Below are 56,216 nucleotides of genomic sequence, written 5' to 3'. Positions count from 1 at the left end.
CCGGAACCGGCGCCCACCCGAGGCGAGACCCGGGCCACTGTCACACCCAACTGACAGAATCGACCTCAGGCCGGCGCTTCACGCAGCTCCCACCGACCACGGCCGCCTCATGAAAGATCCGGGCTAGTGGCCGCCTTGATAATCGGCGTGGCTGGGGTTCTCACCAACGCGGACAGTGCCCACACGTTGACGGACAGCTTCTCGGTCTTCGGATTTGAGGTGGCCGGTACCACCGGAACCCTCTTCCTCTACGGCATCGTGGTGGGTGCGGTTGCAATGCTCGGGATCTGTCCCCTGTGGTCTGGCGCGCGACGCTCCTCACGTAGGGGGCACGCCGCGCGCCGTGGACTCAAAGAGTCACGACGAGAGACCGCTTCAGCCCTTCACGAACGCGACGACATGGTCGATCAGCGAGACGCCGCCCGCGGTGAGAGGTCGACCCGCGCAGACGGGTCCCAGTAGGGGGGCCGAATAACTCCGCTCGCGGCCGATCCGACCGACGTCCCGTGGACCGATCCCGTTGCGAGATGTCACTGCACCGCTGAGTAGGAATGAGCCATCATCCCCCGAGCGGGGTTGTTCCAGGTCTGTTACGGTCGGCCGGTGGTCGTTCCGTCAGAGCGGCGAGCCGCAGCGCCGTGGCTGCGAGACGCTTCGCGTGCGGCCTTCTACCCGGCGGGTCCGATCGGCGATGGCACCGTAGGAGTGACTGAAGTGTAAGAGACTAAACAAAAGAAGAACGCCTGGCTTGTATTGCTAGTCGCCGGATTCCTCTTCATCGGCAGTGGTATCTGGGCGTTCATGAACCCCGACGCGGGGAGGGGCATGGTCCTGCCCCTCGGCCCCACCGCGTTCGGTTTCATTGGCGTCGGTTCGGGCATAGCGATGCTGGTCCAGGCGTTCCGGGCACGGCCGAAACGCTAGGCAGGTGCTGGCTGGAGAGGAGTTCCGCTCCATCCGTGCCGTTCCAGGATCGGTTACCGGGGAACGCAATGTGAGCATCAGGTCGGATCGTGAGACCGGAGCTGGCTGCGTCGGGTAACTTCGTAGCCACTAGGCCGGACACTTTAGGGGCGGCGGCCTGAAGCCGGGGGGGGGGAACGATTGAGCCAGATATCGGAGCGAGGAGGCGACGTGGATCGAGAACCAGAGCGAACGAAACCTCCGACCGTAGTCCTCGTGATATTCATAGGAATGTGGGCCCTGATGGCTGTCATGGGCGCACTATGGTCAGCCTTCGGATCGAATACCGACGGTGGCGTGGTCTATACGGCGGGAGGTTTGGCTTGGGTAATGGCTGGCCTGGCGTATTTGGCCCTCAGAAGGTCTTCGATAACCGCGGCCGTCAGGTGGCCGCTCACTGTCTTGGCATTCGGCGTCGGCGCCGGGCTCGGTTACCTGATCGCTCATGCCTTGATTGGCTAACTGACGTGACAGGTAGCGAGGAGGCACTCGACGTCTAAACGCCTGGACGCCCGGGATGCCTAAGATGACAGTCGAGACTAACGAACAGTGACGTTCGGGATTGGCGTACCCTGAGCCGGTCGAGGATGGGTCAGCGGAACTCCAACACATGGACGCGAGCGGCATGATGGGTAAATGGTCCACGTGACTCGCTTGGTGACGTACGTCGAGGTCGATGACCCTGTCGCTGACCCTCGGCAGCTGTCGGTATCGGCGCACCACGAGGCCGTCCTCATGGAAGGCAGCCGGGTCCTGCTCCTGGCTGACAGAGGCTGGAGCGCCTCGGGCCCGCCCAACATCTGAGCGGCCACTTCGGTCGAGGAGATCGCGGACACGACACGCATGATTGTCGGCCCGGACGAGCCATACGATGGGCACTCGCAGGAGGACATGGAGACAGGCCACTGGGCCTCGCTTGCTGCCGTCCTCCGGCGCCATGGCATTGAGGCGGACGCCCTGGAGTTGAAATGGCTGCCGCACGATGTCGTGCTCGGCGAGCAGTTGCTCGCGCGCATCGGTCATCAGCCGCACGACGGCGTTCAGTTCTGACGCTGCTCCGGGGGTGTGCGTGGCGTCGTCGCACGCGGACCCCGTACTCGTCACGCTCCCCGTGCCGATCCCGTAGCGGGACCCCCTGCGGAACATAGCCGGCCTCCGCTTCGAGGAGGGATTACGACCCGTACGGAGGGACCTGCGGCTGGTTGGTCATGCGGCACGTGCCCGGAGGGATGCTCACGAGCTCACGTGTCAAGGAATCTCCGCAGTCGATCATGGAGTGCTCCGCGGGCGCGTTTGTACGCTTGCTCCTGCACTCTGTGCTGGTCGCCGGGCAGCAGCGTGCCGAGCGCCAAGGTCTCGCGCAGCTCTTCTGCCGCTGGGTCGATGCCCGGCACGAGCAGGGTCAACTCGTCGAGTGCCAGGGTCAGACGATCGTGCGCCTCGGTGTACCGGATCAAGTAGTCCGCCGCCGACATTCCAGCAGCGCTCTCGCCTCCGCGGTGAGTCCAAATGGCATTTCCCCGCATCATTTCCCACGAATCCTGGGCGGCCTTGAGTGCCCTTGCAGCGATGGGCAGCAGTTCCGCACGGCGCCGCGACTCCCTCTGTGTCACGTTGGCCAGGAGTTGTGCGCCGAGCGTCCCCCCGACGCCAAGCACGCCTCCGACGATTACGCCGACTATTGCCGCGTCCACCTGTCCCTCCTCCTCACCGTCTTCATCTGGCCGCAGCCTCGCATGCTGTGCCCCGTCTCGGCGCAGCATGCCAACCGAGAGCGCAACCGCTGTGCTGATAGACGATCGTCCAGCGGGGCGGCCGGCAGCGCTGGCAGTTACACCGGACGCCCCTCGACGCACGCTTTGCGCGCGACGCCCGCGCGTCCATCGCGAGTACGAGAACTGCTCTGTCGACTCGTGGTAGTACTGCGGTAGCATTGCGGTATGAAACTCAGTGTCAGTCTGCCCGAGGAGGATGTGGCAATCCTCGACGAGTACGCCCGCACCGCTGGCCTGCCCTCGAGGTCGGCTGCGTTGCAACACGCTGTGCGGATGCTGCGCTTGCCCGACTTGGAACAGGACTACGAAGCCGCGTGGCAGGAGTGGGAAGCCTCGGGCGATCAATCGGCGTGGGACACGACCGCGGCCGACGGGATCGATCGCTGATGTTGCGCGGTGAGATCCGGCTCGTCGATCTGGAGCCCGTTCGTGGGAGCGAGGCCAACAGTCGTCGTCCTGCGGTGATCGTCAGCAATGACCGGGCGAACGCGACCGCGGCTCGTCTCCGCCGCGGAGTTGTCACCGTGGTGCCGGTCACCAGCAACACCGACCGGATCTTCCCCTTCCAAACCCTCCTGCCCGCAGCCGCGACCGGCCTCCGGCAGGACTCCAAGGCCCAGGCCGAGCAAGTCCGCTCCATCGCAGTCGAGCGCCTCGGCGCCGTCATCGGACGAGCCCCCGCCGACGTCATGGCCCACCTCGACGACGCACTTCGCCTCCACCTGCAGCTGTAAGCCCCGCACGGCAAAAGTGGCGCTGGCCTGGATCCTGGGGACGCTGGCAGTCGGCAAGATCGCTGAAGCGCCAGCAGTCGAGCCGCCCTCCACTTACCCTCCAGATTGAGCCGTCACAGACCGTCACAGACCGGGTAGAGTCGGAGGTGCCAGCGAGGAGACTTCCTCGACAACACAAGCGAATCCGCTGTTTCCCGCGCCGATCGGCGATAGCCGGAAGGCCCTTGATTCGTTCCGGAGGTCGCAGGTTCAAATCCTGCCCCCGCTACCAGGAGAAGGCCCGGACCATCAGGTCCGGGCCTTCTGCGTTCCCCAGGCGCTGGGCACCGGCGGGTCAGGCGGTACCGCGCCAGGTGAGCAGGAGCAGGCAGACGTCGTCGTGGCCCTCCCCGGGCGGGAGCATCCGCTCGGTCACCGTGCGCACCGCCGCGCCCGGCTCGAGCGTCCGGCTCTGCGCGCCCACGGCGACGAGCTCGTCGAGCCGGGTGGGCAGCGGGCGATCGCGCCGCTCCACGAGCCCGTCGGTGTACAGGAGGAGCCGGTCACCCGGGGCGAGGTCCACGGACGCCTCCGGGCGCTCGCTGCCGGGCACGTTGAGCCCGAGGGGCGTGGAGCGCCCGTCCCACACGAGCCGGGGCGTGCCGTCGCGCTCGAGGAGCAGCGGCGGCAGGTGGCCGGCGCAGGCGAAGCGGAAGCGCCCCGTGAGGAGGTCGAGCTCGCCGTAGAGGACGGTGGCGGACGTGGAGTCCGGGACGCGCTGGACGAAGGTGTCCAGAGCGCCGAGCACCCGGGCGGGGCCGACGTCGGGACCGGCGAGCGCGCGGACGGCGCTGCGCAGCTGTCCCATGGCGATGGCGGCGTCCAGCCCGCGGCCCACGACGTCGCCGATGGCGACCCCGAGGACGTCGTCGTCGAGGTGGAAGGCGTCGTGCCAGTCCCCGCCCACCTCGAGGGACTCCACGCCCGGGCGGTACGCCGTCGTCACGTCCACGCGCTCGTCCTGCGGCAGGGGAGCGGTGAGGAGCGCCTGTTGGAGTTGGTGGGAGATCGCGGCGCTGCGGTCGAAGAGACCGGCGCGGTCCAGGGCGGCGCCCGCCTGCTGCCCGACGGCGGTGAGCATGGCGAGGTCCGGTGGCTCGGCGCCGGCGCCGTCGTCGGGCTCGAGAGACAGCACCCCGTGCAGGCCCGACTGCCCGTGGAGCGGGACGAGGACACGGCCGTCGGCGACGACCGCGGCGCGCGGCCACGAGCGCACGGGCAGCGGGCCGGTGCTGCCGGCCTCCTCGCCCGTGCCCGAGTGGGCGATCAGTCGGCCCGCGGGGTCGGTGAGCCAGCACGTCGCCGCGCGTGCGGCGAGGGAGGGGGTGGTGCGCAACAGGGCAGCGGCCACCCCCTCCCGGCCGACCGCGGCCGACAGGGCGGCGGTGACGTCCTGGAGCAGCCGCGTACGTTCGGCGGCGGACTCGGCCTCCTTGCGCGCGGCCAGCAGCTCGCGCTCGTAGCGGGAGCGGTCGCGCGCGCTGGAGACGGAGACCCGCACGCGGCCGTCGGGGGCCGCGACGGCGGTCACGAGCACGGGGACGCGGCCGCCCGGGCCACGCAGCTCGAGCGCCACCTCCTCGGCCCGGCCCTCGACGTGCAGCAGCGGGGACAGGTGGGTCTCCCAGTAGATCCGGCCGCCCACCGAGAGGAGCTGGCTCAGGCGCACCCGCCCGAGCACCTCGCCTGCGGGCCGCCCGGCCCACTGGAGGAAGGTCGCGTTGGCGTCGAGGACCGTGCCGTCGTCAGCCAGGAGGAGCAGGCCGCACGGCGCCTCGTCCCAGGCGGCGGCACGGTCGTTCACGCCGGCAGGTACGCCTTCATCGCCGCGACGAGCTGGTCCGGGGCGCTGAGGTTGGGGCAGTGCCCCACGGCGTCGAGGACGGCGAAGTCGCTGTTGGGAAGGTGGTCGCGGACGTACTCGCCCACCTCCATGGGTGCGATGACGTCCTCGCGGCACTGGACGACGAGCGCGGGCGTGGCGACCTCCGGCAGGTCCGCCCGGTTGTCGGAGAGGAAGGTGGTGCGGGCGAAGCGGCGCGCGAGGACGGGGTCGGTGCGGCAGAAGCTCGCCGTGAGCTCCTCACCGAGCTCGGGGCGGTCGGGCACGCCCATGATGACCGGGGCGATGTGGGCCGACCAGCCGAGGTAGTTGTCGTCCATCGTCTCGAGAAGCTCGTCGATCTCCTCCTGGCTGAAGCCGCCGCGGTAGTCGCCGTCGTCGATGTACCGGGGGCTGGGGCCTACGAGAACGAGCCGGTCGACGAGCTCGGGCCGCGCGCGGGCGGCGAGGAGGCCGATCATCGCGCTCACGGAGTGGCCGACGAGGACGACCGGCCCCGCGTCGAGTGCCTCGATGATCTCGACGACGTCCTGCGCGTAACCCTCGAGGTGGGCGTGGCGGGCGGCGTCGTAGGCGGCCGTGTCGGAGCCACCGGCGCCGACGTGGTCGAAGAGCACCACCCGGTGCGTCGCCTCGAAGTGAGGGACGACGAGGTGCCACATCTGCTGGTCGCAGCCGAAGCCGTGCGCCAGCACCATGGTGGGGCCGTCTGCAGTGCCGCTCACCCGGACGTTGTTGCGCTCGAGGACATCCACGAGGGCGACATTACGGCACGGTGGCCCGCCCCGGACCAGACCGGGGCGGGCAGCGGGAAGAACCGGTCGGCGAGGAAGACGCTCCGCGCCGCGCGCAGCGCGGCCCCCGCGTCGGCTACCTTCTCCCCCGCGCCCCGGAAGGGGGGGGCGCAACCGGCTCGCGTGGCTCCACGCGCGCCCGCGTCCTGCTCACCGACCCGCCGCCGGAGCCGCTCGTCCTCGACGGACGAACGACCTTGACATCCCCACCGTCGACCAGCTCGTCGCCGCCCTGGGCGCCTACCGGGGCGCGCTGCTCGTCGTCAGCCACGACGGCGCCTTCCTCGAGCGGCTGGGCCTGGACGCCGTCGTCCGGCTCACGGTCGGCGGCCGCCTCGCGCGGGCGACCTGACCGGCCCCGCCCCGCCTACGGGCGGGCGCGGAGGTCGCAGACGAGGACCCAGCCAAGGACGGCCAGGCCCGCGACGGCGAGGACGACGAGCCACGGGACGGGGGCGGCGCCGTCGAGCACGAGGGCAAGGACGACGGCCACCTGCGCGAGCGCCTGGACGGCGAGGAACCCGGGCAGCGCGTCGCGCAGGACGGCCACCTCCACCCGCCCGCGCCAGGACACCGCGTCGGCGAGGGCACCGACGCGCAGGGCGGCGTGGCTGAGCGCGGCGAGCAGCACGAGGGCCCACCACGGGCCGGGGGTGAGCGCGCGCATGGCCACGAGGACGGCGACCGTGATCGCGAGCAGCGCGGCGTGCGGGCGCACCGCCACAGCCACGCCGAGCGCCGCCGCCACGGCCAGCTCCGTCGGGCTGCCGGCCACGACCGCGCCGGCGCCGGTGACGAGCGCGAGGAGCGCCGCGCGCAGCACGAGGGCGGGCACGGCTGGGCCGGTGCGCAGCGCCGTCCGTGGCCGCCGGGGCGCCCGCGGGCGCCCGACGGTGAGAGAGCCGTCGGGCCGGGGGAGGGCGGCGCGCACGCGCTCGAGCAGCCGCTGCAGCGGGCTCATCGCGGCGCCCCGTGGCGACGGCGGGCGAGGGTGGCGAGCTGGGCCCGCCCACCGCTGGGCGGTGGACCGTCCGCCGCCCAGCGCACGACCTCCACGCCACCGCGGCGCAGGGTGGTGAGCCGGTCCTCGCGCTGCAGCGAGACCATCCGGTAGGCCATGAGGAGCCGCACCGACATCTGCGCCCCGCGCACCGGCGGCAGCACGTCGACCGCGACCACCCGGTGGCCGGCGTGCCGCCACGTCAGCGCCATCGTCGCCGCCTCGTCGTCGAGGAAGGTCGACAGCACGACGACGAGCGCGCCGGATGGCACCTGCGGCGCGCGTACGCGGGGGCGGGGCGTGCCCTCGGGCGCCGACAGCGCCAGGCGCCGCACGACCCGCTCGAGGTGCCGGCGCCCGCCGCCGGGGCGCACGGGCCGCCGTCGCAGTCCGAGGTCCTCCAGGCCCACGCGGTCGCCCTGCCCGAGGTAGGCCCGCGCGAGGGACGCCGCGGCCTCACGGGCGATGTCGAGGGAGGTGACGTCGCTCGTGAGCACCGCGCGACCGCCGGCCCAGGTCGCGACGTCCGGTCCGACGTCGTCGCGGGAGTCGATGACGAGGACGACGGTCGCCTCCGCGGTCGACTGGGTGCGGCGCACGTACAGGTCCTGCAGGCGCCCGTCCTGGACGCCGCGGCGGGCGCTGGTGCGCCAGTCGATGCGGCGCAGCCGGTCCCCGGCGGTGAAGAGGTTGACGTCGTGGAGCTCCTCGCCGTCCCCGATCCGCCGCGCGGCGTGCGGGCCGACGAGGCCCTGCAGCCGCGGGGGCAGCGGCAGCCGGTCCAGCGGAGGCTGTCCCGGCAGCACGAGGACGGAGGACGGTCCTACCGTGAGGACCTCTCCCGCGGTCACGTGCCCGCTGCCGAGCCCGACGGCGTCGAGGCGGAAGAGCTGGTTCTCCCCGGTGCGCACGCTCGTCGTCGCGAGCGCCACCTCACGGACCTCGCCCGGGAGGAGACGGACGAGACACTCGTCGGGCTCGGTGCCCGGGCTGGAGGAGCGCAGCCGGGCTGCGACGGCACCCTCCGGGGCGCGCAGCAGCGCCGGCGCGCGCAGCTCTGCGCTCGCGGTGAGCTGCCGCGGGGCGCGCACCTGCACCTCCAGCGGGTCCCGCGGACGGCGGGTCCAGCCCCACACCGCGGTGAGGAGCGGCGCGACACCCAGCGCCGCGACGTCGGGGCGCCCGCCGAGCGCGCCCGTGACGAGCACCCCCGCCCCCAGGAGGAGCCCGGCGGTGAGGTGGGTGAGCGGGGTCCAGCGGGTCACCGGGTGCTGGCGGGGCCGGGGACGGAGGACAGCAGGGCGGTGACGACGCTGCTCGGCTGCGTGCCGCCCGCCCACGCCGCCGCGGTGAGGGTGAGGCGGTGCGCGAGGGCGGGCACGGCCACCGCCTTGACGTCCTCGGGGGTGACGAAGTCGCGGCCGTCGAGCACGGCCAGCGCCCGTCCCACGAGGAGCAGCGCCTGGGAGCCGCGCGGGGAGGCCCCGACCTCGACGGCGCTGTGCGTGCGGGTGGCCGCGGCCAGGGCCACGCAGTAGGCGACGACGTCGGGGTCGACGGCGACGGCCTCGACACCCGCCTGCATGGCGAGCAGCTGGTCGGGCGTGACGACCTGGCGGACGTCCGCGCGCTCGCGGCGCCGGTCCAGCCGCCGGTGGAGGACGTCCGCCTCGGCCTCCGCGCTGGGGTAGCCGACGGCCAGGCGCACCATGAAGCGGTCGAGCTGGGCCTCGGGCAGCGGGTAGGTCCCCTCGTACTCGACGGGGTTGGACGTGGCCATGACGTGGAAGGGCTCGGGCAGCGGGAAGCTCGTCCCCTCGACCGACACCTGGCGCTCGGCCATGGCCTCGAGCAGCGCGGACTGCGTCTTGGGCGCGGTCCGGTTGATCTCGTCGGCGAGGAAGATCCCGGTGAAGACCGGGCCGGGGCGGAAGGTGAAGCCCGCCGTCGCCGGGTCGTAGACGTAGGAGCCGGTGATGTCCGCGGGCAGGAGGTCCGGCGTGCACTGCAGCCGCCGGAAGTCCAGGCCCAGCGCGGTCGCCAGGGATCTTGCCGCCAGCGTCTTGCCCAGCCCCGGGACGTCCTCGAAGAGCACGTGCCCGCCCGCGAGCACCGCCGCCAGCGCCAGCCGCAGCGGCTGCGCCATCCCGACGACGGCGGTGCCCACCTCGCGCAGCACGTCACCACCGAGCGTGGCGACCTCGGCGACGGGCAGCGGGGCGGGGATCGGGGTGGGCTGGTCAGTCACGGGGGCTCCGGTTCTCGAGGGCGGTCAGGCAGGCGTCCAGCGCCCTCACGGGCTGGGGCGTCGTGGCGCGCAGGGTGCGCCAGGCACGCTCGCCGAGGTGGGCGCGCACGGCGTCGTCGTCGGCGGGGTCGATGCCGGCGAGGGCGAGGCGGCCGGCGGCGACCTCCCGGAGCTGGCGCAGGCCGCGCTCGCCGACGCGCCCGTCACGGTCGGTGAGCGACCAGGACAGCTGGGAGACCTCGTGGCGGTGGCCGCCGCGCTGCTCAGCGGGCAGCTGGGGCAGGACGTGGTCGCGGCCCAGGTCCCGGTGGCCGACGACGGTCGCGACGACGGCGGTGGCCGCGGCGGCGAGGGCGATGTTGACGCCGTCGAAGCCGATGCCCCACATGGCGACGGCGACGGCGACGACCGCGAGGACGGCGGCCGCGGCCCGGCCACGGCTCACCGCGGCTCCCACGAGGCGGCGAGGCGCTCGAGGCAGCGGCCGGCCTCGGCGACGTCCTCGGCGGTGAGGACGGCATGCGGGGCGAAGCGGGCGCGGTGGTAGAGGCGCAGGAGGCGGCGGGTGGCGTCCGGGTCGGCGCTCGTGGCGTCCAGGACGGCGGTGGTGAGCTCGGTGGGGGTGTCCGAGGGGGCGCGTGCCACGCCCGAGCTTGCCGCGGCGGCCTCGAGCTCGAGCCAGGCGGCGATGACGGCGTCGTCGGGCTCCCCGCGGGAGGCGAGCACCGCGCGGGCGGCGGCCACGCCGCGGCGCAGGGCCGGCAGGTCCGGCTCGGCCTCGACGGCGGTGGGCGCGACGGCGGTGCCGGGGGCCGCTTCGTGGGGCGTGCCGGTGGTGCCCCGGGCGAGTGTCGCCCGGCGCAGCAGCGCCCTGAGCAGGAGGGCGAGGAGGAGGAGGCCGACGGCCGCGAGGATGAGCGTGACGGGGATGCCTCGCTCGGTCGGCTCCGGCGGTGGCTCCTCCTGGGCCTCCTCCGCCGTCGGGGGCGTCGTCTGCTCGACGGGGACGGGGCGCAGCTGCACCTCGCGCGGCGCGACGTGCCACGGCCCGGCGAGGGCGGCCCCGGCGACGACGGCGAGCGCGACGAGCGCCGCGAGGAGCGGCAGGAGCAGCGGGCGATCCGTCCCGGGGGCACGGCGCCGCGCCGTCGCCTGCCGCCCGTTCATGACCTCACCGTATCGGCCGAGGTCCCCTACCGTGGGGACATGGAGCGACGCGTGCGCAGGGGCCGCCTCACCTTCGACGTCCGTGACGAGGGCAGCGGCCCGCCGGTGCTGCTCCTCCACGGCTTCCCGCAGGACTCGACGAGCTGGCGGCACGTCGTGCCACGGCTCCACGCGGCCGGGCTGCGGACGATCACGATGGACCAGCGCGGCTACTCGCCGGGCGCCCGCCCGGCGGCGCGGGCGGCGTACCGGCTGGAGCTCCTCGTCGCGGACGTCGTCGCGGTGCTCGACGACGCGGGCGTGGACCGCGCGCACGTCGTCGGCCACGACTGGGGCGGTGGGGCCGCGTGGATGGCCGGGTCGCGGCACCCGGACCGGGTCGCGTCATTGACAGTCGTCTCGACCCCGCACCCGGCGGCGCTCACGGCGTCGCTCCTGCGCTCGGACCAGGCGCTGCGTTCCTCCTACATGGCCTTCTTCCAGCTGCCGGGACTGCCCGAGCGCGTCCTGCGCACCCGCCTGGAGCGGATGCTCGTCTCGGCCGGGCTGCCGGCGGAGCAGGCCAGGCACTACCAGGAGCGGATGCGTGAGCCGGGGGCGGCGCGCGGTGCGCTCAACTGGTACCGCGGCGTGCCGCTGAGCCGGGAGGGGGCCGGACGCGTCGGGGTGCCGACGACGTACGTGTGGGGCGAGGCGGACCCCTACCTCGGCCGCCGGGCCGCCGAGCTCACCAGCGACTACGTGTACGGCGACTACGAGTTCCTCCCGCTGCCCGGTGGGCACTGGCTGCCCGAGCTGAGCCCCGACGCGGTCGCCGACGCCGTCGTCCGGCGGGTCGCCTCCGCGTCCTGACCTGGCACGGCGTCCTCGTGCGGTGGCCGGGCCCGCCGGGACAGGGCCGCCTCCTGGTCGAGCGCACGCGAGAGTGACGACCGCGGGTGAAACGACGCCCGCGGTCGTCAGTTTCACCTGCGGTCGCCGGCTGGGGGGTCTGCGGTCGCGGACCGGGCTGCGGCGGCCGCAAGGAGGGGCGCGCTCGCGCTCAGACGACGGACATGGACAGCAACGGCTCCGCCGTCATCGAGGGAACGGGTTCACGTGCTCGGCCAGGATCCCGCCCGCGGTGACGAGGCCTGGCGCGCCGACATAGGCGTCGTGCTCCAGTCCTGGCGTGACCACGGCCGGGGAGTACGCCCCGAGCCGGCACCTCGCCCCGCGGATCGTCGCGCTCGAGTTCGTCTTCTCCCTCGAGCCCTTCCCGCGGATCGGGCCGGGCTGAGGTCAGGGCCGGCGGTAGGTGAGGATGCGGAAGCGCATGCCGTTCTCGGCGACGTGCCAGCCGCCGTCGTCGGGGTCCTGCTCGCGGACCTGCCACTCCGGGCCGATCGGGGGCGCGTACGTGTCGCCCTCGACCGCGTGGTCGATCTCGGTGACGACGAGGAGGTCGGCGTGGGCGATGGCCGCCTCGTAGACCTGGGCGCCGCCGCAGATCCACGCGTTCTCACCGGCGACGAGCTCGAGCGCGGCGGTGAGGTTGTCGACCACCTCGGCGCCCGGCGCCTCGAAGTCGGGGTTGCGGGTGAGGACGACGTTGCGTCGCCCGGGCAGCGGGCGGATCTTCTCCGGCAGCGACTCCCACTGCCGACGGCCCATGACGACGGCGTCACCCGCGGTCGTGTTGCGGAAGTGGCGCAGGTCCTCGGGCAGGTGCCAGGGGAGGTCGTTGTCGCGGCCGATGACGCGCTCGTGGGCCTGGGCCCAGATCATCCCGAGGGTCATACCGCCACCGGCGCCTTGATCGCGGGGTGGTGCTCGTAGCCGTGGACCGCGACGTCCTCGTAGGTGTACTCGAAGAGTGAGGGCGCCTTCCGCAGCTCGAGGCGGGGCAGCGGGTAGGGCTCGCGGGAGAGCTGCTCGCGGACCTGCTCGACGTGGTTGTCGTAGACGTGGCAGTCCCCGCCCGTCCACACGAAGTCCCCGACCTCGAGGCCCACCTGCTGGGCCACCATGTGGGTGAGCAGGGCGTAGGAGGCGATGTTGAACGGCACGCCGAGGAACAGGTCCGCCGAGCGCTGGTAGAGCTGGAGGGAGAGGCGCCCGTCGGCGACGTAGAACTGGAAGAAGGCGTGGCAGGGGGCCAGCGCCATCGCGTCGAGGTCCGCGACGTTCCACGCGGAGACGATCATCCGGCGCGAGTCGGGGTTGCTGCGCAGGGTCTCGAGCACCTGGGAGAGCTGGTCGACGTGCCCGCCGTCCGGCGTGGGCCACGAGCGCCACTGGTAGCCGTAGATCGGGCCGAGCTCGCCGTCGTCGGCGGCCCACTCGTCCCAGATGTGCACACCCCTCTCCTGGAGGGGGCGGGCGTTGTGCTCACCGCGCAGGAACCACAGCAGCTCCTCGACCACGCCGCGGAGGAAGACCCGCTTGGTCGTGACGAGGGGGAAACCGGCCCGCAGGTCGAAACGCATCTGGTGGCCGAAGACGCTGCGCGTGCCGGTCCCGGTGCGGTCGGACTTCGGCGTGCCGTGCTCGAGCACGTGCCGCAGGAGGTCCTCGTAGGGGGTCGGGATGAGCGGTGTGGTCACCGCGCCATGGTAAGCCGAAGGGCCGCCGTCCGGTCCGGACGGCGGCCCTGTGCGCCACGTCAGACGGTGGCGGGCTCCTGCTCGCTCTGCTCGCTCTGCTCGATGGTGCGCGGGGTGTGCGCGACCTGGATCTTGCGCGGCTTGGCCTCCTCGGCCACCGGGATCGTCAGGGTGAGCACGCCATCGGCGTAGTCGGCGTCGATGCGGTCGACCGCGAGCCCGGTGCCCAGCGCCAGCTGGCGGGCGAAGGTACCGGTGGGCCGCTCGTGGGAGAGCCACTGGACGTCCTCGCCGTCCATGCTCGTGCGCTCGGCGCGGACGGTGAGCGTGCGGTCCTCGACGTCGATGTCGATCGTCTGCGGGTCCACGCCCGGCAGGTCGATCTGCGCGACGAAGGTCTCGCCGCGGCGGTAGAGGTCCAGCGGCATCGCCGTGGCGGCGGGGGCCTGCCGGAGCACCGTGTTGAACATGCGGTCCATCTCGCGGAACGGGTCGGTGAAGTGAGCCATCTCAGTCCCTCCTTCTCGGTCAGGCACCCGATCCGACCGGGCGCCGTTGACTCGATTCTGGCACTCGACGAGGGAGAGTGCCAGAATCGTTCACCAAGGGCGAAAGAGTTGAGTGTGCCTGACTCAACTCAGGCGTTGACCTGCGGCAATGTCGCGTCCGCGGGCACCGGCCCGAAGGCGTCCCGCGACCCGGTGACGACCTGCCCGGCCAGCCGGCGGCCGACGAACCAACCCACGACGGCGCCGATGCCGAAGGGGGCGAGCCGTCCGAGCATCATGGCGCCGCCCTTCGCCGCCGCCGCGCGCACGAGGCGACGGGAGAGGCCCTTGTTGGCGGCGCGGACCGTACCGAGCGGCAGGCGGGTGAGCAGGCCGCGCCCCCAGTAGAGGGTGCTCACGCCGAGCTCGCCGTGGAGTGCGTGGGCACCGTCCTGTCCGAGGAGCGCGGCGAGCAGCATGGTGCGCCGGCGGGCGACGTCCTCGACGTCCACCCCGTGCACGTGCGCGACCGCCCCGACGAAGGTCGTGCTCGCGCGCAGATAACTGCCGAGGTTGGCGGCGGTGAGCAGTGCGGCGACGCCCGTGCCGACGCCCGGCACGGCCGCGGTGAGTCCGACGGCGGCGCTCAGCAGGCTCACGCGGCGCCGGTAGCGCCGCTCGAGGAGGGCGACGACGTCGGCCGGCGAGGCTCCGGGGTTGGCGGCGGCGACCTTCTCGGCGAGCGCCCGGGACCGGCCGGCCCCGCTGGCGAGAGCCTTCTCCACGCGTCGCTCGAGAGCGTTGGCGGCGGGCTCGGCCCCGCCGACGCCCTCCGAGGAGGGGCGGCGGCGGCTCACGCCTGGCCCCGCAGCGGCTCGTGGGCGATGGCGACGTCGTAGGCGGCGCCGGCCTTGAGGGTGCGCCCCACGGTGCACTGGCGCCCGGAGGTGCGCTCGACCCGCTCGGTGAGCGTTGAGCGCTTCTCCTCGTCGAGCTCGGCGAGGTCGAGGAGGAGCTCCACGTCGAGGTGCCCGTAGCGGTTCTCGTCCTCCACGCCGGTGGACGAGACGCCGACGACGGCGGGGAAGTCGTCGCCGAGCCGGCTGCGCAGGACGTGGTCGGTGGACAGCGCGGTGCACGCCGCGAGGGCGATCTTGAGCAGCTCGCCGGGGGAGAAGACCCCCTCGGCGTCGCCGCGGCCGATCCGCACCTGCGCGCCACGGCCGTTGTAGGCGATGTACTCAGGGCCGCCCTGGCGCTCGGCCCAGAGGGCGCGCGCAGGCGAGATGTTCTCCTCGGGGGTGCGGGTCGGCTCGTCCGGCGTCGTCGTGTCCGTCATGTCCCGATCGTGGCACGGCCCGCCGACAGCGGCGACGGGGCGGTCGGTCGGCCGTGGGCGCTATCCGGCTCTCCGGGAGCCCCGTGTGCTGAGAGCCGGATTCTCCGGGAGCCCCCGTGTGCTGAGAGCCGGATTCTCCGGGAGCCCCCGTGTGCTGAGAGCCGGATTCTCCGGGAGCCCCCGTGTGCTGAGAGCCGGATTCTCCGGGAGCCCCCGTGTGCTGAGAGCCGGATTCCTCCGGGAGCCCGCGTGTGCCGAGAGCCGGATTCCTCCGGGGGTGGAGCGCGCTGCGCGGCCGAGAAATCCGGCTGTCGGCGGTGGGGCTCGCGGGGGAGGGACGCCGGTCAGCGGACGGCGGGGCGGGGGCGGCGGCCGGGGAGCAGGGTGCCGAGCTGGGCGCGTCCGCCCGCGGGCAGCAGGGTCGCGAGGAGACGGCGACGGCGGGTCACCCGCGCGCGCTGCCACGCCACCACCTGTCGCACGTCCTCACGCATCGAGCCGAGCTCGGGGGGCTGCCCGGCGTACCGGGCCGACTCGAGCCGGTCGGTCGCCCGCTCCAGCGCCTCTCTCGTCGGGATGTCCGGCGCGATCTCGCGCGCGTAGTGGTCGCGCAGGGCCCGAGGCGTCGCAGCGGCCGGCGGGGACACGCCGAGGTCGGCGAGGCCGTCGACGAGCACGGCCCACTCGCCCTCGACCTGCGCGGCGGGGCTCCGCCCGCGGCGGGACCGCCAGCGCTGCCAGCGGCCGGCGAGGGGCACGACCGACGCGAGGGCGAGGACGGCGGCGAGTCCCAGCACCGTCCACCCGATCACCTCGGCGTGCCGCTCGAACCAGCCCTCCTCGCCGCTGCCGCCCGCCCCGCCGGCGCTGTCAGGCAGTGCTGGGGAGACGGTCGGCTCCTCGGTCGTGGGCACCTCCTGCGGGGTGGGGACGGCCTGCTGCTGGCCCTCGGTGGCGAAGGTGGGTGCGGTGCCGCTGCGCTGGCCCGGCGTGGGCTCGAAGCGCGTCCACCCGAGACCGGTGATGAAGAGCTCGGGCCACGCGTGCGCGTCGCTCGCCACGACGGTGCGGGTGCCGTCCAGGCCGCGCGAGCCGGGGAGGAACCCGACGGCGAGCCTGGCGGGGATGTCCTGGGCCCGCGCGAGCATGACCATCGCGGTGGCGAACTGCGTGCAGTAGCCCTGCTTGGTCGCCAGGAAGTGGGAGATCGGGTCGAGCGGCCGCCCGTCCGGGCTCGCGACGGGGTCGGCGAGGGTGAGGGAGTAGGTGAACTCCGGGCTGCGCAGGTAGCGCTGGATCTCCAGCGCGATGTCGATCTGGTTCGTCCGGTCACCGGCGAGCTCGGCGGCAAGCTCTCGCACCACGCCCCCGGAGGTCGGGTCGACGGCGAGCGTGCTCGGTCCGCCGTACCAGAACGTCCGTTCCACGCTCCCGTCCGCGTGCTCGACCATCGTCGTGCCGTCGCTGAGGTAGCTCTCGTACCGGCCGTCCGGGTACATCGTCGCGACGGTCATCCCGTCGGGGGCCGTGATGAAGACAGCGCCGTCCTCGGTGGTCTCCTCGACAAGGGCGTCCGGGGGGTACCGGTCGGCCAGCGGCTCGGGTGGTGCGCCGACCTCCGCCGGCAGGGTCTCGAGCGCCGCCATCTCCTTGTACTGGACCTCGTAGGTCCCGGGGGCGGAGTCGACGTGCATGGCCTCGGTGAGCAGGTCCCAAGTCCACCCGACCTCACCGAGGTCGACCTCGGACGGCGGGTAGGGCATGGCCAGCTGCGGGGCGCGCATGCCGTTCTGGACGACGGTCATCGTCCGCGGCGTCGACTCGATCCCTGCCCCCGAGAAGATCAGCGCGCTCATCGGGTTGACGGAGGGCTGCAGGAACGGCCCGGAGGTCGCGTCCCCCACCGGCAGCCACTGACCGTCGGCGTAGGTCAGGCTGGCCGTCACCCGCAGCGGCGGCGGCGAGCTGTCCTCGGTCCGGAAGCGGATGACCGGCGCGTTGGAACGGTCGGCGAGGTCCTGGCTGAGGTCGAGGGTGTCGGTAAAGCTCACCGTGCCGGGCGCGCCCTCGCCCGAGCGGCCGTCGACGAGGACGGTTGGCGGCAGGTGCGGCAGCATGCCGGGGAGCACGACGGCGAGGACGAGGGCCGACAGACCCATGACCCGCGCCGTCACGCCCAGCCGGTGATGGGTGCCGCGGGCGGCAACGACGCGGTCGACGCTCACTGCGGCGCCGGGCCGGTCCTCCCACTCCTCGAGCCGCGCGCGGCCCTGCTGGGAGAGGAGCACGAGCCAGGCGGCCGCCCCGATGAGGAAGTAGCGCGGGTCAAGCGCCTGGCCCGAGCCGGAGGCCGCGCCCGCGGAGACGAGGAGGAGCGGGACACCGGCGAGCGCGCCCGCCCGGAACGTCACCCCGAGCGCCTCCACCACGAGCGCGAGCGCGGCGATCGAGCCGAGGACGACGAAGGTGAGCCCGGGCGTCGCGGGCGCAGGGACGGAGTAGGTCTGGATCGTGAGGACGCCCTCGCGCACGAGAGCGCTCATCGCGACGAGCGTGGACTCGTCGGGCGGCCGGTGCTGGTGCGCCCAGCCCGCCAGCCCGCCGAGGAGCGCCAGCACCTGGGCGAGGAGGACGAGCCAGGCCGGCACCCGCGCCATGCGCACGAGGGAGCCGGCGGCGACGACGAGCAGCAGCACCCCGAACAGCGGCCCGATCCACGGCCGGGTCGAGACGAGCTCGCCCAGCGGCCAGGACACGGCGACCAGCGCCGTCACGGCGAGGGCGGACTCCACCCACCGGCCGCGGAGCAGGGCGGTCACCCAGGGGTCGTTCACCGCAGGCCTGCCAGGTCGGCGCGCCGTCCGCGCGCGGGCGGGACAGCGGCGGCCCACACGTCCGCGACGGCGTCGCCGTCCCGGACGGTCCGCGTGCGCCAGCCGGCCGCGGTGAAGATCGGCACGAGCTCGCCGTCGCCGCGGGCGGACCAGCCGCGCACCTCGGGGTCGTCGGCGAAGGAGGTGGTGTCGAGGACGAGCGCGACCCCGAGGCTGCCGGGGGAGCGGACGCCCGGGACGGCGAGGACGGCCTCGGGGTCGTGGTCGGCGACGACCGCGACGACGACGGCGCCGTCCGCCGTCAGCGCGTGCGCGTCACGGACGTAGGGGGTGAGGGCGTCCGCGGTCGGCTCGACGAGCGCGAGGGCCCGCAGGACGGTGAGGAGGTCGGTGCGGCCCGGCTCCCCGGCCCCCACGACGTGCACCGCGTAGCCGTCCTCGCCGAGGTGGACGGCCAGGGAGGCGACGGCGCGCACCGCCCACTCGAAGGCCTCGTGGGCGTCCCCGTAGGCACCGGCCCGGGCGTCGAGGAGCAGGACGGCGCGGCGGCGGGCGGGACGGTCCTCCTGGCGGACCATGAGCTCACCGCGGTGGGCGGTCGTGGGCCAGTGGACGCGCCGCAGGTCGTCACCGTCGCGGTAGGCGCGGATGCTCACGTCGTCCTCGCCGTGGAGCGCGACCATGTGGGGGACCTGGCCCTCGCGGCCCAGGCCGCCGCCGTGGACCCGATTCGGTCCCAGCGGCTCGATGCGGGGCAGCACGAGGAGCTGGCCCTCGCCGGGCAGCTGGACGCTCGCCGTCGTCATCCCGAAGGGGTCGCGTCGCTCGAGGTGCAGCGGCCCGAGCCGGTGGGCGCCGCGGGAGGGGGAGGCGACGCGGTAGCGCACGGTGTGGCGCTCGCCGGGGTCCATGCGCGGCAGCAGGAAGTGCGGGCCGGTGCCGAGCAGCGCGTCCAGCTCCTCCTCGGCCACCTGGACCGGGGTGAGGCGGGTACCGCGCCCACGCAGGACGAGCTCGACCTGCGCCGGCTGCTCGGGGGCCACGAGCGCCGGTGAGACGAGCCGCTGGAGGGCCACGGGCGGCGCCGGCCGCCACCCGGCGACGACGGCGAGCACCGGCAGCCCGGTGACGAGGACACCGGCCCGGGTGATGTCCGGGTACCCGAGCAGCGTCCCGAGCGCGACGACGACGACCCCCAGCGCGAGGAAGACCTGCCCCCGGCCGGTGAGACGCGGGCGTCGGCTCATCGCGCCCCCACGGGGACGGGCACCTCGCCGAGGAGGCCGGCGACGACCTGCTCGGGCGTCTCGCGGGCGAGCTGGGCGTCGTTGCTGAGGATGACGCGGTGGGCGAGGACGGGGACGGCGAGCACCTGGACGTCGTCGGGCAGGACGAAGGTGCGCCCGTCGAGGGCCGCATGGGCGCGGGCGGCGCGCACGAGGTGGAGGGCCGCGCGCGGGGAGATCCCCAGGCGTAGGCGCGCGTGGCGCCGGGACGCGGTGGCGAGGTCGACGACGTACTGGAGGACGGCGGGGCTCGCGTAGATCGTGCGGACCGCGCCCACCAGCCGCGCGACGGTGAGCGCGTCGGTGACCGGCCGCAGCGCGGAGAGGGGATCGGTGCGTGAGTGCGCGCCGATCATGTCGAGCTCGGCGGCGGGGTCGGGGTAGCCCATCTCGATGCGCGCCATGAAGCGGTCGCGCTGCGCCTCGGGCAGCGGGTAGGTGCCCTCCATCTCGATGGGGTTCTGCGTCGCCATCACCATGAACGGCTCCTCGAGCCGGTAGGTCGTGGCGTCGACCGTCACCTGGCCCTCGGCCATCGCCTCGAGCAGCGCCGACTGCGTCTTGGGCGAAGCGCGGTTGATCTCGTCCCCGACGACGACGTTGGCGAACACCGCGCCGGGCCGGAACTCGAAGGTGCGGGCGTCCTGGTTGAAGACGCTGACGCCGGTGACGTCGCTGGGCAGCAGGTCCGGGGTGAACTGGATGCGCTGGACGCTGCAGTCGATGCTCCGTCCCAGCGCCTTGGCGAGCATGGTCTTGCCGACGCCGGGCACGTCCTCCACGAGGAGGTGGCCCTGGGCGAGCAGGACGGTGACCACCGTCCGGACGACGTCGTCCTTGCCGGCGATGACGCTCGACATGGCGGCCTCCACCCGGTGGGCGACCTCCTGGAGCTCCTCGAGTTCGTTCACCACTTGATCCTCCCCCATGGTCCGCGGGCCGGGGGATGGATCGGGTGGCTCACCTGCCGGCGAGAAAGTCCAGCCCGATGGAGCGCTCGACGGCGAGGACCTGGTCCACGGCACCGGCGGCGGCTTTCTCGATGGGCTTGCCGAAGAACGGGACGGAGGCGGTGATGTCCCCCGAGAACGACTGCACCGTCCCGCCGTCCGGGCCGGGCTGCAGGGACATGCGTCCGATGACGCGGACGGGGGCGCCGGCGATGTCGAGGGACAGGGTGCCGGTGCGGGTGCGGTCCGGGTGCGGGGCCTGCCAGGCCTCCACGAGCCGCACGTCCAGGCTCTGGCCCACGAGCGAGCGGAAGGAGGAGGGAACCTGGTCGGTGGGCATCTGCCGGCGGGTGGTGACGGTGAAGGCCTCACCCTCCCAGATGACCTCCTGGGTGGAGTCGAGCGCACCGGAGGCGGCGATCTTGCGTCGGACGAACTCCTCATCGGCGAGCATCGCGGCCACCGTGTCCATGTCGGCGGGGTAGTCGATCGTCGCGTCGAACCGCACGTTGCTCCTTCAGTCGCCAGGGGTCCCAGCGTAACCGGGACCGGCGACGGCGCACGGGCGGGCTATACGCTGACCGGGTGTCGACGCTCAGCGAACTCATCCAGGACCGCTCACGGCTCGACCCGCACAGCATCGAGCGGCTGCACCAGCTCGTCGGTGACTGGCAGGTCGTCTCCGACCTCTCCTTCGCGGACCTCCTCCTGTGCATCCCGCTGGGCGAGGAGGACTTCCTCATCGTCGCCCACTGCCGCCCCTCGACCGGTGCGACCGTCTACTACGAGGACGTCGTGGGCCGGCTCATCCCCGCCGGTCGCCGCCGCCTGCTGCGCCAGGCCATGGAGCGCCAGGTGCCGGTGCGCGCCACCGAGCCGCGCTGGATCGGCTCCCACGCGGTCCGCGAGGACGCCGTGCCCGTCGTCCACGAGGGACGCACCATCGCCGTCATCTCCCGGCAGGCCAACCTCGGCATCACCCGCACCTCCAGCCGCCTGGAGCTCAACTACGTCGAGGCGGCAGACGCGATCTGCGCGATGATCGCGCGCGGGGAGTTCCCCCAGCCCGGCTCGCCCACCGGCTCCCGGCGCGGGGCGCCGCGCGTGGGCGACGGGCTGTTCCGGCTCGGCCTGGACGGCGAGGTCCTCTACGCCAGCCCCAACGCCCTCTCGTGCTTCCACCGTCTCGGGGTCATCGGCGACCTCACCGGCAAGCTCCTCGTCGAGGCCGTCACCGACGTCATGGACGGCGCGAGCCCGGTGGACGAGTCGCTGCCCGTCGTCATGACCGGCAAGGCGGCGTGGCGCTCGGAGATCGACGCGCACGGCGTCGTCGTCTCCTTCCGCGCCATCCCGATCACGGAGAACGGGCAGCGTCGTGGGGCGGTGCTCCTGTGCCGCGACGTCACCGAGGTGCGCCGCCAGGAGCTGGAGCTGCTCACCAAGGACGCGACCATCCGGGAGATCCACCACCGGGTGAAGAACAACCTCCAGACGGTGGCCGCGGTCCTGCGGCTCCAGTCGCGCCGCTCGAGCAGCGCGGAGGTGCGCGACGCGCTCGGCGAGGCGATCCGGCGGGTGTCGACCATCGCCCTCGTCCACGACATGCTGTCCCAGATCATCGACGAGATCGTCGACTTCGACGCCCTCTTCGTGCGGGTGCTGCGCCTGTCCGCGGACGTCGCGGCGGGGGAGGGGCACGTGCGCACCGAGGTGGGCGGCAGCTTCGGTCAGGTCCCGGCCGACGACGCGACGGCGCTCGCCGTCGTCCTCACCGAGCTCGTCACCAACGCCGTCCAGCACGGTCTGGGCCCGACCGGCGGCACCGTCGTCGTCACCGCCCAGCGCGAGGGGGAGCAGCTGGACGTCGTGGTGCGCGACGACGGCGCGGGCCTCGCCGAGGGCAGCGTCCTCAGCGGCCTGGGCACCCAGATCGTCTCGACGCTCGTGCGCGGGGAGCTCGGCGGCACTATCGACTGGCGCCCGGCCCCCGGCGGCGGGACGGAGGTCGTGGTCCGGGCGCACATCGCCGACGCGCGCTAGTCCGCGGCGCGCTCCTTGCGGCGCTGCCGACGCGTGCGGTCGCGGCTTCCGGTGCGGCTCCACACGAACCACGTGACGGCGCCGACGACTCCGGCGATGACGATCCACTGGAGGATGCCGGTGTACTGCTCGACGACGTGCCAGTTCTCGCCGAGCAGGTAGCCGGCGCCGACGAGCAGGGTGTTCCAGATGGCCGAGCCCGCCGTCGTCAGCCCGAGGAACACGGGCAGCGGCATACGCTCGATGCCCGCGGGGATCGAGATGAGGCTGCGGAAGATCGGCAGCATGCGACCGAAGAAGACGGCCTTGGGGCCGTGGCGGTCGAACCAGCGCTCGGTGTCGTCGATGTCCCCGGCGTCCACGAGCGGCAGCCGCTCGGCGATCGCCTTGAGCCGGTGGATGCCGAGGCTGGCGCCGAGCCCGTACAAAGCGAGGGCGCCGACGACGGAGCCGAGGATCGTCCACAGGATGACGCCGACGAGCGAGAGCTCGCCCTGGCTCGCGGTGAAGCCGGCGAGCGGGAGGATGACCTCGCTCGGGATCGGCGGGAAGAGGTTCTCGAGCGCGATCGCGAGCGCGGCTCCCGGCCCGCCCAGGGTCTCCATGAGGTTGACGGCAAAGTCGGTGACCCCGCCGAAGAGGCCGCCGTCGCCAGAGACGGAGGAGGCCCCCGGTGCCGCAAGGGGCACCGGGGGCCTGCTCAGCAGTGCGGTGAGACTCAAGAGGCGCGGCGGGCGCGGGCGGTGCGGCGCTTGAGCGCGCGGCGCTCGTCCTCCGACAGGCCGCCCCAGACGCCGGCGTCCTGGCCGTTCTCCAGCGCCCACTTGAGGCACGTGTCCACGACGGGGCAGCGGCGGCAGACCGCCTTGGCCTCCTCGATCTGGAGGAGGGCCGGCCCGGTATTGCCGATGGGGAAGAAGAGCTCGGGGTCCTCGTTGAGGCAGGCAGCGGTGTGGCGCCAGTCCATGGCAACTCCTTCTTGGGCGCAGCGGTAGGCCGTGATCGTTGAGGGGGGAAGTCCAACGCGGCCGGTGACTGCCTCCAACCCTCACATGGTCCGGTCCCACCCGACAAGGGGGTCGGGACGGTGAACTGCAGGCGAAGTCGAGTGGTGTTCGTCACACGGGCGGCGTCGGTCACACCGGGTCGCCACGTACGCTGGGTCGGTGACCACCGACCGCCCCGCGCGACCGCCGCTGCCCCTCGTCCTGGCCCTCCTCCTCGTCCTCGTGGAGGTCGGCGCACTGGTCGCGCTGGCCGGGGGGATGCTTGTCGAGGTGCTCAGCGGGCGAACCACGGGCGGCGCCGTCACGGCCGTGCTGGCGCTCATGTTCCTCGGCATCTGCACGTTCCTCGTCGTGGCGGCACGGGCACTCCTCCAGCGCCGGCGCTGGGGCCGCGGGCCGCTCGTCACCTGGCAGCTGCTCGTGCTCGCGACGGGCCTGTCCCAGTCCGGTGCCATCCCGGGGTGGGTCGTCGCCCTCCTCGTCGTCCTGCCCGTCGCCGTGACGGCCGGGCTCCTCGTCCCGCCGTCCGTCGCCTGGGCCGACCGGACCGCCCCGCCCCGCGCCGTCGTCTAGCCGCCCATGTCCGTCGCGCCGAGCGCTGGAGGGGGGCGGAGGTCAGGGGCGGGTGGGATGTCCCGGGAGCACGAGCACGGCGTCGCCCACGGGACGCTCGCCCGCGGCGTCGGACGGGACGGTGAGCAGCCGGCCCTCGGCGACCATCGCCGTCGACCCCCCACCGTCGAGGTTGAGCGCCTCGCGCAGGCTGAGCCCGACGGCGACGTCCGCCGCCTCGGGGATCGACAGCCCGAGCGCGTCGGTGCTGCGCCCGTCCGCGGTGACGAGGACGAGCCGGCCGCGGTCATCGACACCGGCGAGGGTGCGCGGGTTCCGCTTGTGGGCCCAGCCGTAGTAGAAGCTCGGGTTGTCGGGGTGGACCATGCCGTCGGTGGCGGCGGTGACGTGCCGCTCGCCGTCGCGGACGAGCTCGGGCCCGCCGTTGACGACGGCGGGGTAGCGGCTCGGGTGCACGGTGCGCCCGTCCTCGCCGGTGACTGCGGTCCTCACGTCGAGGCGGCTGCCCTCCTCCGCGAGCGCGCGCAGGACGGGGACGAGGTCGCCGGTGGCCTGGACGGTGCTGCCGCCGTCAGGGACGGGGCCGCCCCGCTCGTCGCGGAGCTCGGTGACGCGGCCGTGGCGGTCGAGGACGGCCTCGACGCCCTGGCCGGCAGGGGTCCGCTCCGCGAAGGTCTCGGTGAAGACGACGAGCTCGTCGGGGTCGGTGCACGTGACGTCGTGCAGCGGCAGGGAGGTGGGCAGGTCGTCGAGGCCGCCGCAGTTGCGGACGAGGCCAGGCACCCGGTTGAGGCCGTCGAGGGGCAGCCGGGTGCCGCCGGCGCGGAGCTCGCCCTCCCAGCCGAGGCGCTCGACCTCGGTGCGCCGCGCGTCCGGCCGGAGGAGAAGCGCGGGACGCTCACCCACCGGCTCGCTGAGGAGCTCCCCGTCGACGACGGACACACCGGCCGGGTCGCCGGGTGCGCCGGCCTGCGGGTCGAGGACGAAGAAGCCGCCGTTGACGGCGGCGATCGCACCGGACAGCGCCGCAAGCTCGGAGGTCGTCTCCCGCTGCTCGACGTCGGGGCCCACGGAGGCGGCCACCTCGCCGCGGAAGTGGCGGGGGTCCACGGTGAGGACGTCGAGGCGCCACGGGCCGCGGTCGTCGTCGCCGTCGGCGTCCCAGCCGGTGGAGAGGGTGGAGCCGCGGTGACCCGCGGCGACCACCTGTGCCCGGGCGGCGTCGGCGGCGGCGCGGTCGGCGAAGGAACCCACGCGCACGCGCCAGCCGAGGCTGCCACCGGCGAAGTCGGCGACCGGCTCGGTGAGGACCTCCTCGGCGCGGGCGTCCAGGCCGGCGTCGCGCAGCTCGGTGGCCACCTCCTCCGCGCTCGCGCGGTCACGCAGGGCGGTCGGCGGGGCGTCGGGGTCGGGTGAGCCGGAGCCGGCGGGGACGGAGACCTCGACCGTCCACGGGTAGCTGGCCGTGGTCTCCCCGCGCACGATGCGGGTGAGGGTGACGCCGGGGGCGAGCTGCTCGGTCTCCCGCGCCTCGGGCAGGTCCTCGGCGCCGAGGGGGAGCGGGGGGACAGGGTCGGTCGCGCGGGGCGGCTGCGCCAGGGCGACGAGCGGCAGGGCGAGGACGGCCGCCGTCGTCGCGGCGAGGACGGTGGCGCTACGGCGCGCACGGTGCTGAGACATGGGAGCCTCCCGGTCGGTGCCGCAGGGCGGCGGGGCGAGCTGGGCACCGCCAGTCTCACTGCGCCGCCCCCGGCGCGCGAGTGGGCCCCGTCACGTCCAGGGACGTGACGGGGCCCGTCGTCGTCGGGAGCCGGCCCCTCCAGCCCGGCGCCCGACGGGTCTACTCGGCCGCGAGGGCGGCCACGGGCGGGGTACGCACGGCGCTGCGGGCGGGCAGCACCGAGGCGCCGAGCCCGGCGATGAGGGCGACGACGACGATCGCGGCGAGGTAGCCCCACGGCACCGCGAGCTGGAGCTCGCCCGACGGGCCGAGCATGACCGCGGTCCCGGCCCAGCCGTACAGGAGACCGAGGACGGCGCCGATGAGGACGCCGGCCAGGGCGAGGAACAGCCCCTCGACGGCGAGCATCCCGCGCAGCTGCCCACGGGTGAGGCCCATGGCCCGCAGGAGGGCGGACTCGCGGCGCCGCTCGATGACCGACAGGGACAGCGTGTTGGCCACCCCGATGAGCGCGATGACGACGGCGACGGCGAGCAGACCGACGACGATCGCCAGCAGCGTGTTGATGACCTGCTCGAAGACCTCCCGCTGGGCGGCCGGGCCGTCGACGTACGGGGTGTTGTACATGGCGTCGGGGTCGTCGGTGATGCTGGACTGCGCCTCGGTGAGCCGGTCGGTGACCGCGGTGATCGTCGCGGTGTGCTCGGTGCCGGACAGCCGCGCCCACAGCTCGGTGACGGGCGCCTCGGGGTCGATCGCCTCGCGCAGCTCGGCCGGGGCGTAGGCCCAGTCGCCGCTGCCGCCGACGACGACGGTCAGCTCGGCGTCACCCACGGAGAGGATCTGGCCGTCGGTGACGCCCGTGTACCGGGCCCACATGGAGCCGACGAGGAGGGTGCCGGAGTCGAGCCCGTCGAGCTGCGACGCGTCGAGCATGACGTCCTCGGCGGCGGCCCTGTCGATGAGGCTGATGCTCGTCTCGATCTCGCCGTCGGGGGTCGGGAAGGTGACCACCGCCTCGGAGACCTGCAGTGTCGCGGTGACGTTCTCCGTGCGCTCGACCGTGTCGACCTGGGCGGGGGTGAGGGTGCTCGTGCGGCCCGTGTCCGGGTCCCACGCGCTGGACTGGACGACGAGGTCGACCGGGAACTCGCTGCGGAGCATCGCGTCGAGGCTGGCGCGGGCGCTGACCGCCCCGGTCGACATCAGAGCGACGAGCGTGACGCCGATGACGAGCGCGGTGGTGGTCGCGGCGGTCCGGCGCGGGTTGCGGATGGCGTTCGCCGTCGCGATCCGGGCCGGGGTGCCGCCGCCCAGGCGCCGTGCGACCGCACCGAGGGCGCGGACGACGGACGGGACGACGAACACCATGCCGAGCATGACGCCGGCAAAGGACACGAAGCCGCCGAGGATCCCGAGCGCGAGCCCGCCGAGGATGGCGGTCTCCTCACCCACGTCGGAGGCTGCGAGGAGCGGGGCGGTGGCGACCATGACGCCACCCGCGACGATGAGGAGGAGCGCGGCGACGACCCGCTTGCGTGAGGCGCCCCGCGGGTCCGGCGGCTGCGGCGGCCGCAGCGCGGCGAGAGGGGAGACCACGGTGGCCGCCCGGGCCGGGGACAGGGCGGCCAGCACGGTGACGAGCGCACCCGTGAGGACGGGGACGAGGACGGCGGCCGCCGTGACGGTCACGGTCTCGGGGATCGCGAAGGGCAGGTCCTGGGCGCCCAGGACCCACAGGGCGCCCTGCGCGAGGGCGGTGCCGAGGAGGAGGCCGCTGACGCCGGCGACGACGCCGAGGATGAGCGCCTCGGTGAGCACCGAGCGGCGGACCTGCCGCTTGGTCGCGCCGACGGCGCGCAGGAGCGCGAGGGTGTGGGTGCGCTGGGCGACGAGGACCTGGAAGGTGTTGGTGATGACGATGGCGGCGACGAACATGGCCAGCGCCCCGAAGGCGAGGATCACGGCGCTGAGGATGTAGGCCTGGCCGGTGAGCTCCTCCAGCCGCTGCTGCGCGAAGGCCTCACCGGTGAACACGGTGGCCCCGGGGAGCACGTCGGCGACGTCCGCTGCCACGGACTCGGGGGTGGCGCCGTCGGCGGCCCGCACGACGAGCTCGTCGAAGGCGAGAGCGCGGCCGGTCTCCTCCACCCAGGCGTCGCGCTGGGCCTCGGTGACGAGCACGGTGGAGCTCCCTCCCACGAGCGGTGAGGGGTCCTGCAGGAGCCCGACCACGGTGAGCTCGGCCTCGGCGACGGGGTCGCTCTCCTCCACGCCGGCAGGCGCGGGCAGGTAGACGTCCGCGGAGAGTCGCAGAGAGTCGCCGAGCCCGATCTCCAGCCGCTCGGCCGAGGAGGCACTGAGCGCGATCTGGCCAGGCGCCGTCGGGAGCTCGCCCTCGACGAGCGTGGCGGCGGACAGGCCGGGGGAACCGACGGTCTCGACGGTGGACCAGTCCTGCCGGCCCTCCGCGACGAGAGAGCCGAAGACGGTGAGGCGGCCGTCCGCGACGGCGACGCCGGGCAGTGCCCGTACCTCGTCGAGCTGCTCCGGGGTGATGAGCTCGGCACCGGGAGGGACGACGACGTCCGCGTCGGCGATGTCGGCGGTGACCGCACCGTAGGTGGTGTCACGGATGACCGCGGTGCCCAGGAGCGTGGCGGCGATGAAGGCCGTGCCGAGCATGATCGCCAGCCCGGCGGCGAAGAGACGGCCGCTGCTGCGGCGCATCTGGGTGAGGGTGAGGCGCAGCATCAGGCGTTCACCGTGCGCAGCGCGTCGAGCCCGGCGAGGACGGCCTCGGGGGTGGGACGCTCGATCGTGCCGGCGATGCGACCGTCGGCGAGGAGGACGACGCTGTCGGCGTAGGACGCGGCCGTCGGGTCGTGGGTGACCATGACGACCGTCTGGCCCAGCTCCCGCACGCTGGTGCGCAGGAAGGAGAGGACCTCCGCGCCGGAGCGGGAGTCGAGGTTGCCGGTGGGCTCGTCGGCGAAGACGACCTCGGGGCGGGTGATGAGGGCGCGGGCGATCGCCACGCGCTGCTGCTGGCCGCCGGACATCTCGCTGGGCCGGTGGGTGAGGCGCTCGCGCAGGCCGAGGGTGTCGACGAGGGTGTCGAGCCACGCCTGGTCCGGCGTGGTGCCGGCGAGCTCGCACGGCAGCGTGATGTTCTGCAGCGCCGTGAACATCGGCAGCAGGTTGAAGGACTGGAAGACGAAGCCGACGCGCTCGCGGCGCAGAAGCGTGAGCGCCGTGTCGTCGAGGTTCGTGAGCTCGGTGTCCCCGAGGACCACCTGGCCGTCCGTCGCGGTGTCGAGACCGGCGAGCAGGTGCATGAGCGTGGACTTGCCCGAGCCGGAGGGGCCCATGATGGCGGTGAACTCACCGGCGGTGAAGGCGACGTCGACGCCGCGCAGCGCGTGGACGGCGACGTCCCCGCTGCCGTAGACCTTGCTCAGGGAGCGGGCGCGGACGGCCGCTCGGCTGGGGGAAGTGCTCACAGGGTTTCTCCTCGGTGGGGCGGCGCTGGGCCGCGTCTGGTGATGTCATCGACGCTACGGGCGCCACCTGCGCCGCCGCGTCGTGCCGTGGACCCGTTCCTAGGTCATCCCGTGGTCGTACGCGGCCGCCCCCGCCGTCATACCGGCGTGGCCGTGCCCTCCGGTGCGGTGACTCGCCCCCGGCTCGTGGGCCGGGGGGAAGGCTCACCACCCGCTCCCGGCTGCGGAGGTCCGGTGAGGCGGCCTAGGACCCGGGCCTGACCAGCCCGGTCTCGTAGGCGACGACGACGGCCTGCACCCTGTCCCGGGCGCCGAGCTTGGACAGCACCCGGCCGACGTGGGTCTTAACCGTGGCCTCGGCGACGAAGAGGTCCGCCGCGATCTCGGTGTTGCTGCGGCCCCGCGCCATGAGGACGAGGACCTCGCGCTCGCGGTCGGTGAGCGACTCCAGCACGGCGGGCGGCGCCTTCTGCTCGTCCGGGAGGATGACGGCGAGGCGCTCGATGAGCCGCTTGGTGGACGAGGGCGCGATGACGCCGTCGCCCGCGTGGACGGTACGGATGGCGTGGAGCATGTCCTCCGGGGGGACGTCCTTGAGGAGGAAGCCGCTCGCGCCCGCCTTGATCGCCCGCATGACGTACTCGTCGAGGTCGAAGGTCGTGAGGATGACGACCTTCGGGCCGTCCGCGCCGCGTGAGGTCAGCTGCTCCGTGGCGGTGAGCCCGTCCATGCCGGCCATGCGCACGTCCATGAGGACGACGTCGGCGGTGTAGGAGTCGAGCAGGCGCAGCGCCTGGGCGCCGTCGGAGGCCTCGCCCACGATCTCCATGTCCGGCTGGGAGTTGATCACCAGCGCGAAACCGGCACGCACGAGCTGCTGGTCGTCGACGAGCGCGACGCGGATGGGGGTGGGCTCGGGGGAGGTGCTCACGGGGTTCCGTTCTGCTGGGGCTGCGGCCATGATGCCGGAGCGAGCGGCGCGGCGTCGGTGCCACCCGGCACCGACGCCGGCTGGCCGCCGGGGAGCGGGATCTCGGCCCGCACCCGGTAGCCGCCGCCCGGCCTCGCGCCGGCGTCGAAGGTGCCGGCGAACATCGCCACCCGCTCACGCATGCCGAGCAGCCCGTGCCCGGCGCCGTCGCTCGTCGCCGCGGCGCCCCGGCCGGTGTCGTCCACCTGGATCGAGATGCGCTGCGGGGCCCACTGGATCATCACGGTGGCGCTCGCGGAGGGCCCGCCGTGCTTGAGCACGTTCGTCAGCGCCTCCTGGCAGATGCGGTAGACGGTGAGACCCAGCCCGGGCGGGAGTGACCTTGCCTGCCCCACGCGGACGAGTGAGACGTCCAGGCCGGAGGACCGCACCTGGTCGACGAGCGCGTCGAGGTCGGCATCGATGGGCTGGGGGGTGGTGGTCTCCGGCTCGGCGTCGGTGCCGGGGGCACGGAGCACGCCGAGGATCTTGCGCATGTCCGCGAGAGCGGCGCGGCCGGTCTCGCTGATCGTCGTCAGTGCTCGGGTGGCGGCCTCGGGGTCCGCGGCGGCCGCGTAGCGCCCGCCGTCGGCCTGGGCGATGACGACGGACAGGGAGTGGGCGACGATGTCGTGCATCTCCCGGGCGATTCGGGACCGCTCGGCGGCCGTGGCGATCTGGGCCTGCTGGTCACGCTCGATCTCGAGGCGGGCCGCCCGCTCGGCGAGTGTCTCGGTGTGGGCCAGCCGGCTGCGCCGCACCAGGCCCATCGCCCAGACGAACAGGCACACCACACCCAGCAGGGCCCCGATGATGGCGATGAAGACGAGGTCCTCGAAGGAGAAGGAGAGGTTGTTGAGCTCACCTCCGGCGAGCCCCGGCCCGGACGACCCCGCGAGCCACGCCGCGAGGAGGAGCGAGCCGAAGAGGGCGCCGCCCAGGGCGAGGCGTCCGGCCCACACGGGGCCGTAGACGGTCACGGAGTACAGCGCGACGAAGATGAGGACGTCGGCGACGACGAGCGGCGCCCCCGCGGCGAAGTGAAGGAGGGCCGCCGCGTAGACGGCGACGGCGGACGGCACCGGGCGGGATCGGCGCCAGTAGAGCGCGGCCGGCATGACGACCGACGCCACCAGCCCCGTGAAGACGCCGGTGCCGCTGGGAGCGGCGCCGGCCGACACGATCGAGGGCAGCGCGATGAACCCCGCCAGCACGAGGGCGACGAGGAGGTCGGCGACACGGCTGCTGTCACGCAGCACCGGCTCCGGCGACCGGGGCACGCCGGGGAGGCCTGCGGCAGGGCCGCGCCACGCACCCGGCCCCTGCCAGTGCTGGGGCTCGCCGTGCGGCGTGGGCTGCGGAGGCGGGGGCGGGTAGGGCCCCCACGGAGACCCGGGCGGGCCGGAGGGTGTCGTCACCGGGTCAGTCCACCGGCTCGATGAGGGCGGGGGAGTCCACCCGCACGTTGCCCACCTCCGGGCCGACCCGGTGGAACTGGAGCCGGGGCCGCTCGGGGGCGATCACGGCGAGCGCCTCCTCGGGTGCGGTGACCGAGGGGTCCAGCCACTGCGCGACCGCGGCGCGGCGGAGCACGACGGGCTCGCGGTCGTGGATGTCGGTGAGCTGGGAGCGGGCCGGCTGGGTGAGGATCGTCGTGGACAGCAGCCAGCGGCTGGGGTCGGACTCGGCCTTGCTCGGGTCGCGCCAGAAGGCGTAGAGGCCGGCGAAGGCGAGCGGGGCGGCGTCGGCCCGGTGGATGAAGTGGGGCGTCTTGGAGCCGTCGGGGTTCTTGCGCCACTCGTAGTACCCGTCGGCGGGCAGGATGCAGCGGCGCGTGCGCAGCGACTTGGCGAAGGCGTTCTTCTCCGCGACGGTCTCGATGCGCGCGTTGATCATCCGCACCCCGATCTTGGGGTCACTGGCGAAGGCGGGGACCAGCCCCCAGCGGGCGGCGTGCATCTCGCGGCCGGCGTCGGCGCGCTCGAGCACCACCCTCACCTGGTCGGTGGGGGCCACGTTGAACGAGGGATGGATCTCGATGGCCTCGTCGGTGATCTCGGCGACGTCGAAGGCGTCGGCGAGGTCCTGGGCCTGACGGAAGGATGCATAACGGCCGCACATAGGGATCAGCGTGCCAGGTGGGGGTGTCGTCGGCGTCCGCCGCCGGGCTGATCCTCGGCGTCCACCCGTGGGTGGATGCGCGGGCCCGCCCTTGACCCTGACACGGTGGCAGGGTCTTCACTGTGACCAGGAGGTGGTCGCCATGGACACGACGCGACACGACATGGGTTCGTGGCCGGCCGACGCGCTGGCGCACCCCGACTCCTCGACGCGCCTGCGCGCGGCCCTCGCCGCCGGGACCCGGCCCGACCCGGCCCTGGTCACGGCGCTGGTTCACCGCTGCCGCACGGAGCCGGACTTCTTCGTCCGCGACATGCTCACCTGGGCCCTGACCCGGCACCCGGCGGCGGCGACGGTCCCCCTGCTGCTCACCGAACTGCGGTCCACACACAGCCAGGCACGCAGCCAGGCACTGCACACCCTGTCGAAGATCGGGGACCACGGTGTGTGGCCCGCGATCCGGGCCGCGGTGCACGACCCCGACGACGAGGCGGCCCGCAGCGCGTGGCGTGCCGCCGTCGTCCTCGTGCCACCGGGCGAGGAGAGCGGCCTGGCGCGCGAGCTCGTGCGCGAGCTCGGCCGGGGTGGTCACGACACGCAGCGGAGCCTGAGCCGTGCGCTGGTCGCCCTCGGGGACGCCGTGGCGCCGGCGGTCGAGGAGGCGACGGCGAGCAGCGACCCGCGGGTGCGGGCGCACGCCGTCGCCACCGAGGCGCTGCGCCGCGACCCCGACAGCGGGTTCGCCCTCGCCGAGGCCACGCGCGTGGTCCTCACCGGCGCCGCGCCCACCGTGCCGGACGAGCCGTGCTGATCGGTGAGGTCGCCCGGCGCTCCGGGGTCACTGCGCGGATGCTGCGCCACTACGAGGCGCAGGGGCTGGTGCAGCCCACGGGCCGGACGGCGGGGGGCTACCGGGAGTACTCCGAGCGGGACATCCGCCGGATCCTCCACGTCGAGGCCCTCCGCGCGCTGGGCCTGAGCCTCGGTGAGGTCCAACGAGCCCTCACGGACCCCGGCTTCGCGCCGTCAATGCTCATCGGTGACCTCATCGAGCAGACCCGACGGCGGCTGGCACGCGAGGAGGACCTGCTCGACCGACTGCGCCGGGTCGAGTCCGCCGGACCGGCCGACTGGGACGAGGCGCTGCACATCGTCGCGCTGCTGCGCAGCCTGGGCTCGGAGCATGCCGTGGCCCGGCAGCGCGCCGTCCTGTCCGCCGAGCGTGACACCGCCCTGCCCACCGATGTCCTCGCCGAGGCGCTCCTCGCCGAGACCGACCTCAACGCCGCGGGCACGATGCAGTGGGCGCTGGCCAGGGCGGGGCACGCGGCCCTCGCCGACGTCGCCGCCGGACTGGGATCACCGTTGCCGGAGGTCCGTCGTCGCGCCGTCGCCGCCGTCGCGCAGGTGGCGGGCGAGGAGGCGACGGCGCTCCTCCACGGGATGCTGGACGACCCAGACGACCCGACGAGGGACAGGGCGGCGATCACCCTGGGGGAGCGGGGCAGCCTGGACGCCGTGCCGGTCCTCGTGCGGATGGTGGTCGCCGGGCGCAGCGACGTCGAGGCCGCGGAGACGCTGGGCCGCCTGGCGTCGACCGACGAGCTCGCCGACGACATCGTGACGGTGCTCGTCGAGGCCGTCGGGGACGACGCCGGGCGCGCCGTGCGTCGTCGCCTCGCCCAGGCGCTCGCCGAGCTGCCGGGAGCCGGCGCCGACCAGGTGCTGGCGGACCTTGCCGGCGACGAGGACCCGGGCATTGCGCTCACCGCCCGTGCGGTCCTCGGAGGTCGGGGAGCCGGCACCGCGTGACGTGGCGGGCCTCCTCAGGGCGCACGCGGGCGTACTCCGAGCCGGGCCGGGACCGCCCGAGCGGCCCGTCCTCGACGAGGTCACGGCGCGAAGGGGCCTGCCGGTCCTCCACGACGCGACTCTCGACCTTTTCGGAAGAGTACCGCGGCCTGCAGCGTGTCGAGCGCCCCGGAGTCGTCGCGAGCGACCCAGGTCCGCACCGACGCGCTCCCTCTCCACCTCGAGCACGACCTCGGCAACGACACGCCGCACGTGCGGGTCGGCCAGCGCCGCCACGGCGGGGCGCCAGTCCGGGCGGTCGCCGCCGGCCTCCATCGCGCCATGCTGTGCCGGTGTCAGTGGGGCCGGGCATGATGCCACGGTGAGCACCTCCGACGCCGACCTCCCCGTCCCCGCCGAGCCCGCCTCCCAGGCGCCCCCGGAGGCGCGCGAGCGCTGGACCGACCTCGCCGAGCGCGTCGAGGCGGCGCAGTTCGCCTACTACGTCCGGGACTCGCCCACGATCTCCGACGCCGAGTTCGACGCCCTCTTCCGCGAGCTCGAGGAGCTCGAGGAGCGCCACCCGGACCTGCGCGGACCCGACTCGCCCACCCAGCGGGTCGGCGGCACCTTCTCCACCGAGTTCGCCACCGTCGAGCACCGCCAGCAGATGATGAGCCTCGAGGACGTCTTCTCGCTCGAGGAGCTCGCCGAGTGGGTCGCGCGCGCGCAGGGTGAGATCGGGCGTAGCGACGTCGCCTTCACCGCCGAGCTCAAGATCGACGGGCTCGCCGTCAACCTCACCTACGAGCAGGGGCGGCTCGTGCGGGCCGCCACGCGCGGGGACGGCCGCGTGGGGGAGGACGTCACGCTCAACGTGCGCACCATCGCCTCGGTGCCCGCGCAGCTCGGTGGGGAGAACCATCCGGCCCTCATCGAGATCCGCGGTGAGGTCTTCTTCCCCGTCGCCGCCTTCGAGGAGCTCAACGCCTCGCTCGTCGCGGCCGGCAAGGTTCCCTTCGCCAACCCGCGCAACTCGGCGGCCGGCTCGCTGCGCCAGAAGGATCCGCGGGTGACGGCCTCGCGCCGCCTCGACGTCATCGCCCACGGCGTCGGCGCCGTCGACTGGGGCGCCGTCCCGCCCGAGGCGCGGCCCGTGACCCAGCACGGGATGTACGAGATGGTCGCCTCCTGGGGGCTGCCGGTCTCCCCGCAGACCCGGCGGGTCACCAGCCGCGCCGAGCTCGATGAGATGATCGCCCACCACGGCGAGCACCGGCACGACGGCCTCCACGAGATCGACGGCATCGTCGTCAAGGTCGACGACCTCGCCCTCCAGCGCCAGCTCGGCGCCACCTCCCGTGTCCCGCGGTGGGCCGTGGCCTACAAGTACCCCCCCGAGGAGGTCAACACCCGCCTCCTCGACATCCGCGTCAACGTCGGGCGCACCGGCCGGGTCACGCCCTACGGCGTCATGGAGCCCGTGCTCGTCGCCGGGTCCACGGTCTCGATGGCCACCCTCCACAACGCCAACGAGGTGCGCCGCAAGGGTGTGCGCATCGGGGACACCGTGGTGCTGCGCAAGGCCGGGGACGTCATCCCCGAGATCGTCGCGCCCGTCGCGGACCTCCGGGACGGCAGCGAGCGCGAGTTCGTCATGCCGACCGAGTGCCCCTCCTGCGGTACGCCGCTCGCGCCGGCGAAGGAGTCCGACGTCGACCTCCGCTGCCCCAACGCCGAGCACTGCCCCGCCCAGCTGTCGGCGCGGGTGGAGTTCATCGCCTCCCGGGGCGCGCTCGACGTCGAGGCGCTGGGCGAGGAGGCGGCACTCGCGCTCACCAACCCGGAGGCGCGGCGCCAGGCCGCGCTCGACGCCCTCGTGGCGGGCGGGGTGATCGAGACGGAGGACGGCACCGTCGAGCTGCCCGAGGGGCAGGACCTTCCCGAGGACGTCGACGCGCTGGCCGCGCTCGGCGTCCCCCGGCCCCAGCGTCCTGTCCTCACCTCGGAGGCCGGGCTCTTCGACCTCACGGTCGACGACCTCGCCGACGTCCGCACCTGGTACGAGGTCCGCAAGGACGGCGAGTCCACCGGCCGGTGGGCGCTGCGTCGCTACTTCTGGACCGAGGACAAGCACCACCCCGCCACCCGCACGCGTGAGGCGCGCACGGAGCCCGGCGCGCCGAAGGCCAACACGGTCCGCATGATCGAGGAGCTGGAGAGGGCCAAGGCGCAGCCACTGTGGCGGGTCCTCGTCGCGTTGTCGATCCGGCACGTCGGGCCGACGGCGGCGCGTGCCCTGGCCACGGAGCTCGGCTCGGTCGACGAGATCCGGTCCGCCACGCTCGAGCGGCTCGCAGCGGTCGACGGCGTCGGCCCCACCATCGCGGAGGCCGTCACGGACTGGTTCGCCGAGCCCGGCGAGGGCGAGGAGCCGAACTGGCACCTCGACGTCATCGACTCGTGGCAGCGGGCGGGCGTGCGGATGGCTGACGAGCGCGACGCGTCCGTGCCGCGCACGCTCGAGGGCCTGACGGTCGTCGTCACCGGCTCCCTGGAGAACTTCTCCCGGGACAGCGCCAAGGAGGCGATCATCGCCCGCGGCGGCAAGGCCTCCGGCTCGGTGTCGAAGAAGACCGACTTCGTCGTCGTCGGCGAGAACGCCGGCAGCAAGGAGGACAAGGCCCGCGAGCTCGGCCGCCCCATCCTCGACGAGGCCGGCTTCGAGGCGCTGCTCGCCGGCGGGCCGGCCGCCGTCGCCGGGGACGGGGGTGCCGAGTGAGCGCGGCCACGGGCACCGTCACCGTGCGCACCGTCGATCCCGCCGACGTCGACCGCCTTGGCCGGGTCCTGGCCGAGGCCTACGTCGCGGGCGAGGTCATCGGTCCGGACGACCGCTACGTCCGGGACCTGCGCGACGTCGCCGGGCGCCTACCGCACGTCGTCGCCGTCCTCGCCGCCTACGACGGCGCGGAGGTCCTCGGCGGCCTCACCCTCGTCGAGGCGGGCACGCCCGAGGCGGAGGTGGCCGTCGTGGGCGAGCTGGAGGTCCGCATGCTCGCCGTCGCGCCGCAGCACCAGGGACGCAAGGTGTCCCTGGCGCTCCTCGCTGCCGCCGAGGAGCTGGGCCGCGCCCGCGGTGACGACGCGCTCGTCCTGTCCTCCCTGCCTGCCATGTCCGCGGCGCACCGCGTCTACCAGCGCTACGGCTTCGACCGCGTCGTCGAGCGGGACTGGGCGGCCGACTGGGACCCTCAGGCGCTCGCCGACGGCACCGCCCCCACCCTCAGCGTCTACCGCCTGCCCCTCAAGGAGTCCTCGTGACGAGCTTCGGCCTGTCCGCCTACTTCCGCCACCTCGACGTCGCCGAGGAGGTCTGCGCCACCGCCCGCGAGGACGGCTTCACCATGCTCTTCGGCTCCCTGCACGTGCCGGAAGAGCCCGACGGCGACTTCCGCGCCCGCATGCAGGGCGTCGGCTCGCTCGCGCAGGACGCCGGGCTCGGGCTCGTCGTCGACATCTCCGGCCCGTCCCTCGCGGCCGTCGGGCTGGACGTGACGACGGCGGGCAGGATGCGCGAGTGGGGCGTCAGCGCCCTGCGCGTGGACTACGGGTTGAGCGACGAGGAGATCGTCGCGCTGTCCCGCTCGATCCCCATCTGGTTCAACGCCTCGACCGCCACGGCGGGCGACTACGAGCGCCTCGTCGGCATGGGGCTGCGCACCGAGGGCATCGGCATCTCCCACAACTTCTACCCCAAGCCGTGGACCGGCCTGTCCGACGAGTTCCTCGACACCCAGACCCGGATGTTCCACGACCTCGGCTTCACCGTGCAGGCGTGGGTCCCGGGCGACGGCCTGCGGCGCATCCCGCTCGGCTTCGGGCTGCCCACCCTCGAGCGTCACCGCGACGTCCATCCCGTGGCGGCCGCCCTGGACCTGCGCCGCGCCGGCATCGACGACATCTTCGTCGGGGACCCGTCGCTGTCCGAGCGCACCCGCCGCGCCTGGCGTGCCTGGGCCCTGGAGGACGTCGTCGAGCTCGAGGTCGAGCTGACGGCGCCCGTGCCGCAGGCCGTCGCCGAGCGGCTCACCGTCCTGGACCGCAACCGCACCGACGACGCCGCCGCGATGGTCCGCCTCGAGGGCGCCCGCGGTGCGCTCGCCGACGTCTCCATCTCCGCCGGCCCCACCGTGGGTCGGCCGCTGGGCTCGGTGACCGTCGACAACGACGCCGCCGGACGCTACAAGGGTGAGATCGCCATCCAGCGGCGGGACCTCCCGGCGGACGCGACCGTCAACGTCGTGGGCCACGTCGTCGCCCAGGACCACGACCTCCTCAGCCGCATCGCCCCCGGCCAGCGGGTTCGCCTCCGCCTCCGCTGACCGCCCATTCCCAGGCGCCGAGAGCCGGGTTCCTCCCACCCGCGGAGCGGTTCCCCCCTCTCGCCGAGAGCCGGATTCCTCCCACCCGCGACGGGAGCAATCCTGCTGTCGGCGCATGGGGGTGGGGAGAGGCGGGTCAGAGGGTGACGACGACCTGCACGAGGAGGATCTTGGCGATCATCCCGACGGCGAAGAGGGCGGCGTAGCCCGCCTCCACCCGCTCGTCGCTCACCCGCGAGCTCGCGTAGGCGAGGATCGCCGGCTGCCCCACGAACCCCGCCAGCCCGCCGGCCGTCCGGGCGGTGCTCTGGCCGAGCAGCCGCGCGACGAGCACGAAGCCGGCGCCGGCCAGGGCGGTGAGCACGACGCCCGCCACGACCACCCGCAGCCCGAGCCCCGTGAAGGCCTGCGCGACGAAGGCCTGCCCCGAGGCGAGGCCGGTGGCGCCGAGGAACAGCAGGAGGCCGAGCTGGCGAATTGTGCGGTTGGCCGAGCTCGGCAGCGTCCACACGACCGGCCCGGTCCGGTCCAGGCGCCCCAGCACCATCCCGACGACGAGCGGCCCGGCGGCCGAGCCGAGCGCGAAGGCCACCCCGCCGGGCAGGGGCAGGGTGAGCAGCCCGAGGAGGAGCCCGACCGCGACGCCGGTGCCGAGGGAGAGCGGGTCGATCTCGCTCACCCGCCGCTCCGAGTCGCCGAAGAGCTCGGAGATCGCGGTGAGCTGTCCGCGCGGGAAGACGACGCGGACCCGGTCACCGAGCTGGAGGACGAGGTCCTCGTGGGCAAGCAGGTCGGTGTCCCCGCGTCGCACGCGGGTGACGACGCCGTCGAAGCGCCCGGGGATGTCGAGCTCGTGGACGGTGCGCCCGGCCACCTGCCGGTCGGAGACGACGAAGCGACGGAAGTGGACGACCGAGCGGTCGTGTGCCAGGTGCCGGTGCACCCGCCGGCCCAGGTGGTCGACGGCGTCGTGCACGGCCCGCCGGCCGCCGACGACGACGACGCGGTCCCCCTCCCGCAGCTCCTCGTCCTCCTCGACCACACCCATCTGCCCGTCACGCTCGAGGTAGGACAGGCGCACCGTCCCCTCGAGGTAGCCGGGGATCTCGTGCAGCGAAAGGGGGTGGAGCACCTCGGCGCTCACGTCGACGAGCCCGATGCCGGCGCGCGGCTGCGGGTCGCGCTCGGACGTCCACGGCCGCGAGAGGACGACGGCGACCATGACGATCGTGACGACCACGCCCAGCGGGTAGGCGAGCGAGTAGCCGATGGCCGGCTCCTGGGTGCCGGTCGCCGTCGCCGCGGCGGCCAGCGCGGGCGTGGCGGTGAGCGAGCCCGCAAAGGCGCCGCCCACCATCCCCGGCGGGACGTCGAGCACCCGGCCCAGGACGACGGCGGCACCCGCGACCACGGCGAGCACCCCCGCCGCCGCGGCGAGCATCGGCAGCTGGGTACGCAGGTCCCGGAAGAAGCGGCCACCCGCCGCGAGGCCGACCATGTAGACGAAGAGGACCAGGCCCAGCGTCTGGAGCAGACCGAAGCCCTCGCCGAGGCGCGGGTCGCTCGCGCCCACCGCGAGACCGACGAACAGCGCACCGGCGGCCCCGAAGCGCACGGGGCCGAAAGGCATCATGCCGAGCAGCGTCCCGGCCGCGACGACCACCATGATCGTCAGCAGCGGGTTGGCCGCGAGGAGGTCGATCACGCGCCGCCCTCAGAACAGCCAGCGCAGCGGGTGGAGCAGCTCCTCGCCGACCCGCGCGAGGAAGGACCGCCGCTCCCACTCCTCGATGGTCAGCGGGCGGGCATTGGTGAGGTCGGTGGTGAAGACCTGCTCCATGTGTGCGGCGAGGTCCGGGTCGTGGATCTCGAGATTGATCTCGAAGTTCCCGAGCATCGACATCCGGTCGATGTTCGTCGTGCCGATGGTCGTCCACCGACCGTCGACGGTCGCCGTCTTCGCGTGGACCATGGCGCCCTGGTAGAGCCAGATCGACACCCCGCCGCGCAGCAACCGGTCGTAGAAGGAGCGGGCGACCCAGTCCGCGAGGACGTGGTTGGAGACCTCGGGGATGAGCACCCGCACGTCCACGCCGCGCCGGGCGGCCCCGAGCATCGACTCGAGGAACTCGGGGTCGGGGATGAAGTAACCCTGGGTGATGAGGACGTGGTGGCGCGCCCGGTCCATCGCGTCGATGTACGCGCCACGCACCGGGAACAGCATGGAGGAAGGGGTGTTCCGGGCCGCCCGGATGCGCGAGTCCCACGCGTGCGCGCCCCGGTCCTCGAGCTCGGGGTGGTGGCGCTCGCGGTGGGCGTTCCAGAAGTCGACGAAGGCGTTGTCGAGCTCCCACGCGGCCGGGCCCTGGACCCGCAGGTGGGTGTCGCGCCACTGCGTCGCGTAGAGCTCGCCGATGTTGTAGCCGCCGACGAAGCCCGTCTCGCCGTCGACGACGAGGATTTTGCGGTGGTCGCGGCCGGACTTGCGCATGTTGAGGGTGAGCAGGCCCGGTCGCCACAGCGGGAACTTCAGCGTGTGGACCGACTTGGGGAAGCGCTTGAAGGCCGGTGGGACGACGAGGTTGCCCCAGGAGTCGAAGACGACGTAGACCTGGACGCCGCGCTCCGCTGCGGCGATGAGCTCGCGCTTGAACTCCTCACCGACGGCGTCGCCCTTCCAGATGAAGGTCTCGAAGAACACGTACTCCTGCGCGCCGCGGATCGCCTCGAGCATCGCGGCGTAGACGTGCTCGCCGTAGGTGTAGACCGTGAGCTCGGAGCCCGCGACGTCCACGCCCACCGGGTCGGTGTGGGGGAACTCGTCACCTGGGGGGTCGCGTCGCTTGCGCAGCGTGTCGACGCCCCAGACGGTGGTGGCGGCCAAGAGCTGGGCACCGGCCAGCCCCAGGACTCCCCACTTCACGGCGCGACGGACTCGAGGGCGCAACCAGTACCGGACCGTGCTCAGCTTCATGACCCCAAACTAGAGCAGGGGGCGCGGGCGGGGCCTGCGGTCGCCCGGCGCCGGGACGATAGACTTGGTAGCCATGTCCACCATCAATGCAGCCGAGGTCGCGCGCGTGGCCGCGCTGGCCCGGATCGAGCTCACGAACGAGGAGGTCGAGCGCCTGGCCGGGGAGCTCGGCGTCATCGCCGACGCGGTCGCCCAGGTCGGTGAGCTCGTCGGTCCCGACGTGCCCGCCACCAGCCACCCCATCCCGCTGACCAACGTCATGCGGGAGGACGTCGTGGAGGAGCCGCTGTCCGTCGAGGCCGCGCTCTCCGGCGCGCCCGCGAGCGAGGGCGGTCAGTTCCTCGTGCCGCAGATCCTGGGGGAGGACGCATGAGCGAGCTCACCACCGCGACCGCCGCCGAGCTGGCGGAGCGGCTGCGCGCCAAGGAGGTCAGCTCCGTCGAGGTGACCCAGGCGCACCTGGACCGCATCAATGAGGTCGACGGCGCCGTCCACGCCTTCCTCCACGTCAACGGGGAGGAGGCGCTGGCCACCGCCCGCGACGTCGACGAGCGCCGCGCCCGCGGCGAGGAGCTCCACCCGCTCGCCGGGGTACCGATCGCCGTCAAGGACGTCGTCGTCACCAAGGGGCAGCCGACGACGGCCGCCTCGAAGATGCTCGAGGGCTGGGTCCCGCCCTACGACGCGACCATCGTCGAGCGGCTGCGCGCCGCGGGCCTGCCGATCCTCGGCAAGACGAACCTCGACGAGTTCGCCATGGGCTCCTCCACCGAGCACTCCGCCTACGGCCCCACCCGCAACCCCTGGGACCTCGAGCGCATCCCCGGCGGCTCGGGCGGTGGCTCCGCGGCCGCCGTCGCCGCCTTCCAGGCACCCCTCGCGATCGGCACCGACACCGGCGGCTCGATCCGCCAGCCCGCCGCCGTCACCGGCTCGGTGGGCGTCAAGCCGACCTACGGCGGCGTCTCGCGCTACGGGCTCATCGCGCTCGCCTCGAGCCTCGACCAGGCCGGCCCGGTGTCCCGCACCGTGCTGGACTCCGCGCTGCTCCACGAGCTCATCGGCGGGCACGACCCCCGCGACTCCACCTCCCTGCCCGACCCGGTCGGCGACCTCGTCGCCGCGGCTTCGGCGCAGGACCTGCGCGGTCTGCGCGTGGGCGTGGTCCGCGAGCTCGGTGGCGAGGGCTACCAGGCCGGCGTCGAGGCGAGCTTCACCGCCGCCCTCGACCTCCTGCGCGAGGCCGGCGCGGAGGTCGTCGAGGTCTCCTGCCCGAGCTTCGCCTACGCCCTCGCCGCCTACTACCTCATCCTCCCCGCCGAGGCGTCCTCCAACCTCGCGAAGTTCGACGGCATGCGCTTCGGCCTGCGCGTCGAGCCCACCGGGGGTCCGCTGACCGCCGAGCGCGTCATGGCCGCCACCCGCGGCGCCGGCTTCGGGGACGAGGTCAAGCGCCGCATCATCCTCGGCACGCACGCGCTGTCCGCCGGCTACTTCGACGCCTACTACGGCAGCGCCCAGCAGGTGCGCACGCTCATCCAGCGCGACTTCGCGGCCGCCTTCGAGCAGGCCGACGTCCTCGTCTCGCCGACCACCCCGACGACGGCGTTCCGCTTCGGGGAGAAGCTCGACGACCCGCTGGCCATGTACCTCAACGACGTTGCCACCATCCCGGCTAACCTCGCCGGGGTGCCCGGCATCTCCGTGCCCAGCGGCCTGAGCGACGACGGCCTGCCCGTCGGCTTCCAGGCGCTGGCCCCCGCCCGTGAGGACGCCCGGCTCTACCGGGTCGGCGCGGTCCTCGAGCGCATGCTCGATGAGCGCCGCGGGCACCGCCTGCTCGCGGACGCCCCGTCGCTGCCCACCACCGTCTCCCAGGAGGCTGCCCGATGACCGCGACCACGCCTGAGCTCGTCGACTTCGACGACGCGATCGCCCGCTACGACCCCGTCATCGGGATCGAGGTCCACGTCGAGCTCGGCACCGCCTCGAAGATGTTCGACGGCGCACCGAACGGATTCGGCGGGGAGCCCAACTCCGCGACGACGCCTGTCTCGCTCGGCCTGCCGGGGACGCTGCCGGTGGTCAACCGCACCGCCGTCGAGTACGCGATCCGCATCGGCCTCGCGCTGGGCTGCGACATCGCCGAGACCTGCCGCTTCGCCCGGAAGAACTACTTCTACCCGGACGTGCCGAAGAACTTCCAGACCTCCCAGTACGACGAGCCCATCGCCTTCGAGGGGCACGTCGAGGTCGAGCTCGAGGACGGCACGCTCGTGCCGATCGCCGTCGAGCGCGCGCACATGGAGGAGGACGCCGGCAAGAACACCCACATCGGTGGCTCGGGCGGGCGCATTCACGGCGCCGATCACTCCCTCGTCGACTACAACCGTGCCGGCGTGCCCCTCGTCGAGATCGTCACGCACCCGATCACCGGCACCGGCGCCCGCGCCCCGGAGGTGGCCCGCGCCTACGTGAGCACGCTGCGTGACCTCTTCCGCGCCCTGGGTGTCTCCGAGGCGCGGATGGAGCGCGGCAACGTCCGCGCCGACATCAACGTCTCGCTGCGTCCGAGCCCGGACGCCCCGCTCGGCACCCGCACCGAGACGAAGAACGTCAACAGCTTCCGCTCCATCGAGCGGGCCGTGCGCTACGAGATCTCCCGCCAGGCCGCGGTGCTCGACGCCGGCCGGACGGTGACCCAGGAGACTCGCCACTGGCACGAAGACACCGGCACGACGTCCTCGGGGCGCGTGAAGTCCGACGCCGAGGACTACCGCTACTTCCCCGAGCCCGACCTCGTGCCGCTCGCCCCGAGCCGCGAGTGGGTCGAGGAGATCCGCGCGAGCCTGCCCGAGCTGCCGGCCCTTCGCCGTCGGCGCCTGCAGGCCGAGTGGGGCTACGCCGACGCGGAGATGCGCGACGTCGTCAACGCCGGGGCGCTCGACCTCATCGAGGCGACCGTCGCCGCCGGCGCGGACGCCGCCGCCGCCCGCAAGTGGTGGATGGGCGAGCTCGCCCGCACCGCCAAGGGCGTCAACATCGAGCTGGCCGACCTCGCGATCACGCCCGCGCAGGTCGCCGAGCTCGCCGCGCTCGTCGAGTCGGGCCGGATCAACGACAAGCTCGCCCGCCAGGTGCTGGCCGGAGTGCTCGCCGGGGAGGGCGGTCCCGAGGCGGTCGTCGTGGCCCGCGGCCTCGAGGTCGTCTCCGACGACGGCGCCCTCATCGCCGCCGTCGACGAGGCCCTCGCCGCCAACCCCGACGTCGCCGAGAAGATCCGCGGCGGCAAGGTGCAGGCCGCCGGCGCGATCGTCGGTGCCGTCATGAAGGCCACCCGTGGCCAGGCCGACGCCGGCCGCGTCCGTGAGCTCATCATGGAGCGCGTCGGCGCCTGACCCGCGCGCCCGCGCCCCCAGAACGCCGACAGCCGGATTCCTCCCGAGGAATCCGGCTGTCGGCGTATGCGAGGGGCGGGTCAGGCAGGGTGGGGGACGCCGGTGAGCCGGGCGTAGCTGTCGATCGCGCCGAGCGAGAGCTGGGCCAGGCCCCTCATGAACGCGGTGTCGGCCTCGGCCACCACGCGCCCGAGCATCTCCGGCGCCCACTCGAGGAGGTGCCGGCGCAGGAAGTCCGCGCCGTGGCGGACGTAGCGCTCGGCGTCACTCGCGGAGCCCTGCTCGAGGGCGTCCAGGGCCCGCAGGCAGGACTGGGCGACGAAGTCGAGCTCGAGGCCGATGTGGTCGTCCGGCTCCCGGTTGAGGTGCGGCGCCTGGAGCGACAGCGCGCGGTAGGCGTCGCGGACCTCGAGGGTGTGGGCGTCGAAGACGAGGCGGTCCTGGCCGCGGTGCACCGACTCGTAAGGCGCCACGCGGGCCGTCGCGAGAGTACCGTAGAGCCAGGCGTGGTCGTGGCGGATCAGCACGGCGCTCTCGCCGGCCTCCTGCGAGGCGCGCATGAGCCGCAGCCCCTCCTCCGCACCGGGGGTGCCGGGCAGGGGCCACTCGTCGAGGAGACCGCGCAGGCCGGCAAGGGCGGCGTCGTCGGGCGGCTCCTGGTGGAACCGCGCGAGAACCGTGAAGGCGGCGGCGAGGTCGTCGAGCTGGTCGGTGTCGATCACGAGACTCCTTGGTGGACGGCGGCGCACAGGGCGGCGTGCCCGGTGAGGAAGCCACGCAGCAGGCCGGGGACGGCGCGGTAGAGCGCCGTACGGGCGTGGCACGCGATGCCCTCGATGACTGGGCCGGCGACGAGATCGGTGTGCTCGACGCGGAACCGCAGGGCGGTGTCCGCCGCCTCACCTGCGCCGGCGACGTCCCCGGCGGCGTGCAGCCGCCCTACCCGGGTGGCGAGGTCGGCGAGGAAGGCGAGCTGGAAGCCGAGGTGGTCGTCCGCGGGGGAGGGCAGTCCGGCGAAGGTCGTCGCCGCGTAGGTGTCGAGGAGCTCCTGCCGCAGGGCGTCCGCATCGCTGTCCCGGCGCCATGCCGACTCGTGCAGCGGCACGAGCGGAGGACGACGGCGGAACATCGTCATGTGGTCGCGGACCACGACATCGAGCGGCTCGGGATCCACCGACTCGACGGCGTGGACGCTGTGGGCGTCCTGCAGCGGCCACGTCTGTCGCATCTGTGGCGAGGCGAAGCTCTCCGCGAGCGTCTGGCTGGGCGGTTCGAGGAGGAGGCGGGACAGGACGAAGCCCGCCGTCCCCACCTGTGCGCCCCGCGCGAGGAGGTCCTCCATCAGATGCCGATCCGCAGCATTGAGTCGTAGTGGAGGGAGCGGCCCATGAGCTCGGCCACCAGCGCGACGACGAAGGCGGCGGTGATGAGCGCCGTGAGGACCTGGGGCCGCTCCAGCACCGTGCTCGTCGCCGTGCGGAACACGAAGAGCGCGAGGAGGACGGTCGACAGGCCCAGGAGCAGGAGGCGGGCGGTGAAGAAGGCTCCGCTGAACACCTCGGCCGAGGCGGCGCCGACCGGGTCGGCGGCGAGGTCGGCGATGTGGAGGGGATAGGAGACGAGCACCGCGACGCCGGCGACTGCCGAGGCGACGGCGAGCCACTGGATCGTCCGGGTGCTCAGCGCCCACTCGGAGAGCGTGGTCGGCTCGTTGATCTCCGCGACCCGCGTGCGCACCGCCGTCATCACCCCACCCCCGGACGACGGCGGCTCCTGGGCAGGCCTGGCAGCCCTGCCCGGGGTCACGTGCCGGCGGCGGACCCACGTCGTGACGACGAGGGCGGTACCGACGGCGAGGGCCCCGAGCATGATCGCGGTCGCGAAGAAGTGGAACGGGACGACCGGGGTGTTCCATGCCGGGACGGTGACCAAGGAGTAGTAGATCTGGGACATCGCCCAGATGAGGGCGATGCCGGCCACCGCCGTCGCCGCGGCCAGCAGCTGGCGCAGCCGGAAGGTGCCGATCTTGAACCACTGGACCAGCGCGAAACCGAAGCCGAGGCCGGCGAATGCCATGCCGAAGACGATCTCGCGGGAGAGCCAGGAGCTGGACACATTCCGGAACACGTTGAGCGTGTTGGTGATGTCGTTCATGTGGAGCATGGACGCGCCCAGCCCGAAGACCATCGCCGGTCCGATGGCGTAGACGATCGGCTCGGTCAGCCGGTCGACGGTGCGGGCGTCATGACGCACGGAGGCGACCAGCTGGACGACGCCCAGCACGATGAAGGACCCCACGCACATCTGGGCGATGACGGTGAAGATGATCATCGGCAGCTCGTGGACGTTCATCAGATCTCCTTCGGGTTGGCGATCTGCCCGGTTCCCGCATCCCAGGGCTGGGCGTCGCGGTGGGGGGTGATCACCAGGTGGGGCCGGGTGACGGTCGGGTCGGGCAGCGGGGCGATCGCGTCGGTGTCGCCGTACTTGCTGCGGAGCTCCTCGATGGGGCCCCAGTCCAGGGCACGGGAGGGGCAGGCGTCCACGCAGGCGGGGTTCTGGCCCTGCTCGCGGTAGTCGTAGCACAGGTCGCACTTGGACATGTGGCCGGTCTCGACGTTGAACTGCGGGGCGGAGTAGGGGCAGGCCCACTCGCAGTAGCGGCAGCCCACGCACTTGTCCTCGTTGACCCACACGGTGCCGTCCTCGCGCATGGACATGGCGGTGGTGGGGCACACCTGCATGCACACCGGGTTCTCGCAGTGGTTGCAGGCGATGGAGGTGTAGTAGGTGAAGACGTTGGGGGTGAAGGTGTTGCCCTCCTGCTGCCAGGAGCCTCCGGAGTACTCCACCACCCGGCGCCAGTTCACGCCGATGGGCAGGTCGTGCTTGTCCTTGCAGGAGACCTGGCAGGCCTTGCACCCGGTGCAGGCCGACTGGTCGAAGTAGAAGCCGTAGTCGGCCCCGGCCTCGGTGAACGTGTCCGTCATGATTCTCCCTAGGCCTTGACCACGTTGGCGATGGTCGTGTGGACGGCGTTGCCCTTCGCCAGCGGCGAGGGGTGCAGCGAGGTGAGCGAGTTGACCGACCCGGCGATGTCGACGGGGCGGTCGGGGTTGGCCTGCGGTGGCGGCGCGACCTCCGAGGCGGGCCGGGGGTCGAACCAGGCGCCCTGCGGGATGGAGATGACGCCGGGCGCGATGCGCTCGGTCACCTTCGCCTCGAGGCGGACGGTGCCGCGGTCGTTGTAGACGAAGACCTCGTCCCCGTTCCCGATGTCCTTGCGGGCGGCGTCCAGGATGTTGAGCCAGACCTGCTGGCGGTGCGCCTCCTTGAGCCAGTCGACGTTGCCGTAGGAGGAGTGTGTCCGGGCCTTGTAGTGGTGGCCGATCACCTGGAACGGGTGGTCGGCGGACTCGCGGGCCGCGAGTGCGCCCTCCCAGGTGTCGACGTGCTCGGGCAGGGCGGTGAGCTTGTCGCCCGGCTGCTCGGGCCGGAACACCCCGAAGGTCCACTTCTCGGCCATCGCCGCCAGCCGGTCGGAGTAGACCTCGATCTTGCCCGACGGCGTCGCGAGCGGGTTGGCCTCGGGGTCGGTGCGGAACTCCGCCATGGAGATGGCCGGGCCGAGGTTCTTGCGGTAGATCCCCAGCTCCTTCCACTCGTCGTAGGAGGGCAGGTCCGGGTCGTTGGCGCGGGTCGCCTCGATGGTCTCCCGCAGCCAGTCCTCGCGGCTCTTGCCCTCGGTGAACTGCGGCTCGGTGCCCAGGCGACGGGCCATCTCGGTGCAGATGTCGAAGATGCTCCTGCACTCGTAGAGGGGCTCGATGGCCTGGGAGGAGACGATGCCGTAGGCCATGGGCCCGCCGTTCTCCCCGGGGTGGACGTCGAACTCCTCCGCCGTCGAGGTGCCGGGCAGGATGTAGTCCGCGTAGCGCGCCGACACCGTGTACTGGATGTCGCAGACGACGATGAGCTCGCACTTGGAGTCGTCCTGGAGGATCTCCGCCGACCGGTTGTTGTCCCCGGTCTGGTTGACGATCGAGTTCCCGCCGTACTGCCAGACCATCTTGATCGGCACGTCGAGCCGCACGTTGGTCGGCTCACCGTTCTCGTCGACGGGGATCTTGTTGTCGCGCACCCCCGGTGCGGGCTTCTCGCAGACGCCCGCGTTGAAGGTGTCCATCTCCGGGCCGTGGTCGATCGCGTCGAGCCACGAGAAGACCGAGATGATCTTGTTCGAGGTGTTGATCGTCCCGGTGTTGAACGGCTTGACAAAGGGCAGGGACTGGGCGCCCTCGCGGGCACCGGTGCCGCCGCCGGCGATGCCGACGTTCCCGGTGACGCAGGCAAGGAGGAAGATCGCCCGGGCGACGTTCTCGCCGTTGGCGTGGCGCTGCGGTCCCCAGCCCTGGGTGATCGCGCACGGCTTGGCACCGGCGATCTCGCGCGCCAGCTGGCGGATGCGCTGGGCGGGCAGTCCGCAGATCTCGGCCGCCCAGTCCGGCGTCTTCTCCACGCCGTCGGGGCCGCGGCCCTCGATGTAGGCGCGGTAGGAGGAGTTGGCCGGCGCACGCTCGGGCAGGGTGTGCTCGTCGAAGCCCACGCAGTAGGTGTCGAGGAAGGCCTGGTCCTGCAGGCCCTCGGCGAGCATGACGTGGATCATCCCCGCGATGAGCGCGGCATCGGTGCCCGGGCGGACCGGCACCCACTCGTCACCGAGGATCGCGCCCGTCTCGGAGTAGCGCGGGTCGATGACGATGGTGCGCACCCCGTGCTCCTTGCGCGTCATCTGCGTGACGGCGAGCTGGCCACCCCCGGACATCCGGGTCTCGAGCGGGTTGTTCCCGAACATCACCTGGAGCTTGGCGTTGGCGGCGTCGTCGAAGGAGTTGCCGTTGACCCAGCTGCCGTAGAAGTACGGGTAGGCCTGGGTGATCTCTGTCGTCGAGTAGTCGGAGTAGTGGTCGAGGTACCCGCCCCAGGTGTTCATGAGGCGCGCGAACGGGGTGGCGTCCGGCGGCCACGAGCAGGCCATTGTCGAGCCGAGCGTCCCGGTGCCGTAGTTGATGTAGAAGGCCTCGTTGCCGTACTGGGCCTTGATCTCCTTCATCTTGTCGGTGATCTCGTCCAGGGCCTGCTCCCAGGAGATCTCCTCCCACTGCTCCTCGCCGCGCCTGGTCCCCGGCTTGCGCTTCATCGGCTTCTTCAGCCGGTCGGGGTTGTAGATGCGGTGGCGGATGGAGCGGCCGCGGACGCAGGCGAGCACCCGCTGGCTGCCCAGCTGGTCGTCGCCCGTGTTGTCCGGCAGGACGCGCACGACGGTGCCGTCCTTGACCTGGAGCCGCAGCGGGCAGCGGGAGCCACAGTTGACGGTGCACGCGGACCACACGGTCTTGTCCGCGTCGGCCAGTCCCTCGGCCGCGGCGGCCGGCGGGGATCCGGGCATCCCCAGGTGGGCGGCGGTCGAGACGAGCGCAGCAGCCCCACCGGTCACCGCCGACCACTTGAGGAAGGTGCGCCGGCTGGGCCCTGACCGGGTGCCGGGTGCTGCGGTGCTCGTCTGGCTCATCACGTCTCCTCCAGAGGAAAAATCAACAACTGTGGACATCGGACCACCAGTCCACGCGCGGATCGGGGGACCTTCGTCCACCGGGCGCCGTCAGGCGTGGGAGGACGCCGGCGCGGTCGCGGGTGCGGCGGCCCGACGGCGCTGGGTGGCCTCGCGCAGGGCGGCCACACCCACCGCGAGCAGGTAGAGCGCGACGAGCGCCAGGGCCTGGCCGACCATGAACACGGGGTTGGGCAGGGGGTTGATCATCGCGGCGAAGGTAAAAGCCACGACGACGGCCCAACGCCAGCCGCGCAGCATCGTGCGCGCGGGCAGGACACCGAGGAAGTTCAGCGCCACGAGCACCTCGGGCAGCAGGAAGGAGAGCCCGAAGGCCAGCACGAGGTACATGAAGAAGCTGACGAAGGAGGTGGCGCTGAGGAGCGCGGCGGCGTCGTCGGGAACAAAGGACAGTAGGGCCGTCACCGCCCGTGGCACGACGAGCACGCCGCAGGCGGCTCCCACCGCGAACAGGGCGATGCCCGCGGCGCCGAAGGCGAGGGCGTGGACCCTCTCGCCGCGTTTGAGGCCGGGTCCGATGAACGCGCCGATCTGGTAGATCCACCACGGGCTGGAGAGGATGGCTCCGGCCCAGAAGGCCACCTTGAGCTGAAGCTCGAAGGCGGCGCCGATGGTCTGGAAGTTCAGCTGCGAGCTGCCGCCGCTAATCTCCGTCAACGGCTCCTGGAGGAAGGCCATGACCGGCTCGTAGAGGAACCAGCCCGCCGTCGTCCCGACGGCGAGACCGAGGAGGACGAGCACGAGTCTCTTGCGCAGCTCGCGGAGGTGGGCGCCGACGCTCATTGCCCGCTCCGGGTTGGCGCGCCGGCGCGACCTCATCTGTCCGTCGGTGCCGTCTCACCGGCCGCCGGCGCGACCGGTGCGGGGGCGGGCATGGTGGCCTGCGTGGCGGTGACCGGAGCGGCGGGGACGACGACGTCCTCCTGGAGCTCGGAGATCTCCTTCTTGAACACCTTCATCGACTGCCCGACGGACCGGGCGACGTCGGGCAGTCGCTTGGCCCCGAAGAGGATGACGAGGACGATGAGCAGGATGAGGATGTGGGTCGGTCTCATGGTGTCTCCCAGTGGTCGAAGCGGCCTGGTCAGGCCGTCGTATCGAACCTAACGACCCGTTCCGGGCGGAAGGTCGGACTTCGGTCCCGGCCCGGACCCCTGCTTCATCCAGGCGTCCATCTCCTCGCGGACGGCCTGGCGGACGATCTCGCGCGGGTCGTACTGCCTCAGGTCGAGGGAGGACAGGTCGAGCTCCTTCAGGCCGACGGCCGCCGAGTCGCGCTGCGCCTCCTCCCGCAGCCGCGCGCTCCAGGCGCGCACGAGCTCGACGCCCCTGCGGAAGGCACGCACCGCTTGGGCGAACCCGGACGGGCCGAGGACGAGCACGACGACGACGATCACGATGACGAGCTCGACCGAGCTGATGCCGAACAGGTTCATCGCCCCTCCTCACGCCGGCTCCTGCCAGGCTAGGTGCGCCCAGGGGGCAGGGTGTGGGGCATTAGTCCCCTTCCCGCGCCCCCGCCTGTGATCCGTCTTCCCGACTCAGCCGGACGAGGAGGGCCGGGGGCAGCGCCGAGCCGAAGGCATTGCCCTCCCGGTACCGGCACGTCGGGCACAGCGCACCCTCGTCGGCGGGGTGCCGGGCACCGCAGCGCTCGCAGGCTGCCGTGGTGAGGCGGGCGAGGACGGCGACGGGCTCCTCGAGCAGCTGGGCGAAAGCGAGCGGGCCGGTGGACGAGTAGGCGTCCACCGGGCACAGCCGGACGCACTCGAGCTCCGAGCGGCACTGCTCGCGCAGGTGGGTCAGGGTGCTGACGCCGTCGGCGTGGTCGAGGACGAGCGCGTCGTGGGGGCAGGCCAGCACACAGACGCCGCAGGCCGTGCACCCCTCAACGAGGAGCCGCGCGGCTGCCGCGGCCGGAGGGGGTGCGGCGGGGCCCTCGTCAGTCGCGGCGGGGTCCTCGCGCGGGCGGGCGCGGCCGGCTTCCTCGAGCAGCCGGAGCGCGGCGAGGGTGCGGCCGGCGTCGTCGAGGTCGAGGTCGAGGGCAGTGCGGTCGCGTAGGCCCAGACCGAGCAGGGTGCGCCGGGGGAGCGGGATCTGCCCCAGGACGAGGACGTCGGGACGCGACCGCCGGCGGCGCGGGGGAGAGAAGGAGGCGACGCCGTCGGGAAGGACGGCGCTCCACGCGGCGACGTGGGCGGCAGCGGCACCGGGGTCGGTCGGGCAGGGCAGCACCTCGACGACACCCACGCCCGACGCGAGGAGCTGGGCCGGCAGCCCCACCCCGACGTCGCGGACACAGCCCTCGAGGCGGACGACCACCGTCCCGCGTGCCACCCGCGGCGGCTCGGCGTCCGCGCAGAGGAGCACGACGCGCTCGGGGGTGTCGTGCGTGGCGAGCCACCGCAGCAGCGCACGGTTGGGATCGGACATGGCGTGGGGTCAGCGTGCCGTCCGGGAGGCGACGAGCCGCTCGACGGCCTCGGCCCGCTCCGTCACGGCGCGCGCGGTGGTGGCGGTGTCCAGCTCCCGTCCTGCAGCGCCTGCCGACAGACCGACGAGGAACGCCGTGAGCGGGGCCCCCGGACGGGTGGGCCCGTGGGCCACCTGGCCGACGAGCGCGAGGAGCTGCTCCGCCGTGCTCTCGACGACGTGCGGGTCCAGGGCGAGTTCGGCGCACACCTCGCGCAGCCACTCGTGCATCTGGACCATCCGCTCGTCGCTCACGGACGGTTCTCCGCCTCGAGGACCTCGCTGGCCCACGTCCAGGCGGCGATCGTCGCCGGGAAGCCGCGCGTGGTGAGCCCTAGCAGAATCACCTGCTCGACCTCCTCGCGGCTGGCCCCCGCCTCCAGGGCCTTGCGGACGTTGGAGCGCACGGCGCCGTCGGCCTGGGAGCCCAGCGCGATGCCGAGCTTGACCAGCCGCACCGTGCGCTCGTCGAGCGGTCCGGCGTCGTCGACGGCGCGGGCCACGGCATCGTGGCGCTCGACGACGTCGCCGAAGCGGCGACGAAAGGACTGGTAGACCTCGGGCAGGTATTCGGTGCTCTCGTCCATGCGGGCCATCGTGGCACAGCTCCTTCCGGCGGTTCAGGGGAGACGCACGAGCGCCGAGGACCGGTCGTGCCCGGTCCTCGGCGGGTGCAGGGGGTCAGCGGAGCCAGCTGTTGCCGACCTTTCCGGCCCACCACTTGCCCAGGCCCCACTTGTCACCGGAGAGGGTCACCGCCGCGATGATGAGGAGCAGTGCCTCCACCCAGTGGGAGTCGAGGACGGGGTTGGTGCCGTGCTCGCCCACCCACGGGAGGGCCACGACGTACATGAAGGCCATGAGCAGGGTGCCGCTGACGGCCGCGATGCGCAGGCCCGCGCCGGTGATCATCGCGACGCCGATGCCGAGAAGGCCCAGCATGAAGACGATGTCACCGAAGGGGTTGAGGAACAGGGACTGGAACAGCTCCGCCAGCGGCTGCTCCGGCGGGAGGTTGCCGAGGTAGCCCTGGGCCGGCGTGCCGCCGTTGATCCAGGCCCGCTCGCTCGGCGTCGCGAAGCCGAGGCCGAAGGTCTTGTCGAGGAAGGGCCAAAGGAACAAGAAGCCGACGACGATGCGCCCCACGGCGAGCGCGGCCTGCGCGCCGGGCCGGGTGACGACGTCGTCCATGTACAGGATCCTGCCGCCCTGGGCGGAGTCTCTGGCGGGGGTGGTCGTGGTGGCCATCGGAGTTCTCCTTGGAGTGGGTGGTGCGGGTGTGATTGCTGTCATGCACAAGCGTCCTCGTCGGACTTGTCCGACAAACGGGGCCAAGGTCCCGACTTTCGCCACGATGGAGACCGCGCGCCGCTGGAGGCGCCCTCACGTCGGCGGTGGTCGATAATGGCAAGGGGCCGCGACGCCGCGGCGACGGCGAGAGGACATGAGACCGATGGCACTGCCCAGCCCGAGCTACACGATCACCATGCGCGTGCAGGTACCCGCCTCGCAGGCGGCGACGAGCGAGCTGGTGGCCGCAGCCGCCGCGGAGGGCGCCTCCGTCACCGGTGTCGACATCGCGCAGTCGAGCACCGACCACCTCACGGTCGACCTCACCTGCGACACGATCGACGGGCCGCACAGCCAGCGGGTGGTGGACGCTCTCGACGCGCTCGAGGACGTCCACGTCCTCAAGGTGTCCGACTCGACCTTCCTCATGCACCTGGGCGGGAAGATCGAGGTGGGTCTCAAAGTGCCGCTGCGCACCCGCCGTGACCTCTCCCGGGCCTACACACCCGGCGTCGCCCGGGTGTGCCTCGCGATCGCCGAGCGGCCCGAGGACGCCCGGCGCCTCACCATCAAGCGCAACACGGTCGCCGTCGTCACCGACGGCACCGCCGTCCTGGGGCTGGGGAACATCGGGCCGGCGGCGGCGCTGCCGGTCATGGAGGGCAAGGCGGCGCTCTTCAAGAAGTTCGCCGGCGTCGACGCCTGGCCGGTGTGCCTGGACACGACGGACACCGAGGAGATCATCTCGATCGTCAAGGCGCTGGCGCCGGTGTACGGCGGGGTGAACCTCGAGGACATCTCGGCCCCGCGCTGCTTCGAGATCGAACGGCGCCTGCGCGCGGAGCTCGACATCCCGGTCTTCCACGACGACCAGCACGGCACGGCCATCGTCGTCCTCGCCGCGCTCATCAACGCCCTCAAGGTGGTGGACAAGCGCATCGAGGACGTCCGTATCGCCGTCGCGGGCGTGGGCGCCGCGGGCTCGGCCGTCATTCGGCTGCTGCACGCCCAGGGCGCGCGCAACATCGTCGGCTTCGACCGCGACGGCGCCATCCACTCGGGCAGCGACACCCCGGGGGAGCACCACCAGTGGATCGCTGCGAACACCAACCCCGAGGGTTTCACCGGAACCCTGCAGGAGGGGCTGGAGGGGGCGGACGTCTTCATCGGCGTCAGCGCGGGGGACATCCTCACCGGTGACGACGTCGCCCGGATGGGAGAACGGTCCATCGTCTTCGCGCTCGCCAACCCCGTCCCGGAGGTCGATCCCATCGCGGCGGCCGCGCACGCGCACGTCGTGGCGACCGGTCGGAGCGACTACCCCAACCAGATCAACAACGTGCTGGCCTTCCCCGGCCTCTTCCGCGGGCTTCTCGACGCCGGCGCACGTGACGTCACCCAGGAGACGATGCGTCGGGCGGCCGTCGCCATCGCCGGCGTCGTCGAAGACGACGAGCTCAACCCGTCCTTCGTCATCCCCGGCGTCTTCGACACCAGGGTCGCCGAGGCAGTCGCCGACGCCGTCCGTGAGGAGGCTGAGGAATCGCGCGCAGCCGGTCGGTCGCCCGCCCTCGTGGATCAGGCGGCCGAGGATGCCCGGGTCACGTGGCCGGGGCGCCAGCCGGGCGACGAGGACCCGCATGTGCCGTGACCCACACCCCGACGCCGGAACGCCTGCGAGATGCCACCTTTCCGCTGAACGACGCGGTATCTGCAGTCTGTAGCGGGGTGTTCGATCCGGCTTGACCGGCGGTCGGTCGCCTGCCTATGATTCTCGAGCCGGCAAGGGAGGCACGGACACCAGGAGCTGAGAGGCTCGGTGGCCGGTCCCACCGGAAGGACTACTGATCAGGGCGCCGCTCAGCCGGCGCCGCTTCGGTGAGTCCGAGCTCGACAGGGTTCAGGGCGTCGCTCGCACAGCGGGCGGAAGTTTCTGGGTCATGCCGGGACAGCTTGAAGATGGCCCCGTTTCCTGGTCCGCACGATTGATGTGGGTCTGGCGGTGTGTGTCTGTTTCTTGAGAACTCAACAGTGTGCCAAGTTTTTGATGCCAATATGGTCCTGGCGTCGGCTGGTTTGTTCATCGTCTGGTGGATGGGTTGGTTGGTGTCTGGGGTCGTTAGTTTGTTTGGTTGATGCTCGTCCGTGGTTTCCTTTCTGCGGGTGGGTGTTTGCCTGGATCGCTCGCTGCCTTTGGGTGGTGCGTGTTTCTTCGTATGGTTGTTACCCCTTTTGGGGGTGGCGATAGACATTTACGGAGAGTTTGATCCTGGCTCAGGACGAACGCTGGCGGCGTGCTTAACACATGCAAGTCGAACGATGAAGCCCAGC

General features: G+C 73.0%; 54 protein-coding genes, 1 rRNA gene and 1 pseudogene. 17 read left to right on the top strand and 39 right to left on the bottom strand.

The window, feature by feature from the left end; genetic code table 11:
* The first annotated feature begins 1,854 nt into the window (after window positions 1-1,854).
* Complete coding sequence (locus M3148_RS16060) at window positions 1,855-2,013, top strand: hypothetical protein (RefSeq protein WP_251305736.1); 159 nt, start codon at window positions 1,855-1,857, stop codon at window positions 2,011-2,013.
* Between the two features lie 191 nt (window positions 2,014-2,204).
* On the opposite strand, the gene M3148_RS16055 is transcribed toward M3148_RS16060, so the two are convergent.
* A complete protein-coding gene (locus M3148_RS16055; RefSeq protein ID WP_251305735.1) occupies window positions 2,205-2,657 on the bottom strand; it encodes a hypothetical protein in 453 nt (150 codons plus the stop codon).
* Between the two features lie 246 nt (window positions 2,658-2,903).
* Between M3148_RS16055 and M3148_RS16050 the strand changes: the two genes are divergently transcribed.
* Window positions 2,904-3,125, top strand: coding sequence for a ribbon-helix-helix domain-containing protein (locus M3148_RS16050; RefSeq protein WP_251305734.1), 222 nt, complete (start codon window positions 2,904-2,906; stop codon window positions 3,123-3,125).
* Window positions 3,125-3,472, top strand: coding sequence for a type II toxin-antitoxin system PemK/MazF family toxin (locus M3148_RS16045; protein WP_285885037.1), 348 nt, complete (start codon window positions 3,125-3,127; stop codon window positions 3,470-3,472). The genes M3148_RS16050 and M3148_RS16045 overlap by 1 nt, the downstream gene beginning before the upstream one ends.
* A 334-nt stretch (window positions 3,473-3,806) precedes the next feature.
* Here M3148_RS16045 and M3148_RS18380 read toward each other — a convergent pair whose 3' ends face one another.
* Window positions 3,807-5,315, bottom strand: coding sequence for a SpoIIE family protein phosphatase (locus M3148_RS18380; protein ID WP_251305733.1), 1,509 nt, complete (start codon window positions 5,313-5,315; stop codon window positions 3,807-3,809).
* Complete coding sequence (locus tag M3148_RS16035) at window positions 5,312-6,052, bottom strand: alpha/beta fold hydrolase (protein ID WP_251305740.1); 741 nt, start codon at window positions 6,050-6,052, stop codon at window positions 5,312-5,314. The genes M3148_RS18380 and M3148_RS16035 overlap by 4 nt, the downstream gene beginning before the upstream one ends.
* A 233-nt stretch (window positions 6,053-6,285) precedes the next feature.
* Between M3148_RS16035 and M3148_RS16030 the strand changes: the two are divergent.
* Window positions 6,286-6,500: pseudogene (locus tag M3148_RS16030) on the top strand (ABC transporter ATP-binding protein); the annotation flags it as partial.
* Window positions 6,501-6,515: 15 nt separating this feature from the next.
* Here the strand turns inward: M3148_RS16030 and M3148_RS16025 are convergent.
* Genes M3148_RS16025 through M3148_RS18045 form a run of 5 tightly spaced genes read right to left on the bottom strand, consistent with a single transcriptional unit; the run spans window position 6,516 to window position 10,563 of the window.
* On the bottom strand, window positions 6,516-7,109 hold the full coding sequence (locus tag M3148_RS16025; RefSeq protein ID WP_251305732.1) for a hypothetical protein: 594 nt from the start codon (window positions 7,107-7,109) through the stop codon (window positions 6,516-6,518).
* Entirely contained in the window at window positions 7,106-8,413 is a 1,308-nt protein-coding gene (locus M3148_RS16020; RefSeq protein WP_251305731.1) for a DUF58 domain-containing protein, read from the bottom strand. The genes M3148_RS16025 and M3148_RS16020 overlap by 4 nt, the downstream gene beginning before the upstream one ends.
* Window positions 8,410-9,396: an AAA family ATPase gene (locus M3148_RS16015; protein ID WP_251305730.1), complete on the bottom strand. Its 987-nt coding sequence runs from the start codon at window positions 9,394-9,396 to the stop codon at window positions 8,410-8,412. Before M3148_RS16015 ends, M3148_RS16020 begins: the two co-directional genes overlap by 4 nt.
* A complete protein-coding gene (locus M3148_RS16010) occupies window positions 9,389-9,841 on the bottom strand; it encodes a hypothetical protein (RefSeq protein WP_251305729.1) in 453 nt (150 codons plus the stop codon). Before M3148_RS16010 ends, M3148_RS16015 begins: the two co-directional genes overlap by 8 nt.
* Window positions 9,838-10,563, bottom strand: coding sequence for a DUF4129 domain-containing protein (locus tag M3148_RS18045; RefSeq protein WP_285885035.1), 726 nt, complete (start codon window positions 10,561-10,563; stop codon window positions 9,838-9,840). The genes M3148_RS16010 and M3148_RS18045 overlap by 4 nt, the downstream gene beginning before the upstream one ends.
* A gap of 39 nt (window positions 10,564-10,602) precedes the next feature.
* Between M3148_RS18045 and M3148_RS15995 the strand changes: the two genes are divergently transcribed.
* Window positions 10,603-11,415 (top strand): alpha/beta fold hydrolase, encoded by an 813-nt coding sequence (locus M3148_RS15995; protein ID WP_251305728.1) that lies wholly within the window; start codon window positions 10,603-10,605, stop codon window positions 11,413-11,415.
* Window positions 11,416-11,844: 429 nt separating this feature from the next.
* Here the strand turns inward: M3148_RS15995 and M3148_RS15990 are convergent, their stop codons facing one another.
* From M3148_RS15990 to M3148_RS15950, 9 genes are all read right to left on the bottom strand, one after another.
* Window positions 11,845-12,330 (bottom strand): dihydrofolate reductase, encoded by a 486-nt coding sequence (locus tag M3148_RS15990; RefSeq protein ID WP_285885033.1) that lies wholly within the window; start codon window positions 12,328-12,330, stop codon window positions 11,845-11,847.
* An 8-nt stretch (window positions 12,331-12,338) separates the two neighbouring features.
* Window positions 12,339-13,148: a thymidylate synthase gene (locus M3148_RS15985; protein WP_308203261.1), complete on the bottom strand. Its 810-nt coding sequence runs from the start codon at window positions 13,146-13,148 to the stop codon at window positions 12,339-12,341.
* A 59-nt stretch (window positions 13,149-13,207) separates the two neighbouring features.
* On the bottom strand, window positions 13,208-13,657 hold the full coding sequence (locus M3148_RS15980) for an Hsp20/alpha crystallin family protein (protein ID WP_251305726.1): 450 nt from the start codon (window positions 13,655-13,657) through the stop codon (window positions 13,208-13,210).
* Between the two features lie 128 nt (window positions 13,658-13,785).
* Complete coding sequence (locus M3148_RS15975) at window positions 13,786-14,493, bottom strand: hypothetical protein (RefSeq protein ID WP_251305725.1); 708 nt, start codon at window positions 14,491-14,493, stop codon at window positions 13,786-13,788.
* Entirely contained in the window at window positions 14,490-14,975 is a 486-nt protein-coding gene (locus tag M3148_RS15970) for an OsmC family protein (protein WP_251305724.1), read from the bottom strand. The genes M3148_RS15975 and M3148_RS15970 overlap by 4 nt, the downstream gene beginning before the upstream one ends.
* Window positions 14,976-15,319: 344 nt before the next feature.
* Window positions 15,320-17,794 carry a transglutaminase TgpA family protein gene (locus M3148_RS15965; RefSeq protein WP_251305723.1) on the bottom strand — a complete coding sequence of 825 codons (2,475 nt, stop codon included), beginning with the start codon at window positions 17,792-17,794 and terminating at the stop codon, window positions 15,320-15,322.
* Window positions 17,795-17,805: 11 nt separating this feature from the next.
* On the bottom strand, window positions 17,806-19,056 hold the full coding sequence (locus M3148_RS15960) for a DUF58 domain-containing protein (RefSeq protein WP_251305722.1): 1,251 nt from the start codon (window positions 19,054-19,056) through the stop codon (window positions 17,806-17,808).
* Window positions 19,053-20,024, bottom strand: a complete 972-nt coding sequence (locus tag M3148_RS15955; RefSeq protein ID WP_251305721.1) for an AAA family ATPase — start codon at window positions 20,022-20,024, stop codon at window positions 19,053-19,055. The genes M3148_RS15960 and M3148_RS15955 overlap by 4 nt, the downstream gene beginning before the upstream one ends.
* A 31-nt stretch (window positions 20,025-20,055) precedes the next feature.
* Window positions 20,056-20,553 carry a DUF2505 domain-containing protein gene (locus M3148_RS15950; protein ID WP_251305720.1) on the bottom strand — a complete coding sequence of 166 codons (498 nt, stop codon included), beginning with the start codon at window positions 20,551-20,553 and terminating at the stop codon, window positions 20,056-20,058.
* Between the two features lie 77 nt (window positions 20,554-20,630).
* Between M3148_RS15950 and M3148_RS15945 the strand changes: the two genes are divergently transcribed.
* Window positions 20,631-22,088 (top strand): sensor histidine kinase, encoded by a 1,458-nt coding sequence (locus M3148_RS15945; RefSeq protein ID WP_251305719.1) that lies wholly within the window; start codon window positions 20,631-20,633, stop codon window positions 22,086-22,088.
* On the opposite strand, the gene M3148_RS15940 is transcribed toward M3148_RS15945, so the two are convergent.
* Both M3148_RS15940 and M3148_RS15935 read right to left on the bottom strand, forming a co-directional pair.
* The gene (locus M3148_RS15940) at window positions 22,085-22,777 is read right to left on the bottom strand and encodes a DedA family protein (RefSeq protein ID WP_440136964.1); all 693 of its coding nucleotides are present in this window, start codon (window positions 22,775-22,777) and stop codon (window positions 22,085-22,087) included. The two genes, M3148_RS15945 and M3148_RS15940, sit on opposite strands and share 4 nt — an antisense overlap.
* 29 nt (window positions 22,778-22,806) lie before the next feature.
* The gene (locus M3148_RS15935; protein WP_152192985.1) at window positions 22,807-23,055 is read right to left on the bottom strand and encodes a WhiB family transcriptional regulator; all 249 of its coding nucleotides are present in this window, start codon (window positions 23,053-23,055) and stop codon (window positions 22,807-22,809) included.
* A gap of 199 nt (window positions 23,056-23,254) precedes the next feature.
* Between M3148_RS15935 and M3148_RS15930 the strand changes: the two genes are divergently transcribed.
* Window positions 23,255-23,668 carry a hypothetical protein gene (locus M3148_RS15930; protein ID WP_251305718.1) on the top strand — a complete coding sequence of 138 codons (414 nt, stop codon included), beginning with the start codon at window positions 23,255-23,257 and terminating at the stop codon, window positions 23,666-23,668.
* Between the two features lie 42 nt (window positions 23,669-23,710).
* On the opposite strand, the gene M3148_RS15925 is transcribed toward M3148_RS15930, so the two are convergent.
* From M3148_RS15925 to M3148_RS15900, 6 genes are all read right to left on the bottom strand, one after another.
* Entirely contained in the window at window positions 23,711-25,348 is a 1,638-nt protein-coding gene (locus M3148_RS15925) for a phosphodiester glycosidase family protein (RefSeq protein WP_251305717.1), read from the bottom strand.
* Between the two features lie 160 nt (window positions 25,349-25,508).
* Window positions 25,509-28,103: an ABC transporter permease gene (locus tag M3148_RS15920; RefSeq protein WP_251305716.1), complete on the bottom strand. Its 2,595-nt coding sequence runs from the start codon at window positions 28,101-28,103 to the stop codon at window positions 25,509-25,511.
* Window positions 28,103-28,852, bottom strand: a complete 750-nt coding sequence (locus M3148_RS15915) for an ABC transporter ATP-binding protein (protein ID WP_251305715.1) — start codon at window positions 28,850-28,852, stop codon at window positions 28,103-28,105. The genes M3148_RS15920 and M3148_RS15915 overlap by 1 nt, the downstream gene beginning before the upstream one ends.
* 244 nt (window positions 28,853-29,096) lie before the next feature.
* A complete protein-coding gene (locus M3148_RS15910) occupies window positions 29,097-29,783 on the bottom strand; it encodes a response regulator (RefSeq protein ID WP_440136963.1) in 687 nt (228 codons plus the stop codon).
* A complete protein-coding gene (locus M3148_RS15905; protein ID WP_251305713.1) occupies window positions 29,780-31,102 on the bottom strand; it encodes a sensor histidine kinase in 1,323 nt (440 codons plus the stop codon). Before M3148_RS15905 ends, M3148_RS15910 begins: the two co-directional genes overlap by 4 nt.
* Window positions 31,103-31,244: 142 nt before the next feature.
* Window positions 31,245-31,943: an SOS response-associated peptidase gene (locus M3148_RS15900; RefSeq protein WP_251305712.1), complete on the bottom strand. Its 699-nt coding sequence runs from the start codon at window positions 31,941-31,943 to the stop codon at window positions 31,245-31,247.
* A gap of 142 nt (window positions 31,944-32,085) precedes the next feature.
* On the opposite strand from M3148_RS15900, the gene M3148_RS15895 reads away from it, so the two are divergent.
* From M3148_RS15895 to M3148_RS15875, 5 genes are all read left to right on the top strand, one after another.
* Entirely contained in the window at window positions 32,086-32,754 is a 669-nt protein-coding gene (locus M3148_RS15895; protein WP_251305711.1) for a HEAT repeat domain-containing protein, read from the top strand.
* The gene (locus M3148_RS15890) at window positions 32,748-33,755 is read left to right on the top strand and encodes a HEAT repeat domain-containing protein (protein ID WP_251305710.1); all 1,008 of its coding nucleotides are present in this window, start codon (window positions 32,748-32,750) and stop codon (window positions 33,753-33,755) included. Before M3148_RS15895 ends, M3148_RS15890 begins: the two co-directional genes overlap by 7 nt.
* 361 nt (window positions 33,756-34,116) lie before the next feature.
* A complete protein-coding gene (ligA, locus tag M3148_RS15885; protein ID WP_251305709.1) occupies window positions 34,117-36,516 on the top strand; it encodes an NAD-dependent DNA ligase LigA in 2,400 nt (799 codons plus the stop codon).
* Window positions 36,513-37,058: a GNAT family N-acetyltransferase gene (locus M3148_RS15880; RefSeq protein WP_251305708.1), complete on the top strand. Its 546-nt coding sequence runs from the start codon at window positions 36,513-36,515 to the stop codon at window positions 37,056-37,058. Before ligA ends, M3148_RS15880 begins: the two co-directional genes overlap by 4 nt.
* A complete protein-coding gene (locus tag M3148_RS15875; protein WP_251305707.1) occupies window positions 37,055-38,119 on the top strand; it encodes a MupG family TIM beta-alpha barrel fold protein in 1,065 nt (354 codons plus the stop codon). The genes M3148_RS15880 and M3148_RS15875 overlap by 4 nt, the downstream gene beginning before the upstream one ends.
* A 136-nt stretch (window positions 38,120-38,255) precedes the next feature.
* On the opposite strand, the gene M3148_RS15870 is transcribed toward M3148_RS15875, so the two are convergent.
* Window positions 38,256-39,824, bottom strand: a complete 1,569-nt coding sequence (locus M3148_RS15870) for a TrkA C-terminal domain-containing protein (RefSeq protein ID WP_251305706.1) — start codon at window positions 39,822-39,824, stop codon at window positions 38,256-38,258.
* Window positions 39,825-39,833: 9 nt separating this feature from the next.
* The gene (locus M3148_RS15865; RefSeq protein WP_251305705.1) at window positions 39,834-41,093 is read right to left on the bottom strand and encodes a phospholipase D-like domain-containing protein; all 1,260 of its coding nucleotides are present in this window, start codon (window positions 41,091-41,093) and stop codon (window positions 39,834-39,836) included.
* A gap of 73 nt (window positions 41,094-41,166) precedes the next feature.
* On the opposite strand from M3148_RS15865, the gene gatC reads away from it, so the two are divergent.
* From gatC to gatB, 3 genes are read left to right on the top strand one after another with little or no spacing between them, the layout of a single operon-like run.
* Window positions 41,167-41,466 (top strand): Asp-tRNA(Asn)/Glu-tRNA(Gln) amidotransferase subunit GatC, encoded by a 300-nt coding sequence (gene gatC / locus M3148_RS15860; RefSeq protein WP_251305704.1) that lies wholly within the window; start codon window positions 41,167-41,169, stop codon window positions 41,464-41,466.
* A complete protein-coding gene (gene gatA / locus M3148_RS15855; protein WP_251305703.1) occupies window positions 41,463-42,986 on the top strand; it encodes an Asp-tRNA(Asn)/Glu-tRNA(Gln) amidotransferase subunit GatA in 1,524 nt (507 codons plus the stop codon). Before gatC ends, gatA begins: the two co-directional genes overlap by 4 nt.
* The gene (gene gatB / locus M3148_RS15850; protein ID WP_251305702.1) at window positions 42,983-44,491 is read left to right on the top strand and encodes an Asp-tRNA(Asn)/Glu-tRNA(Gln) amidotransferase subunit GatB; all 1,509 of its coding nucleotides are present in this window, start codon (window positions 42,983-42,985) and stop codon (window positions 44,489-44,491) included. Before gatA ends, gatB begins: the two co-directional genes overlap by 4 nt.
* An 80-nt stretch (window positions 44,492-44,571) precedes the next feature.
* Here the strand turns inward: gatB and M3148_RS15845 are convergent, their stop codons facing one another.
* From M3148_RS15845 to M3148_RS15790, 12 genes are all read right to left on the bottom strand, one after another.
* Window positions 44,572-45,213, bottom strand: coding sequence for a TorD/DmsD family molecular chaperone (locus M3148_RS15845; protein WP_251305701.1), 642 nt, complete (start codon window positions 45,211-45,213; stop codon window positions 44,572-44,574).
* A complete protein-coding gene (locus M3148_RS15840) occupies window positions 45,210-45,833 on the bottom strand; it encodes a molecular chaperone TorD family protein (protein ID WP_251305700.1) in 624 nt (207 codons plus the stop codon). Before M3148_RS15840 ends, M3148_RS15845 begins: the two co-directional genes overlap by 4 nt.
* Window positions 45,833-46,843, bottom strand: a complete 1,011-nt coding sequence (locus M3148_RS15835; protein WP_251305699.1) for a dimethyl sulfoxide reductase anchor subunit family protein — start codon at window positions 46,841-46,843, stop codon at window positions 45,833-45,835. The genes M3148_RS15840 and M3148_RS15835 overlap by 1 nt, the downstream gene beginning before the upstream one ends.
* Window positions 46,843-47,481 carry a DMSO/selenate family reductase complex B subunit gene (locus M3148_RS15830; protein WP_251305698.1) on the bottom strand — a complete coding sequence of 213 codons (639 nt, stop codon included), beginning with the start codon at window positions 47,479-47,481 and terminating at the stop codon, window positions 46,843-46,845. Before M3148_RS15830 ends, M3148_RS15835 begins: the two co-directional genes overlap by 1 nt.
* 8 nt (window positions 47,482-47,489) lie before the next feature.
* A complete protein-coding gene (locus tag M3148_RS15825) occupies window positions 47,490-50,063 on the bottom strand; it encodes a DMSO/selenate family reductase complex A subunit (protein WP_251305697.1) in 2,574 nt (857 codons plus the stop codon).
* A gap of 90 nt (window positions 50,064-50,153) precedes the next feature.
* Entirely contained in the window at window positions 50,154-50,942 is a 789-nt protein-coding gene (gene tatC / locus M3148_RS15820) for a twin-arginine translocase subunit TatC (RefSeq protein WP_251305696.1), read from the bottom strand.
* Window positions 50,939-51,178, bottom strand: a complete 240-nt coding sequence (gene tatA, locus M3148_RS15815; RefSeq protein ID WP_251305695.1) for a Sec-independent protein translocase subunit TatA — start codon at window positions 51,176-51,178, stop codon at window positions 50,939-50,941. The genes tatC and tatA overlap by 4 nt, the downstream gene beginning before the upstream one ends.
* Before the next feature lie 48 nt (window positions 51,179-51,226).
* Window positions 51,227-51,559, bottom strand: a complete 333-nt coding sequence (locus M3148_RS15810; protein WP_251305694.1) for a hypothetical protein — start codon at window positions 51,557-51,559, stop codon at window positions 51,227-51,229.
* 61 nt (window positions 51,560-51,620) lie between these two features.
* Window positions 51,621-52,556 (bottom strand): DUF362 domain-containing protein, encoded by a 936-nt coding sequence (locus tag M3148_RS15805; RefSeq protein ID WP_251305693.1) that lies wholly within the window; start codon window positions 52,554-52,556, stop codon window positions 51,621-51,623.
* Window positions 52,557-52,565: 9 nt separating this feature from the next.
* A complete protein-coding gene (locus M3148_RS15800) occupies window positions 52,566-52,850 on the bottom strand; it encodes a DUF6457 domain-containing protein (protein WP_251305692.1) in 285 nt (94 codons plus the stop codon).
* A complete protein-coding gene (locus tag M3148_RS15795) occupies window positions 52,847-53,182 on the bottom strand; it encodes a carboxymuconolactone decarboxylase family protein (RefSeq protein WP_251305691.1) in 336 nt (111 codons plus the stop codon). The genes M3148_RS15800 and M3148_RS15795 overlap by 4 nt, the downstream gene beginning before the upstream one ends.
* A 94-nt stretch (window positions 53,183-53,276) precedes the next feature.
* On the bottom strand, window positions 53,277-53,843 hold the full coding sequence (locus tag M3148_RS15790; protein ID WP_251305690.1) for a DoxX family protein: 567 nt from the start codon (window positions 53,841-53,843) through the stop codon (window positions 53,277-53,279).
* Window positions 53,844-54,048: 205 nt separating this feature from the next.
* Between M3148_RS15790 and M3148_RS15785 the strand changes: the two genes are divergently transcribed.
* A complete protein-coding gene (locus M3148_RS15785; RefSeq protein ID WP_251305689.1) occupies window positions 54,049-55,536 on the top strand; it encodes an NAD-dependent malic enzyme in 1,488 nt (495 codons plus the stop codon).
* Between the two features lie 600 nt (window positions 55,537-56,136).
* Window positions 56,137-56,216: ribosomal RNA gene (locus M3148_RS15780) — 16S ribosomal RNA — on the top strand; the annotation flags it as partial.

It is taken from the genome of Georgenia satyanarayanai (genome assembly GCF_023715365.1).
Taxonomy (GTDB): Bacteria; Actinomycetota; Actinomycetes; order Actinomycetales; family Actinomycetaceae; genus Oceanitalea; species Oceanitalea satyanarayanai_B.
Note: the sequence above shows the minus strand (reverse complement) of the source record. Positions and strands in the feature narration are given on the sequence as shown.

Excerpts from the sequence above, each read along its gene's own strand:
- M3148_RS16060 (WP_251305736.1), top strand. The coding sequence starts at position 1,855 with ATGGAGACAGGCCACTGGGCCTCGCTTGCTGCCGTCCTCCGGCGCCAT.
- M3148_RS16050 (WP_251305734.1), top strand. The coding sequence starts at position 2,904 with ATGAAACTCAGTGTCAGTCTGCCCGAGGAGGATGTGGCAATCCTCGAC.
- M3148_RS16045 (WP_285885037.1), top strand. The coding sequence starts at position 3,125 with ATGTTGCGCGGTGAGATCCGGCTCGTCGATCTGGAGCCCGTTCGTGGG.
- M3148_RS16035 (WP_251305740.1), bottom strand. The coding sequence starts at position 6,052 with ATGGTGCTGGCGCACGGCTTCGGCTGCGACCAGCAGATGTGGCACCTC.
- M3148_RS16025 (WP_251305732.1), bottom strand. The coding sequence starts at position 7,109 with ATGAGCCCGCTGCAGCGGCTGCTCGAGCGCGTGCGCGCCGCCCTCCCC.
- M3148_RS18045 (WP_285885035.1), bottom strand. The coding sequence starts at position 10,563 with ATGAACGGGCGGCAGGCGACGGCGCGGCGCCGTGCCCCCGGGACGGAT.
- M3148_RS15995 (WP_251305728.1), top strand. The coding sequence starts at position 10,603 with ATGGAGCGACGCGTGCGCAGGGGCCGCCTCACCTTCGACGTCCGTGAC.
- M3148_RS15990 (WP_285885033.1), bottom strand. The coding sequence starts at position 12,330 with ATGATCTGGGCCCAGGCCCACGAGCGCGTCATCGGCCGCGACAACGAC.
- M3148_RS15980 (WP_251305726.1), bottom strand. The coding sequence starts at position 13,657 with ATGGCTCACTTCACCGACCCGTTCCGCGAGATGGACCGCATGTTCAAC.
- M3148_RS15970 (WP_251305724.1), bottom strand. The coding sequence starts at position 14,975 with ATGACGGACACGACGACGCCGGACGAGCCGACCCGCACCCCCGAGGAG.
- M3148_RS15960 (WP_251305722.1), bottom strand. The coding sequence starts at position 19,056 with ATGAGCCGACGCCCGCGTCTCACCGGCCGGGGGCAGGTCTTCCTCGCG.
- M3148_RS15955 (WP_251305721.1), bottom strand. The coding sequence starts at position 20,024 with ATGGGGGAGGATCAAGTGGTGAACGAACTCGAGGAGCTCCAGGAGGTC.
- M3148_RS15935 (WP_152192985.1), bottom strand. The coding sequence starts at position 23,055 with ATGGACTGGCGCCACACCGCTGCCTGCCTCAACGAGGACCCCGAGCTC.
- M3148_RS15925 (WP_251305717.1), bottom strand. The coding sequence starts at position 25,348 with ATGTCTCAGCACCGTGCGCGCCGTAGCGCCACCGTCCTCGCCGCGACG.
- M3148_RS15920 (WP_251305716.1), bottom strand. The coding sequence starts at position 28,103 with ATGCTGCGCCTCACCCTCACCCAGATGCGCCGCAGCAGCGGCCGTCTC.
- M3148_RS15900 (WP_251305712.1), bottom strand. The coding sequence starts at position 31,943 with ATGTGCGGCCGTTATGCATCCTTCCGTCAGGCCCAGGACCTCGCCGAC.
- M3148_RS15895 (WP_251305711.1), top strand. The coding sequence starts at position 32,086 with ATGGACACGACGCGACACGACATGGGTTCGTGGCCGGCCGACGCGCTG.
- M3148_RS15865 (WP_251305705.1), bottom strand. The coding sequence starts at position 41,093 with ATGAAGCTGAGCACGGTCCGGTACTGGTTGCGCCCTCGAGTCCGTCGC.
- gatC (WP_251305704.1), top strand. The coding sequence starts at position 41,167 with ATGTCCACCATCAATGCAGCCGAGGTCGCGCGCGTGGCCGCGCTGGCC.
- gatA (WP_251305703.1), top strand. The coding sequence starts at position 41,463 with ATGAGCGAGCTCACCACCGCGACCGCCGCCGAGCTGGCGGAGCGGCTG.
- gatB (WP_251305702.1), top strand. The coding sequence starts at position 42,983 with ATGACCGCGACCACGCCTGAGCTCGTCGACTTCGACGACGCGATCGCC.
- M3148_RS15840 (WP_251305700.1), bottom strand. The coding sequence starts at position 45,833 with ATGGAGGACCTCCTCGCGCGGGGCGCACAGGTGGGGACGGCGGGCTTC.
- M3148_RS15835 (WP_251305699.1), bottom strand. The coding sequence starts at position 46,843 with ATGAACGTCCACGAGCTGCCGATGATCATCTTCACCGTCATCGCCCAG.
- M3148_RS15830 (WP_251305698.1), bottom strand. The coding sequence starts at position 47,481 with ATGACGGACACGTTCACCGAGGCCGGGGCCGACTACGGCTTCTACTTC.
- M3148_RS15825 (WP_251305697.1), bottom strand. The coding sequence starts at position 50,063 with ATGAGCCAGACGAGCACCGCAGCACCCGGCACCCGGTCAGGGCCCAGC.
- tatC (WP_251305696.1), bottom strand. The coding sequence starts at position 50,942 with ATGAGGTCGCGCCGGCGCGCCAACCCGGAGCGGGCAATGAGCGTCGGC.
- tatA (WP_251305695.1), bottom strand. The coding sequence starts at position 51,178 with ATGAGACCGACCCACATCCTCATCCTGCTCATCGTCCTCGTCATCCTC.
- M3148_RS15810 (WP_251305694.1), bottom strand. The coding sequence starts at position 51,559 with ATGAACCTGTTCGGCATCAGCTCGGTCGAGCTCGTCATCGTGATCGTC.
- M3148_RS15805 (WP_251305693.1), bottom strand. The coding sequence starts at position 52,556 with ATGTCCGATCCCAACCGTGCGCTGCTGCGGTGGCTCGCCACGCACGAC.
- M3148_RS15795 (WP_251305691.1), bottom strand. The coding sequence starts at position 53,182 with ATGGACGAGAGCACCGAATACCTGCCCGAGGTCTACCAGTCCTTTCGT.
- M3148_RS15790 (WP_251305690.1), bottom strand. The coding sequence starts at position 53,843 with ATGGCCACCACGACCACCCCCGCCAGAGACTCCGCCCAGGGCGGCAGG.
- M3148_RS15785 (WP_251305689.1), top strand. The coding sequence starts at position 54,049 with ATGGCACTGCCCAGCCCGAGCTACACGATCACCATGCGCGTGCAGGTA.